Below are 42984 nucleotides of genomic sequence, written 5' to 3' on the forward strand. Positions count from 1 at the left end.
CACGGCGTCGCCCTGGTTCTCCCCGCCCGCCGTCGTCGGGGGCGTCACTTGTGTAACAGACGCAGCGAGCCCACCCCCGACGCCGGCGTCCCGGCGCCACTGTCCCACCCGTAGCCACCCGTGACCCGGAAGGTCATCCATGCCTGTTCACCGCGCGCGCCGAGGAATCCTGGCGCGCCTCACATCCGTCGTCGCCACCCTGGCCCTGGCACTCGGCCTGGGTGCCGGTCTGGGCGCCGGTGCGAGCACCGCGGCCGCCACCGGTTCGGCGCCGGCCGCGGCCACCGCGCACACCGTGACGTACGACGGCTACTCGTTCAAGATCGACGGGAAGCGCACCTACCTGTGGTCGGGAGAGTTCCACTACTTCCGGCTGCCGAGCCAGGACCTGTGGCTCGACGTCCTGCAGAAGATGAAGGCGGCCGGGTTCAACGCCGTGTCGCTCTACTTCGACTGGGGCTACCACTCGCCGGCCCCCGGCGTCTACGACTTCACGGGCGTGCGGGACGTGGACCGGCTGCTGGACATGGCCGACCAGCTGGGGATCTACGTGATCGCCCGCCCGGGTCCGTACATCAACGCCGAGGTGGACGGCGGCGGTTTCCCGGGCTGGCTGTCCAGCAGACCGGGCACCGGACGGAGCGGCGATCAGGCGTACCTGGCCTACAGCGACGAATGGCAGACGCAGATCGACCGCATCCTGGCCCGTCACCAGCTCACCGACGGCCGGGGCTCGGTGATCGAGTACCAGGTCGAGAACGAGTTCTACGACAACAGCACGGCCGCCCGGACGTACATGAAACACCTTGAGGACAAGGCCACCGCGGACGGCATCACCGTGCCGCTGATCGGCAACAACAACGGCACCTTCAACTCGGGCAACGGCGCGCTGGACGTCGACGGGGTCGACTCCTACCCCCAGGGCTTCAACTGCAGCAACCCGACGCAGTGGAAGGGCGTGCCGGACATCAGCTACGACCACCCGGCCGGCAAGCCACTGATGACCGTGGAGTTCCAGGGCGGCGCGTTCGACCCGTGGGGCGGTCCGGGCTACGACAAGTGCGCGCAGCTCATCAACGACCAGTTCGCCGATGTGTTCTACAAGCAGAACATTGCGGTCGGCGCCACGTCGCAGAGCTTCTACATGACCTACGGCGGCACCAACTGGGGCTGGTTGGGCATGCCGCAGAACTACACGTCGTACGACTACGGCGCCGCGATCCGCGAGAACCGGCAGCTGGACCCGAAGTACGACGAGGACAAGCTGATCGGCTACTTCACCCAGGCGGTCGCGCCCCTGACCGCGACCGACGCGCTGCCCCCGGTCCCGACCGACAACACGAAGATCGTCGACACCGCGCGCACCAACTCGGGCACAGGTACGCAGTTCCACGTGTTGCGGCACGCCGATGCGACGGCGACGACCACCGACGCGGCGCACCTGACCGTCGATCTGAGCACCCACCCGGGCTACACCTACGACGACCCGGACGCGGCCGTCGCGTACAGCGGCACCTGGTCGCACGTCGGCGCGGAGCAGAGCTGGACGGCGGGGGACTACCAGCACACCGAGTCGTACTCCAGCAGCGCCGGCGACAGCGCCTCGCTCTCCTTCACCGGTACCGGCGTGAAGTGGATCAGCAGTCTCGACAGCAACCACGGCACCGCGGACGTGTTCCTCGACGGCACGAAGGTGAAGACGGTCGACCTGTACGGGGCGGGCAAGCAGAGCCAGTACACGGCCTACCAGGTGAGAGGTCTGGCATCCGGTTCGCACACGCTGCGGATCGCCGTGACGGGCGCGAAGAACGCGTCCTCCTCGGGGACGTTCGTCCCGGTGGACGCGATCGACGTCGCCACCGCGCCGGTCTACACGGTCCCGCAGCAGGCCGGCACCGCGCTGACGCTGGCCGGCCGCGCGAGCAAGATCCTGGTGGCGGGGTACGACCTCGGCGGGAACGACCTGCGGTACTCCACGTCGGAGATCATGACGAACGCGACGATCGCCGGCCGTGACGTGGCGGTGCTCTACGGCGACCACGGCTCCGACGGCGAGACCGTGCTGCACTACGCGTCCCGGCCCACCGTGACGGCCACCGGCGGCACGGTGACGACGACCTGGGACGCGGCCACCGGTGACCTGCGGCTGAACTACGCGCACACGGGCCTGACCCAGGTGCAGATCGGCGGCGGCACCCACCCGCTCCTGTTGCTGCTCGCCGACACGGCGACGGCGAAGACGTTCTGGCGCCAGGACACCGCCTCCGGTCCGGTCCTGGTCCGCGGCACGCACCTGCTGCGCGGCGCGGTCGCACAGGGTGGGACCATCGCGCTGACCGGCGACAACGGCAGCGACGGCACCCTCGAGGTGTTCAGCTCCGCGAACGCGGTGACGTGGAACGGCAGCGCCGTGACCGCACAGGTGTCGGCGACGGGCAGCCTGACCGGCACGATCCCCACCGCCGCACAGATCACCCTGCCGGCCCTGACCGGGTGGAAGCACCAGGAGGAATCCCCCGAGGCGCAGCCGGGCTTCGACGACTCCACCTGGCGGGTGGCCGACGAGACCGCCACGAACAGCACCACCGACCCCGTCACGCTGCCGGTGCTCTTCGCCGACGACTACGGCTTCCACACCGGAAGCACGTGGTACCGGGGCCGGTTCAGCAGCACCGGCAACACCACCGGCATCACCCTGTCGACACAGAGCGGCGGAGGCGCCGGGGCGTCCTCGGTCTGGCTCAACGGCGTCTCCCTCGGCAGCTCGACCGCCGACGGCAGCAAGACGTACACCTTCCCCGCAGGTGCGCTGAAGACCGGCGCGGACAACATCGGCTCCGTCCTCACGGTGAACATGGGCCATGAGGAGGACTACAAGGCGACCAACGGCTACAAGGCGGCCCGCGGCCTGACCGGGGCCCGGCTGACCGGTGATCCGCTCGGCACCGTCACCTGGCGCCTGCAGGGCGTGCGGGGCGGCGAGACGCCGGTGGACACGGTCCGCGGTCCGCTGGCGACCGGAGGTCTGTACGGGGAACGGGCCGGCTGGATGCTGCCCGGCTACCCGACGGACAGCTGGGCGCCGGTCACCCTGCCGGCCACCGACACCACTCCCGGTGTCTCCTGGTACACCACCGATGCCGCCCTCAACCTGCCCGGCGGCCAGGACACCCCACTGGGCCTGACCATCACCGACGACCCGTCCCGCAAGTACCGTGCGGAGATCTATGTCAATGGCTGGGACCTGGGCAACTACGTCAACTACAAGGGACCCCAGCACAGTTTCCCGATCCCGAACGGGGTGCTGGACCCGCACGGCCACAACACCGTCTCCCTCGCGGTGTGGAACCTCGACGGGAGCACGGGCGGGCTGGGCACGGTGGCGCTGACGAACTACGGCAGTTACGCCTCGTCGCTGACCGTCGCGCAGAACGACAGCCCGCGCTACGACGCGGCGCGCTACGCGATGCCCGCCGCGCCCGGCGCGGTGGTCGCGCTGCACACCCCCGGTTCCGTGGGCATGGGCCAGCAGTTCACGGCGACGGCGACCGTGTCGGTGCCGGCCGGCCAGTCCGACGCGAGTGGCGTCACCCCGGCGTTGGCGGTGCCCCAGGGCTGGACGGCCGGTGGCCCGACACCGTCGTCGGTGGCCACGATCGCCGCGGGCGGCTCGGCCACGTTCAGCTGGACGGTCACCCCGCCGGCGAACGCCGCGAACGTCAGTGCGCTCACGGCGACCGTGCAGCTGACCCGGGCGGGCGGCACGGCGACGGTGTCCGACGAGCGGATCATCGCCTCGCTCCCCGCGCCGCCCCCGGCGGGTACCGACCAGGTCAGCGATCTGCCGTTCATGTCGGCCGCGAACGGGTGGGGGCCGGTGGAGCGTGACCACAGCGTGGGCGGCAACGCGGCCGGCGACGGCGGCCCCCTCACCCTGGCCGGCACCGTCTACGCCAAGGGTCTGGGCACCAACGCGGCGAGCGACGTGCAGGTCTATCTGGCGGGGCGGTGCAGCAGGTTCACCGCGACCGTCGGGGTCGACCACGGCGATCCGGGATCGGTCACCTTCTCGGTGGTCCTCGACGGCAAGACGCTCACCACCACCGCGGTGCTGAAGGGGACCTCCACGCCGGTCGGCATCAACGTGCCCGTATCCGGCGGCCAGGTGCTGGACCTGGTGGTCGGTGACGGCGGGGACGGCAACGGCAACGACCACGGGGACTGGGTCAATCCCGTCCTGACCTGCGCCTCCTCCTGACACCTGGGGCCCGTGCCCGCACCGTGACCACGGCTCGGGCACGGGCCCCGTCCAAATCCGGTCCGACGTCCGCTGTGCCCCGGGCACCGGCGACCGCGGCGGACGGTCCGACGGGCCCGCTGCGACGGCGTCCAGTACCCGGATCGGATGTTAGATTGGAGATGCGATTCACATAGGAGGACAGCTTGTGCAGACGTCCCGCCAGCGTGGATCATGACACCGTCAACCCCGTCACTGCCCGCTTTCCTGGGAGGGTCCTGCCATGGCCGTGCGCGACTCAGCCGGATCCGGACGCGAAGGCGAGGAGCCGACCCTGGTGAAGTCGGCGGAGCGGACCGTCCGGATCGTCGAGGCCCTCGCGGCCTCGCCCACCCGGCTCACCCTGACCGAGCTCCAGGAGGTGCTGGGCTACCCCCGCTCCAGCCTGCACGCCCTCGTGCGGACACTCCGCGAGCTCAAGTGGGTCGAGTCCGACGAGGCCGGGCTCGCCTTCGGTGTGGGGCCGCACGCGCTGCTCTCGGGCACCGCCTACCTGGACCGGGACCCGGCGCTGCGGGTGGCCGTCCGCACGCTCGAGGACCTCCGCGACGAGCTCGGCTTCACCAGTCACTACGCCCGCCGCGACGACGGTCACGTGCTCTACCTCGCCACGCGCGAGTCCCGACAGCCGGTGGTCGCCATCCAGCGGGTTGGCCGCCGCCTCCCCGTCCACATCACCGCCCTGGGCCAGGCGCTCCTGGCCGACCTGACCCCGGCCGAGGTGTCGACCCTCCTCCCGCCCACGCTGGAGGCCCACACCCCGAGGAGCCTGACCGACCACGCCGCCCTGGCGGCCGAACTCGACCAGGTGCGCAGCAGGGGCTGGGCCTTCGAGAGCCAGCAGGGCACCGAAGGCGTCGCGTGCGTCGCGGCCGTGGTCGGATACCGGATCCCGGCGACCGACGCCATCAGCTGCGCCATGCCCGCCGACCTGGCAACTCCCGAGCGGGTGCGGCAGGTCGGCCAGACCGTCGTCGCCCACGCCGCGCGCCTTGCCGTGGCCCTGCGGCGGGAAGGGATCCGCTGACCTTCTCCGGCACCCGGCCGGAGCGCGGCCCGGGCCGGACTGCACGACAGCCCGGTGCCGGAGTCCGGCCCGGCTGCTTCGCCCCGACCGCTTCGCCCCGACCGCAGCGGCCTGACCGTCGAGTCGGCCGTCGGCCGTAGCTGAGCCCGCCCGGCTCCGCCGCACAGGCTGCGGGCCTGCCCGCCGCACCCGCGGGCCGCGCGCCCGCCCGGAGGGTTCCGGACTCGGGAACCCGAGCGGTTGTGCCCGGTACCGACCGCCCGTCGATCGTCCCGCCGGCAGCTGCGGGGCCGTGCCGGCAGTCCGCCGCCAGGCGGCGCCGGCCGACACGCCCCAGCGGGCCCCCGGCCACCGGGGCGGTCCTGTTCCCGATCGCGCGACGCCCCGGACTTCGTCGGCTCACCCTCCGCCGGGCACGTCCTCTCCCGCGGCTCTCCCGCGGGCGCGCCGGCGATCCAGTGAGCTCCTCCGGCCCCGCGTCCGGGGGCGGCCGTCGTCGCAGGTGGCACGACTGCCGCGGTGGTCGGCGCGGTGCCGGCCACCGCCGCGGCCTCGGTCGCGTCACGGTCCGGAAACCCCCCAGCCACACCCTTGACTCGCTCGTGAGCACCGAACTAATCTCCCGGCAGTTTCATTCTCAGACGGCAACCACATATGTGGATAGGAGCTCTGTTGATGATGAAGAGACAGAAGGCGGCAGTCGTACTCGCCGCGACTGGCCTCACCCTCGGCCTCGCCGGCTGTGGCGCCGGCGGCGCCAAGCCCACGGTCGCCCAGGACGCGAACGCCCCGCTCGAGTTGTGGATCCGGCAGGCGCCGGGTTCGCCGTCCGCGGCCACCGCCCAGCGGCTCGCCGACGCGTTCACCGCCCGCACCGGGATCAAGATGAAGGTCGTCGCACTCTTCGACGACTTCGAGACGAAGCTGCAACAGCGGGCGGCGCAGCGCGAGTTGCCGGACCTCGTGATCAACGACACCGCGCAGCTCGGCACTCTGGTGGACCAGGGTGTGGTGCGAGAGGTCGCCCAGAAGGACGTCAAGGGCGCCGGGACCATCAACTCGCGTGCGTGGCAGGCCGCCCAGGGCATCGACGGCAAGTACTACGGGGTCCCGTTCTCCGCGCAGTCCTTCGCCCTGCTCATCCGCAAGGACTGGCGGACCAAGGTCGGCGCCGAGCAACCGCGCACCTGGGACGACCTGGTGGCACTGGCCCAGAAGTTCACCGACGACGACCCGGACGGCGACGGCAAGGCCGACACCTACGGCTTCAACATCCCGGGCACCACGACCCGCGGCTACCTCTCGTGGTTCTACAACTCCTTCGCCCTCGCCAACGGCGTCTCGTACCTGCAGGACACCGGTCACCGGACCTACGAGCAGGGCGTGAGCGGACCGGTGTCCGTCGCGACCGCCGCCTGGTTCCAGGACCTCTTCTGCAAGACGAAGGTCGTCCAGCCGGGCGCGGCCACCAGCGACACCACCACCGCGCACCAGAGCTTCGAGAGCGGCAAGGCCGGCATCTACCTGACCGGCCCCTACACGCTCTCGCGGTTCGACAAGAGCCTCGGGCGCGACAAGTACGAGGTCGTGGCTCTCCCGGCCGGTCCGGCCGGCTCCGGCGGCGTGCTCGCCGAGGGGGAGAACACCTACCTGATGGCCGGCTCCCGCAACCAGGCCGGCCAGCGGGCGTTCGCCGAGTTCGCGGCGTCCCCCGAAGGCCAGACGATCGGCATGGCCCCCGGAGCGGACGGTGCGATCGTCCGGCTCCCCGTCAACACCGCGGTCAACGGCGGCGAGGTCCGCAAGGACCCGCGCTGGGACGTCTTCCAGAACGCGTACGACAAGAACAGCTCGTACGTGCCGACGGTCAAGGCGTGGACCCCGTTCCGGCAGACGAGCGCCGACGTCCTGAACGCCATGGTGTCGGACTGCTCGCTCACCCCGCAGGACGCGATGAAGCGGCTCGGCGGGCAGCTCACCGACGAGCTCCGCAAGCAGGGGATCGCCCCCTGATGGCGCGGCGGATCGGCGTCACCTCCCGCCTCGTCCCGTGGCTGTTCCTCCTCCCGGCGCTCACCCTGTTCACGGTGTTCAAGTTCGTCCCGATGGCCCGCGCCCTGACGATGAGCACCCAGGAGGTCCGCCCCTACCTCGGCGACCAATGGGTCGGCGGCGCCAACTACGCGGGGATGGCCGGAAATCCGGCCTTCCTGGACGCGTTCTGGCACACGGCGCTGCTGGCGGTCGGATCCACGGCGGGCAGCGTCGTTATCGGATTCGTCCTGGCACTGCTGCTGGAAGGGCAGGCCCGGCACCTCTGGTTCGTCCGGTCGGCGGTCTTCCTCCCCGTGGTGGCCACCATGGCGGCCGTCGCCGAGGTGTGGCGGCTTCTCTACTACCCCGCCGCCACCGGGCCGATCAACTCGGTCCTCGGTGCCCTGGGCCTCGGCCCCTCCGAGTTCCTCAACTCGCCCCACAGCTCCCTGGTCTCGATCCTCGTGATGGAGATCTGGAAGGGCGCACCCTACGACATGATGATCATCCTGGCGGGCCTGGCCTCCATCGACCGGGCACTCTACGAGGCGGCCTCCATCGACGGCGCCGGCACCTGGCGCCGCCTGCGTCACGTGGTCGTGCCCCATCTCAAGCCGGTGTTCCTCATCGTCGTCACTCTCGCCGCGGTCCGCAGCATGCGGGTCTTCACCGAGGTCTTCCTGCTGACCAACGGCGGACCGGACGGCTCCAGTGAGGTCCTGATGACACTCATCTACAAGGTCGGCCTGGAGCGGAGCGACCTCGGCCTCGCCGCCGCCGGCTCGGTCGCCCTCTTCGCCGTGACCCTCGCGCTCACCCTGCTCGTGCGTCTCACCCGAGGAAAGGCGGCCACCCCGTGAACCCACCTGCCAAGCGCCGACACCCCGCCGGTGGCCTGGACTCGGCCCTCGGGTGGGAGGTCCGGCGAGGACCGTTGGCGGTCACCGGTCGGACAGTGCTGTACGCACTCCTGGTGCTCGTGTTCGCCGGCCCGCTGTACGTGGTGGCCGTCGGAGCGTTCAGCCGGGTCCCCGACCCCAGCCGGATCAGCCTGCTGCCGAACCACCTGACCCTCGACAACTTCACCGCCGCCTGGCACCGGGGCGTCTTCCACTACCTCCTCAACTCCTTCGTCGTCGTCGGGGCGGGGCTGCTGCTCCAGGTGACCGTCTCCGTCCTGGCCTCCTACGCGCTGGCCCGCAAGCGCTTCCGCGGCATGCACCTGGTGATGCTGGCTTTCCTGGCCACGATGATGCTGCCGGAGGAAGTCCTGGCCATCCCGCTCTCGCTGGTGCTCTCCGACGTCCCGGTCGTCCACCTGAACCTCACCGGGTCGCTGCTCGGGATGATCGTCCCGGTCGGTGCCTGGGGCTTCTCCATCCTCGTGATGACCGAGTTCATGAAGGAGATCCCGCTCGAACTCGAGGAAGCCGCCCGGCTCGACGGCGCGGGGGAGTTCCAGGTCTTCTGGCGCATCATCCTGCCGCTGTGCCGACCGGCGCTCGGCGTCATCGGGATCTTCGGCTTCACCATGATCTGGGACCAGTACATGCTGCCGCTCCTGGTCGCCACCGACAGCAGCCAGTTCACCCTCCCACTGGCCCTGAAGACCCTGCGGTCCGACGACCAGGTCGGCATCGGGGTTCTCCTCGCCGGATCCCTGCTCGCCCTCCTTCCCTCGGTCATCGCCTTCCTCAGCATGCAGCGCTCCTTCCTGCGCGGCCTGACCGCCGGCGCCGTCAAGGGCTAGGCCGAACGCCGCCGGCGGGGTCAGCACTGTGCTTCAGGCGGTCACTCCGGGCCCGTCGCATCAGCAGTGTGCCGCCGTCGATGACCACGGCCAGGACCAGCACCATGCTGCCGCTGCTGCGGCCGCGCTGCCCGCCCGGGGCCGGCTCAGTCGGCGCTCTCCGTCGCCGGAGTCGTGCCCAGCGGCAGCAGGTACTGGAGCGGCTGGTCGATGTCGTCCAGGCCGAAGAGCTCGTGGGTCAGGTCGTCGAGGAAGCCGGCCATCGTGACGGTGCGCAGGCCCAGCGCGGCCGCGCCGAGCAGCAGTGTCTGGGCCAGGTGGCCGGCCTCCAGCAGGCCCAGGCGCAGGGCCCGCAGGCCGTAGCGACGCCGCAGCAGGCCGAGGTCGACGTACAGACCCAGCACGGCGGGGGCCCGGTCGATGTTCACCAGGTCCGGGTCGTCGGCCGGGCGCGCGAAGTAGGAGGAGAGCGCGGTGAGTTCGGTAAGGGACGGCGCCGGGCCGACCGGCCGCAGCGAGCGGTGCTCCGGCAGGCAGTCGTAGGTGCCGGGTACCAGGCCGTCGACCGACAGGGCGATCAGCCGCAGGCGGGCGGTGTAGAGCGCGCCGGCGCTCGGGTAGGGGCGGTGCACGAGTGCGCGGGTGCGGCCGTCGGGCAGTGCCTGCGTGGTGCGGTGGCTCTCGGCGTGGCAGGACCAGAGCAGGGTGCCGAGGGTGCCGGCGGACAGCGGACCGAGCAGCGGGCCACGGGCCGAGACCCGGCTGGTGAAGGCCTGGTGGAGCGGGACCGCGGGCAGCGGGCCGGCGGGCAGTGCGAGGTCGCCGGGCAGCGGGCCCTCGGCGCGCATCTCGTCCGCCGTCAGCGGGCGCAGCGCGCTGTCCTGGGTGCGCCCGGCCTGGAACTTGCTCCGCTCCAGGTACTGGCGGTCCGGGGCGCGGTGGCCGGTGGGGAAGAAGGACGGGGGTTCGCCCGCGTCCAACAGCGTGCGGGCGGCCAGCCGGCAGACGGCCCGCTCCTCGTCGGGGGAGATGCCCAGGCGGTTGAAGAGCATGTGCAGTTGCGAGGCCCAGACCCATGGTTCGCGGACCGTGCTGTCGCGCACCCGGTCGGCCCAGTCCAGCAGCCAGGGCGCGGCGCTACCACTCGCGAGCCCGGCCCGCAGCGCCTCCGCCCGCCGCATCAGGGCCTCGTGCTGGACGGCGAAGGCCGAGTTGACGTGGGCGTGCACGACGGCGCCCGGCAGCAGCGGGACCTCGGTGACCCAGCGCCAGCCCGCCGCGTGCCGGCGCAGCCACTGCGCGCCCGCCAGCCGGTCCAGGCCCAGGGCCAGCGCGGTGGTCTGGGCCAGGTCCAGGCCGATCGCCAAACGCTCGGCACCGGTGGGTGGTTGCTGCAGCGCCAGCACCGCGATCCGGGAGGAGACGGTGAAGACCTGCTCCGCCTCGGGCAGGGCCGCGGCGCCGCCGTAACGCTCGGTCTCGGGCCGGTACGGGACCGGGCGGACCTCTCCGTGCATCGACGGCCAGGGCCCTTCGACGGCGGGCACCGCCTTGCCGAGCCGGGCCAGGGTGGCGGGCAGTTCGGCGGCGGCCTCCGGTGCCAGGCCGCGCACCCGGACCCGCAGGTGCGGACCGTGCTCGCCGTAGCGGATGAAGAACCAGTCGTCGGCCCGGCGCTCGGAGACCAACCGGTCGAGCAGCGGGGCCAGTTCGCCGGTGAGGAAGCGGTCGACCTCCTCGGTGCCGCTGTGCAGGAAGAGGTGGAAGCTGTGCCACTCGGCCATGGGAGTCCTCGGTCCGTCGAGCTCACGGGAAGGGGTGCGGGTGGAGCGTCAACTCTTCGTATTTCAAGGGGCGTTCGGTGCGGCCCAGGCGGTACGGCACGTCCAGCAGTCGGGGCAGGCCGCGGGTGCGGTGGTTGACGTGGCCGAAGGTCATCGGCAGGGTGCCGGGGACGACGACCTTCGCGCCGTGCAGTCCGAGCCGCTCGCGGACGCCCGCCTCCTCCTGGCGCACCGCGATCACCTCCAGGTCGAGGTCGGCCAGCCGCTCGACGGTCCGGACCAGGAGGGCGGTCAAGTCCCGCACCGGCTCGGGTGCGTGCGGCCACGCCTCGCGCCAGGACAGCGTCGGCGTCTCGGCGAACAGGAACGCCAACCGGGGCTGGGCCTCGGGCAGCGTGTTCAGGCCGACGTGGTCGTCCAGGTTGCGAACCAGCTCGGGCCGGTCCAGCATCGGGCGCAACCGCTCCGCCGCGTACGGGCGTTCGTCGGCCTGCGCACGCCGGGCGGAGGCCTGCACGGTGGTGACCACCTCGACCACCGCCGAGCGGATCGCCCGGAGCGGGTCGTGGTGGGCGCCGGCGGCGAGGAAGGTGCGCGGCGCGTCCGGCGCGGACCCCTGGTACTGGCAGACGGCGACCACCGCCGGGATGCCGAGGTCGTTGGTGGCGTCGAGCACCAGCAGGCGGTAGCCGAGCAGCGCCGTGCGGTCGGCGAGCGCGAGCACCTCGGGGTCCTCGGTGGGCAGCGCGATCCGGCGCAGCGGTGTCGCGGTGTACCAGGCCATCAGGAACGCGTCCCGTTCGGCCACCTCGAACAGGCCGTACAGCACTGCTTCTTCCGGGCTGTTGCCCAGCCCGCAGCCGTTCGAGCACTCGTAGACGACCCGTGGCCGGTGGTGGTCCGCCGGCTCCCAGTAGGCGACGTGCTCGGGCACCGCCACGGCCCGGCCGGCGGTCAGCGACCAGCCGTGCACCCAGTCCAGTTCCAGCTCCGGGGTGTACGGCACGGACCGGCCGGCCGGATGGCCGAGGTGGGCGGGGTCGGGCAGGCCGAGCCGCTCGGGGTCCACGGCACGGTCGGCGCCCAACTGCGCGAAGGAGGCGCGCAGCACCGTCCGGCGGCCGGCGGGCCGCATCCCGGTCAGCCGCTCCACGACCTCGAACAGCGCCACCCGTTCGCTGTTCTCGAAGTCCGCCGCCCGCCCGTAGCCGCCGACGTCCACCGCGCTGCCGTCGGTGAGGTAGGCGCTGGTCAGGCTGTACGTCGAGTCCTCGGCGCGGAGCACCCGCCGCACCGGACCGAACCGCTCGTCCAGCAGCGCGGCCCGCAGGTCCACGGCGCCGGTCCGGGAGTTGGCGCCGCGCAGCACGGACGGATCCGGCAACGCGACCGGCGCCAGGGACAGTTCGGCGGCCTGCGCCGAGTCGGGCGGGAGCGGCGCGCAGACCGGGCAGCCGCCGACCGGGCGGATCCGGTGGGTGGACCAGGTGGCGCGGGCCTGGTGGACCAGGTGGACCGTGGCGGTCGGTTCGGCGGTGGGGGCGGCGAGCAGGTCGGCGGCCAGGGTCGCGACGGCCTCGTCCAGGGCCGGCAGCACCAGGCCGGCGAGGCGCAGTCCCGGGCTCTGCCACGGCACGCGGCCGCTGGTGGTGGCCAGCCGCTGGTACTCGGTGCAGCACAGGCAGGCCGCTGCCCCCGGCCGCAGCACCGGGCCGACCACGGTCACCGCACCGTCACAGCGGACCGGCACCTGGGTCACGGGGTGGCCGAGTGCGTGCCTGCTGAGCTGCTCGGCCAGGCCCAGGGTCCAGTCGGGGAGGAGGACGAGGGCGGCGCCGGTGGTGGCGGCGAGGGCGGCGTCGGCGGTGAGGACGGGGAGGGTGCCGCCGGCGGCGAGGGTGGTGGTGTCGGTCATGGGGCGGACCTGTCCGTGGTCGTGGTGAGGACGGTGTAGCCGCAGGTGCGGAGGGCGCCGGCGATGCCTCGCGGGTCGGGGCGCGGGAGATCCGCGGGTGCGGCGCGCAGGCCGGTGAGCTCGTGCAGGGCGGTGAGCAGGGCGGGCTCGCGGTCGGCGACGGCGGCCAGCCAGCCGGTCGTCCAGCCCTCGTCCTCCCAACTCGTCAGCTCCAGGCCGGCGACCGCGAGCGCGGCACCGGCGCCGCTGGGCAGGGCGAGGTGACGGTGGGTCAGGTCCGCGCTGACGGTCCGTGCCACGGCGCCGAGGGCGGCGAAGGCGGCGGCGTCACCGGCCGTCGCCTCGACCGCGCCGGTGGATGGCAGGCCGGGCAGCCGGACGGTGGCGGCGTGCACCCCGGGGGCGAGTCGGGCGACCACGAGTTCGGCCCGCTGGTGGAGTCGCGCGGTGAGCGTGTGCCACCAGTACCGGGCCTGCGGGTGGTCGGTCCAGCTGCGGTCGGGCAGCGGCTCGCCCGCGGTGGTGGTCGCGGTGGCGCGCCGCAGGGCGCGGCCCCAGGCGTGCTGCTCGGTCGCGCCGACCGCGAGGCCGGGCGACTGCGGCCCGCCCAGGTGCAGCTCGGCCGCTCGGCAGAGCGCGTCCAGCCGGGCCAGGTCGGTGCGGGCGGCGGCCGCGAGGAGGGTGCCCCCGGGGGCGGGGCAGCTGACCCGGGCGACGAGCAGCTGGGACAGGGTGCCGGGTGGCAGGGGTTCCGGCAGCACGCCGAGCCGCTCGTCGGTGAGGGCGGTCAGCCGGTGCATGGCCTGCGCGAGGGTGTCCGGCGGGGCGAGCGGGGGCGCGGCGGGGCCGGGGGCGGGCCGGCGCGGGCCGAGCCAGCTGCGGTAACTGGCGCGCAGCGGTGCGGCGGTGGCGACCAGCACGGCCGGCACGCCCGGCAGGACGTGGTCGTCCTCGCCCTCGGCGGCCGGGTCGGGCAGCCCGGCGACGGCGCAGAGCAGGCGGTGCGCGGCGGCGCCCGCGAGGAGGGCGGTCTGCGCGGCCGGGGCCTGCGTCGCGGTGGCGGCGGTCGGCGGGCCGAGCCGGACGGTCAGCGTTCGCGCGTCCTGGGCGACCTGTGCGGGGGTGCCGGGAGCGGTGACGAAGCCGCCGTCGCCGGTCAGTGCCGCGCCGACCGCCGTGGCGCCGCCGGGCCCGGCGGTCAGCAGGAGGAACCCGCCGGGGGACCGGACCGTGGTCGGCGTGGCGCCGGCCCGGCTGAGGGCACGGGCTGCGGCGCGGGCGAACGGCCCGGCCGGGTCCGCGTCGAGGATGCGGGGGTGGGCCGCCGCGACGGCGGCCGCCGCTGCTCCGGGGCGGGCCGCCGCTGCGTGCAGCCAGTCCGGTGTGGACCCGGCACGGTCGACCAGCAGATCGTGCGCCCGCAGGTGCCCGAGGAGGGTGTTCAGGGCGGCGCGCAGTGGAGTGCCGGCCGGCGCGCGGGTGACGAGGGCGGCGTGGTCGCCGGTCTCGAGCGCCGCCGCGAGCAGCTGCCAGAGTGCGGGCAGCGCGCGACTGCCCTCCAGGGTCACGCCGGACCGCCACCCGCGCAGGTGCAGGCCGCCCTGCAGCGGGGTGACCGCCACCCCCGGCCGCAGCCGCACCCGCGCGAGCCCGTCGAGTGCGTCGGGCTCGGTGGGCGCGCCGGGCAGGGTGGCGGCCGGGGTGGTGACGGGAGCGGTCATGGTGCCTCCTCCGCCGCGGTGACGGTCTCGTGGGATCGGTCGTGCCACGGGTGCCCGGTCACGGCGTGCGCTCCACCGTGGCGATCACCTCGTGCAGGTGGTCGCGCCAGTGGTGGCCCGTGAGGTCCGGGACGGCGCGGGTGACCAGGTAGGCCGCCAGGTAGCGCTCCACCGGGCGGACGTCGCAGATGGTGAAGAGGCGGTACAGCCCGTTGGTGCAGGCACGGTGGACCAGGTAGTCGGGGTGGGAGAACATCGCGCCGTGCGGGTCGGCGCGCTGCAGGAGCTGGTGGAACTCGCTGTACCGGGTGCGGAGGTCGGGGCTCCAGCGGGCCAGTTGGGCCGGGTCGCCGGTGGCGGCGGCCCGGGCACGGTAGGCCGCCGGGCGCACGGTCAGATCGGCCCCGGTGTCGAATCGACGCTTCGTCAGGCGCCAGGCCTGTGCCGACCAGTCGGCCCACGCCTTCTCCCGGTCCAGCAGCTCGCCGGCGGCGACCCGTCCGACCAGCGCGGTCACCGCCGGGCGCGAGGCCTGCCAGTGCCGCTCGAAGCTCCGGCGCAGCCGCCCGTCCGGGTCGTCGTGCAGCAGGTGCTCCTCCAGGTGCGAGACGTACGAGTAGTGCCCGCTCACCAGGGAGGCGGGGTGCGCGGCGGCGTGCGCGGTGAGCGCCGCCACCAGCAGTTGCAGCCGGGCGGCGGCGCTGTCCCGCTGCTCGCCGAGGAAGTCGGCGGCCGCGCGCAGGGCGGGCAGGCCGAGCCGCAGCAGGTCCTCGCGCAGGGCGGTGCCGTCGGGGCCGAGCAGCTCACGGGTGGCCGACCGGTCCACGCGCTCGATCCGGACGGTGTTGTCGGGGTGCACCGGCGTGTACGGCGGCGGGACCAGCTCGATCCGGCCGGCCGCCGCGGCCTCGGCGAGCAGCTCGGCCTCGCCGAGCCCGCTGCGGGACGGGTGCTCGCGCAGCCACGCGCGGACGGCGGCGGCCGCCTGGTCCGCGGCGGCGATCACCTGACGGTCCGTCGAGGTGTCCGGCGCTGCCGAGGGCTCCGGCCCGTCGATCCGCAGCCGCAGGTGCGGACCGTGCAGCCAGTGCCGTTCCACGTGGACGCGCAGACCCTGCCCGGTGTGGCGCTCGGCGAGCGGCAGCAGCACCTCGCGCAGCAGCGGGCCCTTGACCGGCTCGCGGTAGTAGGTGACGACGTCACGCGCGGCCGCGTCGGACAAGGCTGCCTCCTGCTCGGTCTGCTCGGTCTGCTCGGTCCGGTCGCTCGGCGTCATGCGGTCGGCCCGTCCGGTGCGTCCGGCCCGCTCCGCTCCGCCTCCCGGCTGCGGCCCGCCCGGAACACCTCCGCCACCAGCTCGACGGCCCCGCTCTCCTCGGGCCGCCCGCCGGGGGCCGGCAGGGCCTCCTCCAGTACCACCCCCGCCGGGTGGCGGGCCAGCCAGCGGGACAGGCAGCGCAGGTGGAGGGCGCTGCCGAGGTCGAGGAACTGCGGCTTGGGCTGCTGGAGCTGGGCCACCAGCTGGTCCGCGGTCCAGCGCTGCGCCGCCACCGGTGCCGGGCGCAGGAAGAGCTGCTCGGGCAGGCCGAGCAGCGACCGCCAGCGGGCCACGGTCGCCGCCGGGACCTCGTGGTCGGCGGCGAGCTCGGCCCGGAGCGCGCCGGCCACCTCGGCGGGCAGCTGCCAGCGGCGCCGCTCCAGCACCAGGTGACGGTAGGTCAGCCTGGGCGTGCGGGCCACCTGGCCGCCGGGTGCCGGGAGTGTGCGGTGCGGCAGCAGCGGGCGGAGGTCGACCACACCGTGCGGGTGGTCGCTGAGCAGCGCGGTGAGCCGACGCGGCAGCATGACGGGGGAGAGGAAGCCCAGGTAGAGCACGTCGAGCAGCTCGCCGGTGGCCCGCAGCCGGAACCTGACCTGGTCGCCCGCCCGGTCGTGGACCAGGTCCAGTTCGGACTCGCCGATCGAGGCCCACCGCCGGTCGGGCCCGATCTCGTCGGGGACCAGCAGCGGGTGCACGTTGGCGTTGAACCCGCCCACCGGACGCACCTGGGCGGCCCGCGCCGAGCGCCCGAGGCCGCGGCGGACCTGACGGGCGACCTCGACGGTGGCGGCGGGATCCAGCGAGCCCAGGAAGCGGCTGGTGAACCGGCCCCAGCCGCCGTACACGTGGTTGACGCAGAGCAGCCCCTCGTCCGCGTCGCGCTGGACGAAGTATGCGTAGCTGAGCGGCCGTTCGAGGACCCACGCGGGCAGGCGCGGACCGAGGTCGCGGACCGGGGCGGTGGGCAGCACGACGTCCCCGGCCTCCGGACCGTTCGCGGCCCGCACCTGCGCCCGCACGGCCGCGCGCAGCTCGGCCAGCTCCGCCAGCCCGCTCGGGAGCGCCGGTCCGGGCGCGAGGTTCGCCATCTGCCAGGCCTGCTCCCAGGCATGGGCCACCTCCGGGCCGAACTCCCAGATGTGCGGGCAGCTCCCGCCCGGCCCGTAGCGGGCCACGAACCGGTCGCGGACCAGTCGGCGCACCACCTGGCCGAGGTCGAACAGTTCGGCGAGCGGGGTCAGTTCACGCAGTGCTTCGGTGTCGGCGGGCGACAGCAGAGCGTCCGGCGGGATCGGTGCCGGCAGCACCACGTCCTCGGCGAGCACGGTGAGCGGTGCGCCCTGCTCCGGCACCGGGCGGCCGGCGCCGGCCAGCAGCTCGGCCCACCGGGTCGTCAGGTCGGCGAGGACCGCCGGACGCCGGGCGGCGGGCGAATCCGCGAACGTGCCTGTGCGCACGGCGAGTTCGCTGATCTGCTCGACCAGTGGGGCGTCCTCCGGCCAGGCCCGCAGCCACTGCGCCAGCTGCTCCAGCGGTGCCTCGCCCTGCGGGTCCAGCGGCTCGCAGGGGACCAGCAGGTCGGCTTCGGCCAGTCGGGCCAGGAACGCGGCGGCGGCCGCGGCACCGGCCTCGCCGTGGCCCAGTGCGGAGCCCAGTCGCCGGGTCAACTCGTCCAGACTGCTGGGCAGTCGACACTGCTCGGTGACGAAGGCGAGGGGGCCGCCGGCCGCCAGCGCCACCTCCTCCTCGCTGGTGGTCAGGTAGCGGCCGCCGGCGAACACCGGTCGAGTGCGGGCGTAGCCGGCGCGGCCGTCCGCGATCCGCGCGCTGCTGGCCATCCGGTGGGGGACGGCGGCGCGGCGGCGCGGGGAGGCGAGCAGGGCCTGGATGAGTGCGGCGACCAGCGTGCGATTGGCCTCGACCACCGAGGCCGGTGTCTGCGCGGCGAGGTCGACGGCCGGGCGGCCGGCTCCCGGACCGGGGACCAGCGGACCCCAACCGACGGCGGTGAACCAGGAGAAGGGGCTTGTCTTGGTACTGGCCCGCAGCGCGTAGCGCAGCACACCGGGCTCCTCCTTGCGGGCCCGGCGGTCGGTGGCACCGGTCCCCGCGCGCTGCACGGCGCGCAGCAGGTCGGTGCTGGTCAGAGCGATGGCACGGGCCAGCGCGGGTTCCCGGCAGAGCGCCGAGAGTGCTTCGCGGTCGGCCGCCAGCGCGGTCGGCGCGGCCTGCTCCGCGGCGGCGAGCACCTCGGCGTGCCGTCGGCGGAGCGTCAGCCAGCCGGCCAACTCGGGTACCCGCTCGGGCAGGTCGGCCAGGCGGTCGAGCAGTGCGGGGCGCGGTGGGCGGCCGTGGTGCAGCGAGCGGCGCAGCGGCAGCACCACCTCGCGGTGGAAGTCCTGCGAGTGCCCGCTTCGGCTCGCGTACAGCGCGTCGCCGAGCTGCGGACTCGATTCCGCCAACTCGGTGGTCAGCGCGGTCAGTCGGGCCAGTTCCGTGCGGAACGCGGCGGCCCCGGGGCGTTCGGCGGGGTGGCGCAGCACGGTGGCCCGCACCAGGGCGTAGCGGGCACTGCTCACGGAGTAGCCGTCGCTCCGGCCGTCGGACACGCCACGCTCCTCTCCCGGTCCCGCCCGCTTCGCGTACCCCGGGGCGCACGGCGGGCACCGTGCGCCCCGGGGCGGGCTGTCAACTCGCTGTCGGCTCAGCCGGATGACGCCGGGTGGGCGTCAGGAGTCCGTGGGAGTGGTCGGCTGAGTACAGGACGAGGAACCCTGGCAGGAGCTGGAGCCCCAGGAGGCCCCGCCGTCGGGCAGCGCCGCGGTGTCGCGGAGCGAGGTGACGGTGAGGTCGCTCAGGTCGAGGTCCTGGAGCTCGAAGCTCGGGTCCTCGGGGGTGCCGTCGGTGCGCGTGGAGTCGGACATGGTGGTCTCCTCTTCGTCGGGAACGCTGGAGGGATGCATCCCGGGTGGAGCCGATCAGGCGCCGATCTGGCACCGACTGTAGGGGCCGCCGGCCGGACCGGCACCGGCGGTGCGGTGCGGGTGCGGTACTGCACGACGGCCCACCCGACACTGCATCAGGTCGGGTGGGCCGTGCCGCCGTGCGCAGGAATCAGGCCTGGTCGACGGGGCCGGCAGCACTCCCGCAGGCGCTCCCGCAGGTGAGCGGGTGCGTCACCGCGCCTGGGCGAGCGCCAGCAGCGCCGCGCCGACGGCGCCGGCCTCGCTGCCGAAGCGGGCCGGCAGGACGGGGACGGGTGGGCGGTCGGCGGGGGAGTACAGGTGGCGGGTGAACGCGGCGCGTGCGGGCTCCAGCAGCAGGTCGCCGGCCGAGACCGGGCCGCCGCCGACGATCAGCACGTCGGGGTCGAAGAGGTTGGCGAGGGCGGCCAGGCCGGTGCCGGTGAGGGTTCCGATCCGGTCCAGGATCGCCAGGGCCTGCTCGTCGTCGCCGAGGGCGGCTTCGGTGACCGCCTCTCCCGCCGCCCGGGTGCCCCGGTGGATCAGGTGGGCGAGCAGCGTCGTCGGGCGGGCCGCCGCGGCCTGCTGCCCGAGTCGTGCGATGGCGGCGCCGGACGCCGAGACGCCCCAGCAGCCGCGCTTGCCGCACTCGCACGGCGGGCCCTGGGGATCGACGATCAGGTGGCTGGCTTCGGCGGCGAAGCCGTGCGCGCCGCGCAGCAGGCGCCCTGCGACGACCACGCCGCAGCCCAGGCCGGTGCCCAGGGTGACCAGGACCGCGTGGTCGTGGGCCCGCCCGGCGCCGAGGCGGTACTCGGCCCAGGCGGCGGCGTTGGCGTCGTTGTCGGTCACCACGGGAAGTCCTAGGGCCTCCGCGAGCAGCGCCCGTAGCGGGGCCCGCCCGAACTCCAGGCCGGGGGCGAACGCCAGGGCCCCGGTGCGGGCGTCGACCATCCCCGGGAGCCCGACCCCGACGCCGGCGGTCCGCTCGCCGCGCACCTGCGCGACCAGGCCGCTGATGGTGGTGACCAACTCGTCGGCCGTGCGGCGTGGCGTGGCGCGGCGGGCCCGGGCCGCCACCGTGCCGTCGGCCGTCACCCGCACCGCCGCGATCTTGGTGGCGCCGACGTCGATGCCGACCGCATCGGCCGGGGGCGGGGAGGTCATGGCAGCTCCGGCAGGGTCACGACGGCTTCGCCCGGCCCGGCCACGGTCCGCACCTCGAAGCCGGCCGGACCGCGCACCGCGGACAGGTCGCACGGCCGGTCGGCCGTCAGCAGGTCACGCCCCACCCGGACCCGGACCGGCAGCCCCGCACCGGTCTGCTCGTTCAGCCCCTTCACGTAGCACGCCCCGAGCCGGCCGTGGGCCACCTGGACGACGGCGCAGCCGCCCCCGACCAGGTCGACCGTGACGGCGTGCCCGTCGTACTCCGTGCGGGCCGTCAGGGGTCCGGCCGAGCGGTTGAAGAGGAAGACGAGCACCTCCGCGGGATCCGCGGCGGCCCGGCGCAGTTCGAGACACGGCCCCGGTCCGGCCCGCACGGGGACGTCGCCGGTGTCGGCCAGCCACTCCTCGACGGCCGCTCCGACGGACCGCCCGCCGAGCGCCACCGTGCGCACCCGGCCCGCCCCGGACCGTGCCACCGCATCGGCCAGTTCGGTGCAGGACGTCAGGTTCTCGTCCAGGGCGGGCAATTCTCCCAGTACCAGCAGCGCCCCGCCGCGCTCGGCGAACCGGGCGAGCCGCTGCTGCAGGGCCCGCTCCATGAAGCGGCCCGACACGGTGACCAGGGGCCCGGCGGCGGGATCGAGCGCGGCCCGGCCGGCGAGCTCCTCCAAGCGGAACGGCATGTTCCGACGCAGGCAGTGCGTGACGAACGGGACCAGGGTCTGCGCGGCGGACGGGACCGGCCACTCCTCGACCCCGGCCCGGTCCCACGCGCCGACGGCCGCGTACGGCGGGTGGACGCCCCACCGCACGCCGGGCTCCGGTCGGGACCGGGCCAGCGCGTCCTGCCGTCCCGTCAGGAAGTGGGTCAGCACCCGCAGGGCGGCGAAGGACGGGCCGGGGGCCGCGTCCAGCAGGATCGGGGCGTCCTTCCCGTACGGCGGAGCGAACGGGGCCGGGTCACCGCCCGACTCCGCCAACCAGGCCCGATCCACCGTCAGGTGCTCGCCCCAGCCGGCCGTGGCGCAGGCCGGGTAGACGCTGATGCCGGTGGCCCCGCAGGCCACCCCGAGCAGGGCGTGGCGGATCGGCACCACCGGGAAGGCGCAGCGCGCGTCCGCCCAGCGCAGCCCCCAGTTCTCCTCGATGTTGGGGCCGCGCGCGCCCTTGGCCGCCAGGACGTAGGCGACCAGCGTCGCCTCGTCCAGCAGCACGTCACCGGTCCAGTTGGTGTAGGCGCGCGGCAGCGTGCCGGCCGCGCCGACCCGGTTCCGGGCCAGCCAGGCGTCGTACCGTCCGGCTGCCCGGTCCGGGACGCGGTCGGCCGAGGCCGGCGGGGAGTAGGTGGTGAAGACGGGGAGCTCCGGGCCGAGCGCCTCGGCCAGCGTGGCCGTCCCGGTGGCGAGCAGCTCGGCCGACCACTGCCCCCACCTGGTCAGGGAGTGCAGCGCCTCGGCCGACCACGGGCCGGCGGCCCCGGTCGGCGCGGCCACGCCGGGGGCGAACCTGGCGAATCCGTCGGTGCCCGGCGGCGAGTAGTCGAGCGCGTCGATCGGCAGCGCGGTCTCCCCGTAGAGTCCCTCGTTGCCGATCTGCACGGCGACCACCGGCCCCCGCGGATGCACGAAGGGCTGCAGGAAGCGCCCGACGGCGCGGAGCCAGTCCGTCGCGTCCGCGAGGAACCGCGGGTCCAGCGCCGAGGGCAGCACGAACTGCTGGCAGCGCAGCGGTTGCCCGTCGGCCGACCGTGCGGCGTGCCGATCCGGGTCGAGGGTGGGGCTGACCCGGTCGGGCAGGCCGCCGAAGGGCAGCTCGGCATGGACGAACGGGCCCGGCTTCAGGACCGCGAGCAGCCCGGTCGCCGCGGTCAGCGCCAGGAAGCCGGCCAGGTCGCGGGTGCCGTCGCCGGCGAAGCACCACCGCGGACCGTCGCCCGTGACGACCTCGTGGTGCCGCCAGGGGACGTAGCAGGTCACCACCTCGATGCCGGCGTCGCGCACGGCAGCCAGCTTGGCCGCCCACCGCCCGGGCCGGTCCCGGTAGTACGGGTACTCGCCCGTGACGAGGAACTGGGGGCGCCCGTCCAGCCACAGCGTGCCGTCCACGAAGCGGGGCCGGGCGCCGTCCCGTCGGCCGGGCGTCACGGCACCAGGCCTTCGTCCGCCGCCAGCAGGACCTTCATCGCGCCGTACGCTCCCGACCCCGACGGTCCGGGACCGCCGGGTGGGACCGCCAGCAGCGCGAAGGCCTCGGCGTGCCGCTCCAGCGGCAGGACGTGGGTCACCAGGTCGTCGAGCGGCAGGTCCTGCGCGAGGTCCACCGCCAGGTCGAAGTCGGTCGGCCGGTACGGTCCGGCCCCCACCAGGCGGATCCCCCGGGTCACCAGGGGCCGCAGCGGAACGGTGGCGACGGCGGCCTCCTTCTCGCCCATCACCACGACCGTGCCCCCGGCCGCCACGGTGCCCAGCACATCGCCCGGCAGCGACCCGGTGGTGTCGATCACCACGTCGGGGCTGCCGGCCCCGGGCGTGTCCGCCGCCTCCTCCGGCGCCAGCACCCGCACCGTGCCCGGCAGCAGCCGGCGCGCGAGGGCCGCCCGCCCGGGATCCCGCTCGGCCAGCGCCACCCTGGCGCCGCGCCGGGCCAGCACCAGCGCGCACAGCGAGCCGATCGGACCGGCGCCGATCACGAGCACCCGGTCGTCCGGGCGCAGCCGAGCCGCCGTCAGGTTGTTCAGCACGCAGGCGAGCGGTTCCACCAGGGCTCCGCGCCGGTAGGACACGCCGGCGGGCAGCTGCCGGACGGAGCGCTCGGGCACGACCGCGAAGTCGGCCATCGTGCCGTCCCGGTCGACGCCGACCTCCCGGCCCGCCTTCGCCCCGCAGTGTGCCGCCAGCCCCCGGCGACAGGGACGGCACAGCTCGCAGGAGTAGGTCGGATTGATCACCACCCGGTCGCCCGGCGCCACCGAGCCGACGCCGGCCCCGACCGCCGCGACCGCGCCGACCGCCTCGTGTCCCAGCACCACGCCCCGCCGGGCGGGGAACTCGCCCAGCAGGATCGCCCGGTCGGTGCCGCAGACGCCGGTGGCCGCCACCTCGACCACGACCTCGCCGGCGCCGTACGGAGGAACCCCATGGGTGTGCAGGCCCGCCCGGCCGACATCCTCGAACACGACGGCCCTCATGGGCGCCTCCCGGATCTCTGACCACGTAGTGTCATGAAATGCCCGATATGAACCTGTGTCAGCCGCCCGACGGCGCCGGTGGCCCGTCGTCGGACGCGCGGCTGCGGATCCTGCTGCTCGGTGCCTCCGGGTTCGTGGGCGGCGGCCTGTGGGAGTACCTGACGGACCGTCACGACATGGTCGGCACCTACGCCACCCGTCCGGTCCCGGGGCTGGTCCAGCTGGACCTGCGGGACGAGCACCGGCTGCGGACACTCGCGGCCGACGGCTTCGACCTGGTCGTCCACGCGGCCGGGCTGGTCCCGCTGGAGGCGGCCGAAGCCGACCCCGAACTGGCCCACCGCCTCAACGTCCGGCCGGTCGAGGTCCTGCTGGACGCCGTGCGCGGCTCGGCCGCCAAGGTGCTCTTCCTGTCCAGCGACAACGTCTTCGACGGCACGAGTGCCCAGTACACCGAGGACTGCCTCCGAGCCCCGGTCAACGTCTACGGCCGGACCAAGGCCGCCGCCGAGGACCTGCTGCTCGCCGCCGGCGGACACCTGGTCGTGCGGATCCCGCTGGTGTTCGGACGCGGCCCCTGGGCGAACACCTTCCTGGCGCGGTTCGCCGGGGAGACGACCACCGCCCGCACGGACCTGGTCTGTGCTCCCGTCTACCTGCCCAGCCTCGGCCCGGCGCTGGCCGAACTCTGGCAGCACACGGGCGTCGTGCACTACGGCGGACGCCAGGTGGTGAACCGGTTCGAGCTGATGTCCGGGGTCGGGCGGGCCCTGGGCCTGCCCAGCAGGGTGGTGGCCGCCCACGGCGAGCAGCCCGGTGCCCGCTGTCGCCGCCCGCCGCGGCTGGTGCTGCGCAGCACCAGGCACCGCCTGCTCGGACCCGGTCTGGATGCGGCGCTCGCCCACCTCGCCCGGGTCACTCATCGGGGAGGTGGTCGGTCACCAGCGCCAGGTGGCCCCCGGCGTCCACCGGGCCCGTCCGACTGAGCCGGGTGGCCAGGTCGTTGATCAGCAGGGTGCCCAGCAGGTAGTGGCCGAGCGCGAGTTCCGCGGGCGTGGAGTCGTTCCCCCGCAGGTCTGGTTTGGGCTTGCGGTCCGAGAGCCGGCACGGCGCCTCCGCCAGGACGTGCAGGTCGTGGGTGAGCAGCAGCCGCTCGCGCCAGCCCGGATCGCCGCGGAACAACTCCGACAGGCCCTCGTCCGCCTCCAGGTGGGGCAGGAACGCGTGGACCGCGGCGCGGTAGCCCGGGAACACCGGCCGGCGGAAGGCGACCTGGTACCCGTGCCGCCCGGACCGGCGCACCGCGAAGCCGGTCCGGAGCGCCGGGTCCCAGACGCTGAGGCTGAACAGCGTCTTCGCCAAGTCGTAGACCGGGTCCCACGGTTCGGTGGAGCCGCGCGGATCGATCAGCCGGAAGTCGCCCGCGGTCGCACCGGGACGGGTGGACAGCAGCACGTTGCGGGTGTTGAAGTCGCCGTGGGCGGGGGCCATCAGCCGGGCGGGGGCCAGTCGGTCCAGCCGCCCCGCCACCTGCTCCAGGACCAGCTGCGGCGCCCGGCACGGCACGCCGTTGACGGTGAGGTGCTCGGCGGCCATCAGCTCGGCGGGCAGGGCCCGGTGCAGCACGGGCAGCCGGCGCAGGAACCGGCCCACGACGACCTGCGCGACGTGGCCGGCCGGGGTGGGGTGCGACTGCGCGGCGTACCCGTCCAGCACCAGGGTCCGGACCACCTCGGTGTACCGGCGGAAGAAGGCCCGCGTCCCGTGCGGCGACTCCCGCAGCGGAGCCGCCAGGTCCGTCGACGCGTAGAAGGGGGTGGTGCAGGCCGCCCACCCGTCACCGTCCACGACGTGCCGGACCGGCAGGTAGTGGTCCGCCAGTCCGGGTGCCAGGATGTGCAGTTGGTCGAGCTGGTCGACCTTGCGCCGGAACGCGGCCAGATCGTGGCCGTCCACCGCGCCCGGGGCGGGGACCAGGACCTTGACGGCCAGCTCCGCCCCGGTCGCGGCCGTGGCCCGGTACACCCGGGCCGGGGAGCCGCCGTCCAGGATCTCGCCCCCGACCGCGAGGCCGAGGGCGTCGGCGACGGCCGCCAGCGCCGCCTCGTCGGTCCAGCCACCGGACGGGCGGCCGGCCGTGACTGTCAGGTGCTGGCGATCCGTCACCACAACTCTCCTACCAGCGAATCGAGTCGATCAGCGCCGCGTGCAGCTGCGGTGTGCAGGCGGCGACGCAGGACCGCTGGTTGAGCGGGCCGATGTCCAGCAGCAGGGTGTCGTGCAGCGGCTTGCCGTAGGCGTCGGTGATGGTGACCCCGGCCCGCTCGGCGAGGAACACCGAGGCCGCGATGTCGTACGGGAACAGGTGCAGGATGCTGCCGTGGCCGACCCGCCGGAAGTCCGCCTCGGTGGCGGGGCGGTCGCGCAGCAGCCGGTTGCCGATGTCGACGTAGGCGTCCATCTGCCCGGTGATGATCCGGGAGATGGAGAACGAGGCGCTGTTGAAGACGTACACGCCACCGGTGTTGGCGGAGGCGTCGATCAGGTGGCCGTAGGCCCCGACCATCAACTCCGCCGGGTGGCCGTTGAACTCCAGCGACCAGAACATCCGGTCGAGGTCGACGGTGCCGGACAGACCCGGCACCGGCACCGGATACCCACTGGACTCGATCCCGGTGCCGTTCGCATCGGCGTAGAGCCAGTGGCCGGACTTGATCTCCTGCAGCATCGCGTACCGGATGTCCCCGATGGTCGGCGCCTCGCTGAACGGCGCCGCGGCGATGGAGACGCAGGCCATCTCCAGGTCGGCGGCCGCGCCCCGGGTGCCGTCGATCGGATCGATGATCAGCACGTGGGCGGGGTTGCGGCCGATCGTGCGCAGTCCCTCGCTCTCGGTGTAGACCGCGACGGGCTCCCCCCGTGCCGTCAGGAAGTCCCAGGCCGCCCGTTCGGCGAGCACGTCGACCGGGAACTCGGCGTCCCCGCCCTTCGCGGTGCCCTGCACGTAGCGGCTGCCGACCTCGTGCAGACCGGTGCGGACGGCTGCCCGGATGTGCAGGGTCAGCTCCTGGACCAGGCCCCTCATGAGACGGAGAGGAAGAGTCGTTCCAACAGGTCGCACATCTCGTCCGCCTCCTGACGGGTCATGACCAGGGCCGGTCGCACCTTCAGCACGTTGCCGTGCCCGTACAGCGAGGTGCGCAGCAGCAGGCCGTGTTCCAGGCCGCGTTCGGCCAGGTGGTTGGTGAGGGCCGGATCGGGTTCGCCGGCGCCGTCCACGATGTCGATGCCGATCATCAGACCGACCCCGCGCACCTCCCGCACGAACGACACCTTCGAGGCCAGGTCGCGCAGGCGGTCGAGCACGTACGCGCCGACGGTCCGCACGTTCTCCAGGAAGCCCGGGCGGCCGATGACCTCCAGCGTCTTCAGTGCGGCCGCGGCGGCCAGCACGTTGCCGCCGAAGGTCGAGTTGATGTGGTGGCCCTCCACGCCGGCCAGCCGCTCCTCGGTGAGGATGCCGGCGATCGGCATCCCCGCGCCGCCGAGGCCCTTGCCGAAGGTCAGCATGTGCGGGGCGACGCCGAAGTGGTCGGCCGCGAACATCTGGCCGGTGCGCCCGAACCCGGTCTGGATCTCGTCGAAGACCAGCACGATCCCGCGCTCGTCGCACAGCTTCTTGAGCGCCTGGAGGTAGCCGTCCGGCGGCACCACGTTGCCGCCGTTGCCGCTGATCGGCTCCACCACCACGCAGGCCACCCGGCCGGTGCTCGCGTAGTCGATGAAGTCGTTGATCCGCTCCACGCACAGCAGGCCGCAGGTGGCCCGCTCCTGCCGGTAGAAGCAGCGCAGGCAGTGCGGATCGGGGACGTGCACCACGCCGGGCAGGTGCGAGGGGAAGGGGGTGCGGCGGAACGCGGCGCCGGAGGCACCGATCATGCCGAGGGTCTGACCGAGGTGGCCGCGGAACAGCGTGACCACGTCCGACTTCCCGGTGTGCACCTGGGCGATCTTGAGCGCGCTCTCGTTGGCGTCGGAGCCGCTGGCCGACTTCAGGTGCACCCGGGTGAGGTTCGGCGGGGAGACCTCGGCCAGTTTCGACACCAGCGCGTTCAGCGGCTCGGTCTGGAACTTGGAGGTGACGTGGATGAGCCGGCCGGCCTGCTCGCGGACCGCCGCCACGACCTCGGGGTGGGCGTAGCCCAGGCTCAGGTTGAAGGTCCCGGACGAGCAGTCGAAGTAGCGTCGGCCGTCCTCGGCGTAGAGGTGGACGCCCTCGCCCTTGACCACCCGGAGCTTGTCCGGGAGGTAGTAGTAGTGCTGGAGCGCATCGTCGGCGTCCTCGGGCACCTGCTGCATCTTCGTGCTGACGGCTTGGGTCATCGGTTTCCCTCTCCGGTTCTTCCTGCTGAGAATTCCGGGCAGATCGACCTGCTCGAACGATTCGAACCGCAGATCCGCCTCGTGGAGGTCGAGGGAGGCGGTCATCGCGTTCGGTACCGCGACGCACCGGATCCCGGCCCGCTTCGCCGCCCGGACGCCGCTGGGCGAGTCCTCGAAGGCGACCGCCCGCTCGGCGGGGACGCCCAGGCTGGCCAGGGCGGCGACGTAGAGGTTCGGCTCGGGCTTCGCGCCGTTGCGGTCCCCGTCGGCGCACTGCACCGTGCTCCAGCCCTCGGCGATGCCGCACTGCCGCGCGTAGCGGGCGATCCACTCCCTGGTCGAGTTGCTGACGATCCCGCGGGAGAGCCCCAGCGCGTCCACCTCGCGCAGGATCCGGTGCACCCCCGGGCGGCTGGACAGCCCGCCGAGCATGTCCCGCTGTCGCCGCTGGACCTGCTCCTGGGCCGCGCGGCGGTCCACCGGACGTCCGGTGAGCCGTTCGAGGTGCGACCACAGGTCGAATCCGATGGTGCCGACGACGGAGGACCACACCTCCGTCGGCAGCGGGTGGCCGAATTCGAGGAAGACCTCCGCATGGGCGCGGAACACCTCGGACTCCGGATCCCACAGCGTCCCGTCGAAATCGAAGAGGACCGCAGCTACGTCCTTCACACACACCTCCGTCGAGAGGCCGGAGCGGCAGATGGCCGCGCAGCCGGGGGACGGTGCGCGGAGGCTCGGACGGCCACGACCCATCATCAGGGCGCTGGCTGCGGCCCGCCATTCATGGTTCGTCAACGTACCCTCCATTGGTGCCGGAGTCGGTGCGTGTACGAGCATCCTGTGCTCTTCTTGGGGTGACGCCGGCGACGGGCCGGCGCGAGAGGCGAGGAACGATGGACGAAGACCAGCGCCCCGCCGGTCGGGCGGCCCGCCCGGGCCGCCCGCGGGTGGCCGTCGTGGGACACGTCGAGTGGACGACGATCGCCGGACTCGACCAGGTGCCCACCGCCGGGGAGGTGATCCACGCGGAGCCGCTCTGGCGCGGGCCCGCGGGCGGCGGCGCGGTCGCGGCGGTCCGGCTGGCCGAGCTGGCCGGCAGCTGCACCTTCTTCACCGCCCTCGGCGACGACCGGACCGGGCGGCGCTCGCGCACCGCACTGGAGCGCCGCGGCGTGCGGGTGCGCGCCGCCGCCCGGCCGGGCCCGACCCGCAAGGCGGTCAGCCTGGTCGACGGCTCCGGCGAACGGACCACGGTCACCCTGGGGCCGCGGCTGGAGCCGACCGCGGCGGATCCCTTCGACTGGGACGAACTGGCCCACCAGGACGCAGTGTTCTTCACCGCCGGGGACGCCGCGCTGCTGCGCCTGGCCCGGCGGGCCGGGGTGCTGGTGGTGACGGCGCGTGAGTTCGCCACCGTGCTGGCGTCCGGCATCCGGGTCGACGCGCTGGTGGGCAGCGGCTGCGATCCGGCGGAGCGCCACGACCCGGCGGCGCTGCCGACCCCGCCCGACCTGGTGGTGAGCACCGAAGGCGGGCGCGGCGGCGTCTTCACCCGCGGCGGCCGGGGCCCCCGCCGGTACCGGCCGGCTCCCGCACCGGGCCCGCTGGTCGACACCTACGGGGTCGGGGACACCTTCGCGGCCGTCCTCACCTACGCGCTCGCCACCGGCGCGGCCACGGCCGACGCGATCGCCCTCGCCGCCAGGCACGGCGCGGCCTGCACCGCGCGGCGCGGCCCGTTCGCGGCCGGGCCCGCCCCGGACCGGCAGGCGGCCCGGGCGTGAGGCGGCTCCTGGTGCTGTGGGACATCGACGGCACGCTGATCGACGACGGCGGCACCTGCGGCGCGATCTACCCGCGGGCCTTCGAACGCCTCACCGGCCGGCCCGCCCGCCACCGGGTCGCCACCGCCGGCCGGACCGAACCGGACATCATGGCCGAGCTGTTCGCCCGGCACGGGGTCGGCCCGGTCGAGCCGGGCCGGGTGACCGCCGAACTGGTGGCCCAGCTGCGCCGGGTGGCCACCGAACTCGCCACCGCCGGAGGGGTGTTGCCCGGGGCGCTGGAGGCCCTGCGGGCGGTGGGGGAGGACGGCGGTGTGGTGCAGTCCGTGCTGACCGGGAACCTGCGGGCCAACGCCGCCCTGAAACTACGGCTGTTCGGGTTGGCGGAGTCGGTGGACCTCGACATCGGCGGCTACGGCGACGACGCCCGCGCCCGCCCGGCCCTGGTGCCGGTCGCCCGGCGGCGCGCCGCGGGCGCGTACGGGCAGGAGTTCGCCGCCGACACCACCGTGCTGATCGGCGACACCCCGCGGGACGTGCAGGCCGGGCGGGTCGGCGGGGCCCGGGTGATCGCGGTCGCCTCGGGTGCGAGCAGCGCCGCCGAGCTGGCGGCGGCGGGGGCCGACACGGTGCTGCCGGACCTGCGCGACACCGCCGCGGTGCTCCGCGCCCTCCGGGCGGTGCGACCGGCCGAACGGAGCACCCGGTGAACCACCGCGAGCTGGGCCTGGTCTCGGTCGTGATGCCCGCACACAACGCCGAGAGCACCCTCGATGCCCAGCTGGCGGCGCTGAACTGCCAGACCTACCAGGGCCCGTGGGAAGTCGTCGTGGTCGAGAACGGATCGAGCGACGGTACCCGCGCGCTGCTCCGCTCCTGGCAGCAGGGGATGCCGCAGCTGCGGGTGGTCGAGGCCGCCGAGGGCCTCGGCGTCAACCGCGCGCGCAACCTCGGCTGCCGGAGTGCGCGCGGCGAGTTGGTGCTCTGCTGCGACGCGGACGACGTGGTGGCGCCCGGATGGATGGCCGGCCTGGTCGACGCGCTGCGGACCAGCCCGGCCGTCGGGGGTGCCCTCGAACGCCGCGAGCTCAACGGGCCGGTGGCCCTCGCCGCGCGCCCGCCGAAGGAGTCCGACGCCCTGCTCGACACCTTCGCCTTCCTGCCGTACCCGCCGGGTGCCAACTGCGGCTTCCACAAGGCCCTGTGGAGCCGCCTGGACGGCTTCGACGAGAGCTACCGCTACGGCAGCGACGACGTCGAGTTCTTCTGGCGCGCCCAACTGGCCGGGGGCCGCCTGGCCTTCGCCCCGAGCGCCGTGGTGCACTACCGGCTCCGCGGCGAGCTGCGCCCCATCGCCCGTCAGCTCTACCGGTACGGCCGCTCGCACCCCAAGCTCTACCGGGACTTCGCCGACCGCGGCATGCCCCCCTCCCACCTCGGCGAGGCCGCCGCGGCCTGGTGGCGGCTCCTGGTGCGCCTGCCCGACCTGGCCGGCCCGGCCGAGCGCCGCGCCGCCGTGCTGGGTCAACTCGCCATGCGCGCAGGCCGGGTGGTCGGCAGCGCCCGGTACCGGCGGTGCTACCTGTAGCCGTCCCGGTCGGCGGCCTCCCGGAGCGATCCGTACGCCCGTCCGGGTCCAGGGGCGGTGGCCCCGGGGTGGTCGGCCCGGCGGCGGGCCTGACGGGTCCTCACCACCCGGGTGCCCCGGCGGTTCTACCGGGTGTTCGCCCGGACCGTTGACTAGCCTGGGAGGCGCCGAACGAACGGCAGGAACCGCCCCGCCCTCCGGGAGCGGCCCCGCCCCACCGGTGGTCCGGCGGCGGACGCACCCCGGACGGAAGAGTGGACCGTGCGCACTGCTCCCAGCGGATCCTCGCGCTACCTGGTGCTGGCGGCGATGATCTTCGCCGTCGCGATGACCTTCATCGACCAGACCATCGTGTCGATCGCCGTACCGAACATCCAGCACGAGCTGAAGCTGACCAGCACGGGCGTGCAGTGGGTGGTCAACGCCTACCTGCTCACCCTGGCGGCGTTCTTCGCCTTCGGCGGCCGGCTCGCCGACACCGCCGGCCACCGCAGGACGGTGGTGCTCGGGGTGCTGATCTTCGCCGGGGCCTCCGCCTGCTGCGGCCTCACCCCGACCGGCAGCCTGGCCGAGGCGTGGCTGATCGCCTTCCGCGCCGTCCAGGGCTTCGGCGGCGCCGTCATGTTCCCGGCGGCGCTGGCGATCGTGGTGCAGAACTTCGCGCTGCGCGAGCGGGGGCGGGCGCTGGCCCTGTTCTTCGGCATCGCGGGCGGCCTGACCGCGATCGGACCGGTCCTCGGCGGCTACCTGACCGAATGGACCTGGCGAGCCATCTTCTGGGTGAACCTGCCGGTGGCGGCGATCGCGCTGGTGCTGATCGTCGTCTCCAAGCCGGTCACGGAGAGCCGGCCGGCCCCGATGGACTACCGGGGCCTGGCGCTGATCGCCGGCGGGGTCGCGCTGAGTGTCTTCGGCTTCCAGCAGTCGCAGGTCTGGGGCTGGTCGAACCCGGCGATCGGGATCTGCATCGCGGCCGGGTTCCTGCTGCTGGTCGTCTTCGCATTCGTCGAGAAGCGCACCGCCTCGCCGCTGATCCGGGTGGACATCTTCCGGATCCGGGCGTTCTCCGTGCAGAACCTCGTGCTCGGCATCTCGATGCTGGTCTTCGTCCCGGTGTTCTTCTTCTCCAGCGAGTACGCGCAGATCGCCCTGGGCGACTCCGCGTCGCACGCCGGCATCTTCCTGCTCTACTTCTTCCTCGGGTTCGTCGTCGCCTCGCAGATCGGCGGCCGGATGCTCGACCGGGGCGGCGCGAAGCGGCCGGTGGTGCTCGGGTGCGTCCTGGCCGCGGTCGGGTTCTACCTGTGGGCGGGCGACGCGACCACGCTGAGCTTCGACAAGCAGCAGTGGGACGTCGTGCTGGCCGGCGCGGGCATGGGCTTCATGCTCACGCCCGCCAGCACGGACGCGGTCAACCGCGCCTCCCGCCTGTCCTACGGCGAGGCGACCGGCATCACCCAGACGGTCCGCAACTACGCCGCGAGCCTGGGACTGGCCGTGCTGGGCACGGTCCTGGTCACCGACCTGCGCTCCCGGCTGACCAGCTCCCTGACCGCCCAGGGCGTGCCCCAGGAGCAGGCGGCCGCCGCGGCCGGTCACCTCTCCCAGGTCCAGGCACAGAGCGGCGGCAGCGGGGGCACCGCGGGCATCCCGCAGTTCTTCCGGGCCGACTTCGCCCACGCCACCCAGACCGTCCTCTACTGGATGGCGGCCATCATGGCCGCGGCCGCCGTGGTGGCGGTGCTCGGCCTGCGCCCGGGTCGGCAGACGGAGCCGGCCGCCGAGCAGGAGGGGGCCCCGACGACCGAAGGCGAGCCGGGCCAGGTCTGACGCCCGCGACCCGACGGTCCGTCACACCGCACCGGCTTGCGGGCGGTGACGCAAGGTCGGCGCGGGAACGTGTGTGCCCTTCCTGGCGCATGCGAGTTGACACCAGGGCGACCGCTGAAACGCTGGCCCGCGGCCTCTGCTCCGAATCACACCTGGAGCGCGGAGAAACCCCACGGACCGCAGTGGGGTCAGCAGGCGAGGCCGCGTTGGGTTTCTGTGTCGGTGACGTGGCCGTGCTGGTAGTCGATCTCGGCCTGGGCGAGGGCTGCGTAGTGGCTGACGGTTTCGGGGCCGAGCAGCGAGGGCGCGTTGGCGTTGAAGCCGGCCAGGGCGTGGTCGAGGGTGCGCGGTAGGTGAGGTGCATCGGTGTGGTAGGCGTTACCGGTCTCGGTGGGCGGGGGCGTGGAGTGCTGGGTGATGCCGTCGCGGATCGCTGCCAGAGCTGCGGCCAGGGCGAGGTAGGGGTTGGCGTCGGCGCCGGGCACGCGGATCTCCAGGCGGGTGTTGGCGCCGGTACCGGCGATCCTGACGGCGCAGGTGCGGTTGTCGGGTCCCCAGGTCCAGCGAGCCGGTGCGAAGACCTGGCCGGTATAGCGCTTGTAGGAGTTGGTGGTCGGGGCGTACAGGACTGCCAGGTGCGGGAGGTTGTTCAGCAGGCCCGCCACGGCGTGCTGGCCGAGCTGGGACAGCCCGGCCAGGCCTGGCCCGGGCGTGATCGGTGTGTCGCCGCGCCACAGGGACAGGTGGATGTGGAGGCCGTTGCCGATGCCGTTCTGGGGTGCGGCCATGAAGACGGGGGCGAGGTGGTGGGTGTCACCGAGGGTGCGGGCGGCGTGCTTCATCAGGAGGTGCTGGTCGCAGGCCTGCATGGGCTCGCTGTGGTGGAACGTCAGCTCGACCTGGCCGGGCGCGGTCTCGGCCTTGACGGCTTCGACGGGAAGGCCGGCCGTGCGCATCGCGGTGCGCAGGGCCCGGGTGAAGGCGCGGACGGCTGGAGGGTGGTCGAGGGCGAAGTCCGAGCTGGTCCCGGTGGCCGGCTTCCACCCGGCGGCGGGGAGCTTGGCGAGGTTGCTCGCGCGGCCCTGGTAGAGCATGAACTCGCTCTCCAGCGCGCAGCGGGCGTGGTAGCCGAGCTCGGCCAGCAGGGCGAGTTGGTGGCGCAGGACGGCGCGCGGGGCGATCGGCAGGTCGGTGCCGGCGGAATCGATCGGGTCGGCCAGCAGCAGGGCTGTGCCGGGCAGCCAGGGCAGCGGCCGCCAGGTGCCGTGGTCCAGGCGCAGGGTCAGGTCGCCGTAGCGGTGGCGGCGGGAGTAGCCGGGGACGGGGGTCATGCCGAGGTCGGTGGCCAGCAGGTAGGCGGGGGCCTGAAGGGTGCAGGCCGAGGCCAGGTGGGCCCGGTAGTGGATGGCGTCGATCTCTTTGCCCTTGAGTCGGCCGTGGGGGTCGACGGTTGCGACCAGCACGGTGTCCAGCTGCTCGGCGCCGAGGTCGTAGGGGGCGGCGGACTGGGGCATCGGTGCTCTCCTCGCATGTCGGCTGGCGGTTGGTGCACGTGGTCCGAGCGGCGGTCGGTCTGGCGGGCGGGGTGGCGGAAGCCGCGGCCGTGAGTGCTGCACAGCCTGCTATCGTCCAGCTACTGCCGGGCAGGGGCGGACGGCCCGTGCCAGATGTTTGGGAGCTGCTCTCGTGAACGACGTCCCCGCCCGTGTGCCGTTCCGTCAGGACCGTGCTTTCCGGCTGCTGGTGACGGGGGGTGGGACGGGTGGGCATACCTACCCGGCCCTGACTGCGCTGCGGGCGCTTCAGGCCCGGCTGGCCCTCGACGGGCGGGGCCTGGAGGCGCTGTGGGTCGGCACGGCCGCGGGTCTGGAGGCCCGGGTCTCGGCAGCGGAGCAGATCCCGTTCGAGACGGTGGCGACCGGCAAGGTGCGGCGCAGCAGCAACCCGTTGAAGTTGATGTCGCCGGCCAATGTGAAGGACATGGGCCGGGTGCCGCTGGGTGTGGTGCAGGCCCGGTCGATCGTGGCCCGGTTCGAGCCGGACGTGGTGCTGGCGACCGGGGGGTACGTGGCGGTGCCGGTGGGCCTGGCGGCCGCGGCGTGCCGTCGGCCGTTGGTGGTGCACGAGCAGACCGTGCGCCTGGGGTTGGCGAACAAGGCGCTGGCGCGGGTGGCGACCTGCATGGCGGTGTCCTCGGAGTCGACGCTGGATCTGCTGCCGGAAGGGGCTCGGCAGTCGGCGGTGGTCACGGGGAATCCGGTGCGCCCGGAGGTGCTGGCCGGGCACCGGGAGAAGGCTGTCGAGGCACTGGGCCTGTGGGGCTTCGACCTGGCGCGCCCGACGGTGTACGTCACCGGCGGGGCGCAAGGCTCGCAGCAGATCAACACCCTGGTGCGGGAGGTGCTGGCCTGGCTGCTGCCGCACGCGAACATCGTCCACCAGTGCGGGCCAGCCCACGAGGAGGAGTTGCGCCGCCACGCTGCCTCGCTGCCGCCGGAGCTGGCGGGCCGCTACGTGGTGACCGGGTTCGTCGGGCCGGAGCTGCCGGACGTGCTGGCGCTGGCCGACGTGGTGATCTCCCGCTCCGGTGCCGGCACGATCGCGGAACTGACCGCGCTGGGCAAGGCCTCCGTGCTCATCCCGCTGGCCACCTCCGCCGGCAACGAGCAGGAGCACAACGCCCGCCACTTGGTCGGCGCCGGCGCCGCGGCGGCCCTGCTGGGCCAGGCCACCCCGGCTGCGTTGCGCGAGGCGCTGGCCCCGCTGCTGGCGGACCCGGCCAGCCGCGCCGCGATGGCGCAGCAGGCCCGGTCCTTCGGGCGCCCGGACGCCGCCGAGCGCCTGGTCGACGTGCTGCTGAACGCGGTGGCCGGCGCGCGCCGCTAAGGAAGGTGCCGGGCCGCGCCCTGCTCGATCGTCGCCACGCACTCCAGGAACGCCGGGTAGGCGTCCTGCCAGGGGTCGTGGACATCGGCGTCGTGCAGGTACAGGCTCAGCTTGGCGGCGGTGGCCGGGTCGGCCGTGGCCTGCAGTTCGGCGAGCACGGCACGGTCCATCGCCAGCACGGTGTCAGCCCAGGTGAGCATGTGGCCGTTGACCTTGACCGCGGTGTGGTCTTGGATGTCGTAGCCGTACTCGGCGCCGGCCCGGACCATGTTGGTGTGCGCGCCCTTGCCGACGTGGCGCTCGCGCAGTCCTGCCGAGTGGACGGCCACCCGGTCGCCGCCGAGACGGGCCAGGATCGCGGCGGCGATCGGGGATCGGTTGTGGTTGCCCAGGCAGACCACGAGAATGCGGTGCCGCCGCGGGAAGCGGCCTCGGTTGGTCTCCAAGGCCGTGGGAGCTGGGGTGGTCGGATCAGTCACCGGGGTTCTCCAGATGGCGTGGCGGGCTGATGGCCTTCACGGCCTGCCGCAGCGCGGCGACGGCTTGGCCGATGCCGCTGTCGTCTAGGCCGGGATGGAAGGGCAGGCTGATGATCTGACCGGCGACCTGCTCGGTGGCAGGCAGGGCCCGGTGCCAGCGGGCGAAGGCGGGCTGCGTGTGGTTGGGCGGGTAGTGCACGCCCACCCCGATGCCCTGTCGGTGCAGGGCCCGGAAGACCGCGTCGCGCGAGCGGCTGTCGGGGAGGCGGACCACGCAGTTGAACGGCACGGATCGGTCCACACCTACGTCGACCAGGGCGACGCCCTCCAGGACCGACAGTTCCCGCTGGTAGGTACGCCACAGATGCTGCCGGCGGGCGGCGATGGCGGGGAAGTGCTCCAACTGCACCAGGCCGATGGCCGCGTTGATCGGGGACAGGTCGAAGCGCAGGCCAGGCCCGGCCACGGTGTACGACGTGGCACCGGCACGCTCGGCCGCACTCTGCTCGACCCCGAACAGGCGCAGGCGCCGCGCGTGCGCGGCCTCCTCGCGGGTGCGGGGGACGATCGCTCCGCCCTGACCGGTCGTCAGGTTCTTGATCGGGTCGAAGGAGAAGCAGGTGGCCACGTCGGTGTCGGCGCCGACCCGCCCGGTGGCGGTCCGCGAACCGAAGGCGTGCGCGGCGTCCTGGACCACGACGACGCCGCGCTGCCGCAGTTGGTTGTGGATGACGGTGAGGTCGACGGCCCGGCCGCCGTACAGGACCGGCATCACAGCTCTTGTGGCGGGGGTGAGCGCGTCCAGTACTGTCTGCGCAGTGACGCACAGTGTGTCGGGGTCCACCTCTGCGAAGCGCGGGACCGCGCCGGTGAACAGGATCGTCTGGACGGAGGCGGCGAAGGTCAACGACGGGAGGACCACCTCGTCGCCGGGCCCGATTCCGTTCGCCAGCAGCGCCACCAACAGGGCCGCGGTGCCGGATGAGAGTGCCACCACGTCCTGGACACCGAGGTAGTCGGCCAAGGCTCGCTCGAACTGCTCGGTGACCGGGCCGTGCCCCCACTGCCCGCTCGCCAGCACCTCGGACATCGCCTGCACCTCGGGGCCGTGCAGGAACGGGGCGGCGTTTCGCGCGATGCCACCCGAGGCCGGTGCGCTGGTCATCGCTGCTCCGCCGGGACGGTGCGCGCCCTGGTGGACAGCACGGCCACGTACTTGGTGAGGAACACGCCCGCCCGGTAAGCGAGCCGGTTATGTTCGACGGGCCGGCCGAGCAGGCCGTTGAGGTACTGCCCGACCAGATCGGCGCCGGCGACTTCGCTCAGCGCGAACCCGGCGGCGAACCTGGCGTTGATCTCGGTCATGACGACCCGGGCACCGGTGCTGCCGCCGGTGATGAAGCCCTGCACGTCGCACGGCCACCGCGCCGACGGCGGCCAGGGTCTGCCGGACGCTTTCGGCAGCCTCCTCGTCGTGGAAGGTGGTGGCCACCATCGACAGCCCCCCGGCCACCCACAGCCGCCTGCGCAGTACGACCGAGGCGCGCCCGGCCCGGTCGACCAGGCAGTCGGCGGAGAACTCGAACCCGTCCAGGCGCTGCTGCACGATCGGGTCCGGCGCTAGCTGGCACAGCACCCGGGCCTGCTCGGCACTGTCGCAGTAGTAGAGGTCCTTGGCGCCCTGGCCGCGGCGGGGTTTGACGACCAGTCGGACCCCGGCGGGCAGCCGGTCGATTTCCGTGGGCAGCACGGTGGCCGGGGTGGGGACCTGGTGCGCGGCCAGGACCTGGTGGAAGGTCCACTTGTCGGTCGAGGCCGCGACCGCGGCCGGGGTGGGGAGCCAGGTGCGCACCCCGGCGGCTGCCAGCGTGTCCTTGAGGCTGAGCAGGCGGGCCAGCTCGTGCTCGACGGTCGGCACGACCGCCTCGATCTGCAGGTCTGCGCAGACCTGGAGCAGGTCGGCCTCGTAGTCGACGGGGCTGTCGGCCCGCGCGACGAGGCGGGTGGTGATGCCGGGGGCCAGCAGGCCGGGAGCGAGCGGGTTCGCGTCTGTGCCGGCGACCTTGTGGCCACGCTCGGCCAGCGTAAGGGCCAGGTCCAGGCCGGGGGCTCCGCCGACCCCGGTGACCAGCAGCCGCACCGGCCGTTCTTCGGGTTCACGCTGCACGGTGTGTCCCATCTCTGTGGCGGGTGCGGGTCGGTCAGACAGCGGCCGGCAGGGCGGCGGGCACGGTGCTCCACCACTGGGGGTTGTGTCGGTACCAGTCGACGGTGCGCTCCAGGCCCTCCTGGAAGTCGTGCATCGGCTGGTAGCCGAGGTTCTCGGCGGCCTTGCGCCAGTCCATCGCGTAGCGGATGTCGTTGGCAGGTCGGTCGTTCACGTACCGCACCGAGTCCCAGGTGCTGCCGGTGATGCGCAGCAGCATGCCGGTCAGCTCGTTGGTCGTCAGGTCGGTCCCGCCGCCCAGGTTGTAGACCTCGCCGGGCACCCCCTTGCGCAGCACCAGCTCGACGCCCTGGCAGTTGTCCTCGACGTGCAGCCAGTTGCGCACGTGCTGCCCGTTGCCGTGGATGGTGACCTGCTCGCCGCGCAGCAGCCGGGCGGTGAACAGGGGGATCAGCTTCTCCGGGTACTGGCAGGGCCCGTAGTTGTTCGAGGAGCGGGTCACACACACCGGCACGCCGTAGCTGTGGCCGTAGGCCAGGGCGATCATGTCGCCGCCGGCCTTCGAGGCCGAGTACGGCACGGTGGGCCGCAGCGGGTCCCCCTCGCGGGCGCAGCCCGCCGGCAGTGGCCCGTACACCTCGTCGGTGGAGGCGTGGACGAACTTGCGGATCCCGTGCCGGCGCGCGGACTCCAGCAGGGTCTGGGTGCCGTGCACGTTGGTGGCCACGAAGCTGCCGGCGTCGGTGAGAGAGCGGTCTACGTGGGACTCGGCGGCGAAGTGCACCACGGCGTCGTGCCGACTCATGAGCGCGTCGACCAGCACTTGGTCGAGGATGTTGCCGTGGACGAACTCGAGGCGCGGATCATCCTGCAGGTCGCGCAGGTTGGCCAGGTTCCCGGCGTAGGTGAGCGCGTCGATCACGGTCACCTTGGCGATGTCACCGGAGGCCAGCAGACGGCGCACGAAGTGGCTGCCGATGAAGCCGGCGCCGCCGGTGACGAGGACGTTCTCCATGATCGATCCCATCTCTTTTGGGGTGGACTGCGGGGTGCGGCGGACGGTGCGTCAGCCTGGGGTAGGCGCGTCGTGGGGCAGCAGCTGTCGATCGAGGGCCTGCCGCAGGCTCAGCGGCGCCCGGGTGCCGAGGACCGGTGCGATGTCGGTCGGCCAGGCGATCCCGAGCTCGGGGTCCAGTGGGTCGAGCGTGTGCTCGCGGGCCGGATCGTGCGGCTGGGAGAGCAGGTAGACCACGGTCGTGTCGTCGGCGAGCGCGAGGCAGGCGTGTCCGAGCCCCTCGGCGAGCAGCAGCGCCGCGGGTTCCCGCCCGGTCAGGTGCTGCAGGTGCCAGCGGCCGAACGTCGGCGAGCCGACCCTCAGGTCCACCACCGCGTCCAGCACTGCGCCGCGCACGCAGCTGACGAGCTTGGCCTGCCCCGGCGGGCTCTGGGCGAACGCGATCCCGCGCAGGGCCCGGCGTCGGGACACGAACACGTTGGCCTGCTGCGGCATGAGGTTGAACCCGGCGCACTCCCGCAGCACCTGAGGGGTGAACAGCTCGGTGACGCTACCGCGCCTGTCGCTCCGTACGGCCGGTGTAACCGCCCACGCACCGGCGATACCCAGTGCGGACGCCACCGGTCTGGACGCAAGAGGATCAGCCGACTGCACAACGGCTCCTTCCGGGGACTGGCCCGCTCGGGCCGGGACTGTCGGGGCCCGCCTGGCCCGCATCCCGAAGCACGTCACATGAGGTGACGGCTGATCAGCAGACCGTGGCGGCGTGGATCCAGGAGACCGCGAGGCCACCGTCATCGGAAGCCGCCGGGCGTTGCCTGGCGGTGCCCGCAGTTGCCTCCGGTTGCCTCTCTGCGCGGCAGTCTGGCCAGCAGCCGCGCCCGGCAGGACACTGGTGAACCATCCGTGTGCGGGAGGTCAGATGACGAGCACCGTGGCCATGCAGCTCACATATCTGCTGGCCCGTCGTCGCAGCACGGCCGAGGCTTACCTGCTCCGCGTCGCCGAGCGCCATAAGAAGCTCGGCTTCGGCTCCCTGGCGGCTGGGAAGTGGAAGTTCACCCGCTGGAAGAACGGCGTCACCCCCGAGCTCGGCACCCAGCTCGCGATGGCAGACCTGGAGGGCGTCCCCGCCCATGAGGTCCTCGCCCGGGGCTGGCCGGCCTGGCTCGATCTGGTCGCTGCCGACGACGACCACCTGTTCTTCGCATCCCCCTGGACCACCGCGGGTACCGTCAAAGCACTGGAGAAGGTGGGAGCTCAGGTGAACCGCGACCGCAGAGACTTCGTCATCACCTCGGGCGCTGTACTGGGCGCCGTCGCCACCGGCTGGGCCGCCGCGCCGCCCGCCCACATCCCCCTGCCCCGCCAAGGTCGGCGCGTCGACGCCGCGGTCCCCGCCGCCTTCCACGCCCGCCTGGCCGTCCTGCGCCGCCTGGACGACCAGGTCGGATCGGGCCAGGTCTACGGCTCCGCCGTCGCCGAACTAAAAATGATCACCGATGTGATCAAGGAGTGCTCCTACACCGAACCCGTCGGTCGCCAGCTGTACTCCGCCGCCGCCGAAGCCTCGCGCTCGGCCGGCTGGACCGCCTACGACAGCGGCCACCATGCCACCGCCGAACGCCACTTCGCCGCGGCCCTGCGCGCCTCAGCCAGCGCCGCCGACCCCGTCGTCGGCGTCAACACCCTTGCCTTCTGGGCGATCCAGCACTACAGCACCGGAGACCCCCGCGGAGCCGTTGCCTTGGTCGAAGCTGCCCAGGCACAGGCCCCCCGGATCGGCTCCGCCCGCATGACTGCGATGCTCCATGCCCGCGCCTGTCGTGCCTACGCTCATGCCCGCGACCACCGGGCCGCCGATCGGCAGGCCAACGCCGCACTGGACGCCTACAGTAGTGCCGGCCCTGTTGCCGAGGACCCCGACTGCGTCTATTGGTTCAACCTCGGCGAAGCGTTCCAGCTCCTGGGTTCCTCTGCCCTCAATCTCAGCCAGCCGGGCCGGGCTCTGCGGCACTTCGAGGAGGCCACCGCTGCGCACAGTACCGAGGTCTACAACGGAGAGGCCTTCCCCCGCGGCTATGCCATCTATCTCGCGCGCCAGGCGGACGCCCGCCTCGCCCTGTCCGACATCGACGGCGCCGTCGACACCGCACACCAGGCCGTCGAACACATGGGCGGTGTCAGCTCTTCGCGGGGGACCAGTACCCTCAACGACCTGCGGACCAAACTCACGGATCACCAGGACGTGCCCTCCGTCCGGGACTTCCTCGCCTACACGACCTGAACCGCGGCGGCGCCCGCTGGACGTGCTCGGACCGGCCTGGTCATCCCGCACCGACGTTCCAGGGGCGGCGAACCCACCCAGTGGCGGGCGAGCGCAGTTGGAGGCACGAACAAGTCCGCTCCCGGGTTGAGCACATCTTCGCCACGATGAAGACGTGGAAGATCCTCCATGGCTGTCGACTCAAGGGCGCTGGCGTCCACCTCACCATGCTCGGCATCGCCCGCCTGCACAACCTCCAGGACTGGCTGGGTCCCACACTGCTGGTCGATCGGCCATGCCTGAAGCCCTCTCGAAGATCTGTTGAGGGGCAGTCCTTGGGGTCAAGCCACGGTCGCTGTCGGGCCTCCGTGCAAGCCGGGTCGGCCGGCAAGCTCAGGAATAGCTCAAATGGAAACCTCAGAGAAAGCTCAATAATCCGGCATATCCACAGGTGAGGCCGCAGAATTGGCCATTGTTTCGCCGTGCAAATAAGCGGTGGCTGCCAATCCGCTTGCGTTTCGCGAAGTTTTTCATTGACAGGAACGTCGGCCGCGGGCCAGTATCTGGCCATGGGAAATCGGGGGATTATCCGGCTCGTGACCCGCGCTCATGTCGACCTTGTCCGACAGGCCAGCGCGCTCTGTCCGAGCTGACCGGAGCAGGTGCGGCGCGGGGCGGCTGAGGCCGTTCCCGCAGTTCCGCGGCGCGGACGGCGCTGTCGTGCGTTTCCGTCCGCCGTGCACCTCCTCCCTCTCCTCCGTTTTTCGAAGCCGATCGACCGGGCCCGCTCGGCGGGCCCGTACATTCCGTGCGGCATTTCCGTGCCGTGTTCCGCGGAATCGGCTCATTTGTCGACGGCCGCAGATCGGCGGCCGTTTTTCTCCGAAGAGGAATGGACATTCGTCATGAGTATGCGCAAGACAATCATCGGCTCGGTCGCTGCCGCGGGCATCGCCGCGCTCTCGCTCGGCCTGCTCGCCTCCCCGGCGTCCGCCGACGGCTGGAGCCCGCGGTCCACGATCAGCGCGGGGGCCGGCAACCAGTACGAGGAGTTGAGCGCCGGCATCTGGCTGACCGCCGCGTCCTCCACCCAGTGGCGGCTGGGGGAGTGGGACGTCACGACGTACCGCTCGCCCACCACCACCGCCTCGTGGAACGACGAGCGGGCCGAGGTCGTCCAGGTCACCAGCGGCGGCCGCGCCCTGGCCAAGTTCGACACCGGTGCCCTGTCCAACGACAACGCTGACTACCAGTTCGACCACGGCGGCCAGCTGGCCGGGCGCGGCAACTCGACCATCTACATCGAGGGCCAGCTCTTCCTGAACCGCTACCCGCAGAGCAAGAGCTCGGGCTCGCGTCCGTTCTAGTCCGGCTGCTTCCCGCTCCTGCGTCACCCCACCGGGCGGTACCGGGC

At 73.4% G+C, this 42984-nt stretch carries 31 protein-coding genes and 1 pseudogene; 14 read left to right on the forward strand and 18 right to left on the reverse strand.

Translation table 11 applies throughout. The features are described from left to right. The first annotated feature begins 139 nt into the window (after positions 1-139). The 5 genes from ACFW1A_RS08335 to ACFW1A_RS08355 all read left to right on the forward strand — a co-directional run bounded on the left by ACFW1A_RS08335 (position 140) and on the right by ACFW1A_RS08355 (position 9108). Positions 140-4258 (forward strand): beta-galactosidase, encoded by a 4119-nt coding sequence (locus tag ACFW1A_RS08335; RefSeq protein WP_380406249.1) that lies wholly within the window; start codon positions 140-142, stop codon positions 4256-4258. Positions 4259-4520: 262 nt separating this feature from the next. Then, positions 4521-5324 carry an IclR family transcriptional regulator gene (locus ACFW1A_RS08340; protein WP_380406252.1) on the forward strand — a complete coding sequence of 268 codons (804 nt, stop codon included), beginning with the start codon at positions 4521-4523 and terminating at the stop codon, positions 5322-5324. A 675-nt stretch (positions 5325-5999) separates the two neighbouring features. Beyond that, a complete protein-coding gene (locus tag ACFW1A_RS08345) occupies positions 6000-7337 on the forward strand; it encodes an extracellular solute-binding protein (protein WP_380406255.1) in 1338 nt (445 codons plus the stop codon). Then, positions 7337-8218, forward strand: a complete 882-nt coding sequence (locus ACFW1A_RS08350; RefSeq protein ID WP_380406258.1) for a carbohydrate ABC transporter permease — start codon at positions 7337-7339, stop codon at positions 8216-8218. Before ACFW1A_RS08345 ends, ACFW1A_RS08350 begins: the two co-directional genes overlap by 1 nt. Continuing rightward, complete coding sequence (locus ACFW1A_RS08355) at positions 8215-9108, forward strand: carbohydrate ABC transporter permease (RefSeq protein ID WP_380406261.1); 894 nt, start codon at positions 8215-8217, stop codon at positions 9106-9108. The genes ACFW1A_RS08350 and ACFW1A_RS08355 overlap by 4 nt, the downstream gene beginning before the upstream one ends. 146 nt (positions 9109-9254) lie before the next feature. Here ACFW1A_RS08355 and ACFW1A_RS08360 read toward each other — a convergent pair whose 3' ends face one another. From ACFW1A_RS08360 to ACFW1A_RS08400, 9 genes are all read right to left on the reverse strand, one after another. Next, the gene (locus ACFW1A_RS08360; RefSeq protein ID WP_380406264.1) at positions 9255-10892 is read right to left on the reverse strand and encodes a thiopeptide-type bacteriocin biosynthesis protein; all 1638 of its coding nucleotides are present in this window, start codon (positions 10890-10892) and stop codon (positions 9255-9257) included. Between the two features lie 22 nt (positions 10893-10914). Continuing rightward, the gene (locus tag ACFW1A_RS08365) at positions 10915-12807 is read right to left on the reverse strand and encodes a TOMM precursor leader peptide-binding protein (protein ID WP_380406267.1); all 1893 of its coding nucleotides are present in this window, start codon (positions 12805-12807) and stop codon (positions 10915-10917) included. Beyond that, positions 12804-14528, reverse strand: coding sequence for a hypothetical protein (locus tag ACFW1A_RS08370; protein ID WP_380406270.1), 1725 nt, complete (start codon positions 14526-14528; stop codon positions 12804-12806). The genes ACFW1A_RS08365 and ACFW1A_RS08370 overlap by 4 nt, the downstream gene beginning before the upstream one ends. Before the next feature lie 58 nt (positions 14529-14586). Beyond that, on the reverse strand, positions 14587-15804 hold the full coding sequence (locus ACFW1A_RS08375; protein ID WP_380406273.1) for a lantibiotic dehydratase C-terminal domain-containing protein: 1218 nt from the start codon (positions 15802-15804) through the stop codon (positions 14587-14589). Further along, positions 15801-18458: a lantibiotic dehydratase gene (locus ACFW1A_RS08380; RefSeq protein WP_380406276.1), complete on the reverse strand. Its 2658-nt coding sequence runs from the start codon at positions 18456-18458 to the stop codon at positions 15801-15803. The genes ACFW1A_RS08375 and ACFW1A_RS08380 overlap by 4 nt, the downstream gene beginning before the upstream one ends. A gap of 120 nt (positions 18459-18578) precedes the next feature. Continuing rightward, the gene (locus ACFW1A_RS08385) at positions 18579-18773 is read right to left on the reverse strand and encodes a thiazolylpeptide-type bacteriocin (RefSeq protein ID WP_380406279.1); all 195 of its coding nucleotides are present in this window, start codon (positions 18771-18773) and stop codon (positions 18579-18581) included. Between the two features lie 252 nt (positions 18774-19025). Continuing rightward, a complete protein-coding gene (locus ACFW1A_RS08390; protein ID WP_380406282.1) occupies positions 19026-19979 on the reverse strand; it encodes an ROK family protein in 954 nt (317 codons plus the stop codon). Further along, on the reverse strand, positions 19976-22126 hold the full coding sequence (locus tag ACFW1A_RS08395; RefSeq protein ID WP_380406284.1) for a beta-galactosidase: 2151 nt from the start codon (positions 22124-22126) through the stop codon (positions 19976-19978). Before ACFW1A_RS08395 ends, ACFW1A_RS08390 begins: the two co-directional genes overlap by 4 nt. Then, a complete protein-coding gene (locus tag ACFW1A_RS08400; protein WP_380406287.1) occupies positions 22123-23169 on the reverse strand; it encodes a zinc-binding dehydrogenase in 1047 nt (348 codons plus the stop codon). Before ACFW1A_RS08400 ends, ACFW1A_RS08395 begins: the two co-directional genes overlap by 4 nt. Before the next feature lie 47 nt (positions 23170-23216). On the opposite strand from ACFW1A_RS08400, the gene ACFW1A_RS08405 reads away from it, so the two are divergent. Next, positions 23217-24155, forward strand: a complete 939-nt coding sequence (locus tag ACFW1A_RS08405; RefSeq protein WP_380406290.1) for an SDR family oxidoreductase — start codon at positions 23217-23219, stop codon at positions 24153-24155. On the opposite strand, the gene ACFW1A_RS08410 is transcribed toward ACFW1A_RS08405, so the two are convergent. The 3 genes from ACFW1A_RS08410 to ACFW1A_RS08420 are packed head-to-tail and all read right to left on the reverse strand — an operon-like array spanning position 24085 to position 28224. Next, positions 24085-25335 carry a hypothetical protein gene (locus tag ACFW1A_RS08410; protein WP_380406292.1) on the reverse strand — a complete coding sequence of 417 codons (1251 nt, stop codon included), beginning with the start codon at positions 25333-25335 and terminating at the stop codon, positions 24085-24087. The two genes, ACFW1A_RS08405 and ACFW1A_RS08410, sit on opposite strands and share 71 nt — an antisense overlap. Before the next feature lie 10 nt (positions 25336-25345). After that, on the reverse strand, positions 25346-26254 hold the full coding sequence (locus ACFW1A_RS08415) for an inositol monophosphatase family protein (RefSeq protein ID WP_380406295.1): 909 nt from the start codon (positions 26252-26254) through the stop codon (positions 25346-25348). Then, on the reverse strand, positions 26251-28224 hold the full coding sequence (locus ACFW1A_RS08420) for an aminotransferase class III-fold pyridoxal phosphate-dependent enzyme (RefSeq protein ID WP_380406298.1): 1974 nt from the start codon (positions 28222-28224) through the stop codon (positions 26251-26253). Before ACFW1A_RS08420 ends, ACFW1A_RS08415 begins: the two co-directional genes overlap by 4 nt. 224 nt (positions 28225-28448) lie before the next feature. On the opposite strand from ACFW1A_RS08420, the gene ACFW1A_RS08425 reads away from it, so the two are divergent. The 4 genes from ACFW1A_RS08425 to ACFW1A_RS08440 all read left to right on the forward strand — a co-directional run bounded on the left by ACFW1A_RS08425 (position 28449) and on the right by ACFW1A_RS08440 (position 32757). After that, entirely contained in the window at positions 28449-29339 is an 891-nt protein-coding gene (locus tag ACFW1A_RS08425; protein ID WP_380406301.1) for a PfkB family carbohydrate kinase, read from the forward strand. Continuing rightward, entirely contained in the window at positions 29336-30049 is a 714-nt protein-coding gene (locus ACFW1A_RS08430) for an HAD family hydrolase (RefSeq protein ID WP_380406304.1), read from the forward strand. Before ACFW1A_RS08425 ends, ACFW1A_RS08430 begins: the two co-directional genes overlap by 4 nt. Then, positions 30046-30927 (forward strand): glycosyltransferase family 2 protein, encoded by an 882-nt coding sequence (locus tag ACFW1A_RS08435; protein WP_380406307.1) that lies wholly within the window; start codon positions 30046-30048, stop codon positions 30925-30927. The genes ACFW1A_RS08430 and ACFW1A_RS08435 overlap by 4 nt, the downstream gene beginning before the upstream one ends. Positions 30928-31188: 261 nt before the next feature. Then, a complete protein-coding gene (locus tag ACFW1A_RS08440; RefSeq protein ID WP_380406310.1) occupies positions 31189-32757 on the forward strand; it encodes an MFS transporter in 1569 nt (522 codons plus the stop codon). A 188-nt stretch (positions 32758-32945) separates the two neighbouring features. Here ACFW1A_RS08440 and ACFW1A_RS08445 read toward each other — a convergent pair whose 3' ends face one another. Continuing rightward, positions 32946-34271: a glutamine synthetase family protein gene (locus ACFW1A_RS08445; protein WP_380406313.1), complete on the reverse strand. Its 1326-nt coding sequence runs from the start codon at positions 34269-34271 to the stop codon at positions 32946-32948. A 172-nt stretch (positions 34272-34443) separates the two neighbouring features. Between ACFW1A_RS08445 and ACFW1A_RS08450 the strand changes: the two genes are divergently transcribed. Continuing rightward, positions 34444-35643 carry a glycosyltransferase gene (locus ACFW1A_RS08450; RefSeq protein WP_380406316.1) on the forward strand — a complete coding sequence of 400 codons (1200 nt, stop codon included), beginning with the start codon at positions 34444-34446 and terminating at the stop codon, positions 35641-35643. On the opposite strand, the gene ACFW1A_RS08455 is transcribed toward ACFW1A_RS08450, so the two are convergent. The 5 genes from ACFW1A_RS08455 to ACFW1A_RS08475 form a co-directional block, all read right to left on the reverse strand. Beyond that, positions 35640-36122: a low molecular weight phosphotyrosine protein phosphatase gene (locus ACFW1A_RS08455; RefSeq protein WP_380406319.1), complete on the reverse strand. Its 483-nt coding sequence runs from the start codon at positions 36120-36122 to the stop codon at positions 35640-35642. The genes ACFW1A_RS08450 and ACFW1A_RS08455 overlap by 4 nt on opposite strands. Continuing rightward, the gene (locus ACFW1A_RS08460; RefSeq protein WP_380406321.1) at positions 36115-37287 is read right to left on the reverse strand and encodes a DegT/DnrJ/EryC1/StrS family aminotransferase; all 1173 of its coding nucleotides are present in this window, start codon (positions 37285-37287) and stop codon (positions 36115-36117) included. Before ACFW1A_RS08460 ends, ACFW1A_RS08455 begins: the two co-directional genes overlap by 8 nt. Positions 37288-37374: 87 nt before the next feature. Then, positions 37375-38289 carry an ATP-grasp domain-containing protein gene (locus ACFW1A_RS08465; protein ID WP_380406324.1) on the reverse strand — a complete coding sequence of 305 codons (915 nt, stop codon included), beginning with the start codon at positions 38287-38289 and terminating at the stop codon, positions 37375-37377. A 34-nt stretch (positions 38290-38323) separates the two neighbouring features. Next, entirely contained in the window at positions 38324-39304 is a 981-nt protein-coding gene (gene rfbB / locus ACFW1A_RS08470) for a dTDP-glucose 4,6-dehydratase (RefSeq protein WP_380406328.1), read from the reverse strand. Between the two features lie 51 nt (positions 39305-39355). Further along, the gene (locus tag ACFW1A_RS08475) at positions 39356-40102 is read right to left on the reverse strand and encodes a dTDP-4-dehydrorhamnose 3,5-epimerase family protein (protein ID WP_380406333.1); all 747 of its coding nucleotides are present in this window, start codon (positions 40100-40102) and stop codon (positions 39356-39358) included. A gap of 124 nt (positions 40103-40226) precedes the next feature. Between ACFW1A_RS08475 and ACFW1A_RS08480 the strand changes: the two genes are divergently transcribed. The 3 genes and pseudogenes from ACFW1A_RS08480 to ACFW1A_RS08490 all read left to right on the forward strand — a co-directional run bounded on the left by ACFW1A_RS08480 (position 40227) and on the right by ACFW1A_RS08490 (position 42937). Beyond that, positions 40227-41591, forward strand: a complete 1365-nt coding sequence (locus tag ACFW1A_RS08480; RefSeq protein ID WP_380406336.1) for a transcriptional regulator — start codon at positions 40227-40229, stop codon at positions 41589-41591. Positions 41592-41615: 24 nt separating this feature from the next. Next, positions 41616-41827: pseudogene (locus ACFW1A_RS08485) on the forward strand (transposase); the annotation flags it as partial. 648 nt (positions 41828-42475) lie between these two features. Continuing rightward, on the forward strand, positions 42476-42937 hold the full coding sequence (locus ACFW1A_RS08490; protein ID WP_380406339.1) for a hypothetical protein: 462 nt from the start codon (positions 42476-42478) through the stop codon (positions 42935-42937). Positions 42938-42984 lie beyond the last annotated feature (47 nt).

This window comes from Kitasatospora sp. NPDC058965 (assembly GCF_042741245.1).
GTDB lineage: Bacteria > Actinomycetota > Actinomycetes > Streptomycetales > Streptomycetaceae > Kitasatospora.

Coding starts and splice junctions, on each gene's coding strand:
- ACFW1A_RS08335 (WP_380406249.1), top strand. CDS start 140: ATGCCTGTTCACCGCGCGCGCCGAGGAATCCTGGCGCGCCTCACATCC.
- ACFW1A_RS08340 (WP_380406252.1), top strand. CDS start 4,521: ATGGCCGTGCGCGACTCAGCCGGATCCGGACGCGAAGGCGAGGAGCCG.
- ACFW1A_RS08345 (WP_380406255.1), top strand. CDS start 6,000: ATGATGAAGAGACAGAAGGCGGCAGTCGTACTCGCCGCGACTGGCCTC.
- ACFW1A_RS08350 (WP_380406258.1), top strand. CDS start 7,337: ATGGCGCGGCGGATCGGCGTCACCTCCCGCCTCGTCCCGTGGCTGTTC.
- ACFW1A_RS08360 (WP_380406264.1), bottom strand. CDS start 10,892: ATGGCCGAGTGGCACAGCTTCCACCTCTTCCTGCACAGCGGCACCGAG.
- ACFW1A_RS08365 (WP_380406267.1), bottom strand. CDS start 12,807: ATGACCGACACCACCACCCTCGCCGCCGGCGGCACCCTCCCCGTCCTC.
- ACFW1A_RS08370 (WP_380406270.1), bottom strand. CDS start 14,528: ATGACCGCTCCCGTCACCACCCCGGCCGCCACCCTGCCCGGCGCGCCC.
- ACFW1A_RS08375 (WP_380406273.1), bottom strand. CDS start 15,804: ATGACGCCGAGCGACCGGACCGAGCAGACCGAGCAGACCGAGCAGGAG.
- ACFW1A_RS08385 (WP_380406279.1), bottom strand. CDS start 18,773: ATGTCCGACTCCACGCGCACCGACGGCACCCCCGAGGACCCGAGCTTC.
- ACFW1A_RS08390 (WP_380406282.1), bottom strand. CDS start 19,979: ATGACCTCCCCGCCCCCGGCCGATGCGGTCGGCATCGACGTCGGCGCC.
- ACFW1A_RS08400 (WP_380406287.1), bottom strand. CDS start 23,169: ATGAGGGCCGTCGTGTTCGAGGATGTCGGCCGGGCGGGCCTGCACACC.
- ACFW1A_RS08405 (WP_380406290.1), top strand. CDS start 23,217: ATGAACCTGTGTCAGCCGCCCGACGGCGCCGGTGGCCCGTCGTCGGAC.
- ACFW1A_RS08415 (WP_380406295.1), bottom strand. CDS start 26,254: ATGAGGGGCCTGGTCCAGGAGCTGACCCTGCACATCCGGGCAGCCGTC.
- ACFW1A_RS08425 (WP_380406301.1), top strand. CDS start 28,449: ATGGACGAAGACCAGCGCCCCGCCGGTCGGGCGGCCCGCCCGGGCCGC.
- ACFW1A_RS08445 (WP_380406313.1), bottom strand. CDS start 34,271: ATGCCCCAGTCCGCCGCCCCCTACGACCTCGGCGCCGAGCAGCTGGAC.
- ACFW1A_RS08460 (WP_380406321.1), bottom strand. CDS start 37,287: ATGACCAGCGCACCGGCCTCGGGTGGCATCGCGCGAAACGCCGCCCCG.
- rfbB (WP_380406328.1), bottom strand. CDS start 39,304: ATGGAGAACGTCCTCGTCACCGGCGGCGCCGGCTTCATCGGCAGCCAC.
- ACFW1A_RS08475 (WP_380406333.1), bottom strand. CDS start 40,102: ATGACGGTGGCCTCGCGGTCTCCTGGATCCACGCCGCCACGGTCTGCT.
- ACFW1A_RS08480 (WP_380406336.1), top strand. CDS start 40,227: ATGACGAGCACCGTGGCCATGCAGCTCACATATCTGCTGGCCCGTCGT.
- ACFW1A_RS08490 (WP_380406339.1), top strand. CDS start 42,476: ATGAGTATGCGCAAGACAATCATCGGCTCGGTCGCTGCCGCGGGCATC.